This is a genomic window from Geodermatophilus siccatus (genome assembly GCF_900103785.1).
GTDB classification, from domain to species: Bacteria; Actinomycetota; Actinomycetes; order Mycobacteriales; family Geodermatophilaceae; genus Geodermatophilus; species Geodermatophilus siccatus.
Genome location: NZ_FNHE01000003.1, coordinates 56,164 through 112,156, shown reverse-complemented (window position 1 = coordinate 112,156; position 55,993 = coordinate 56,164). Strand labels below are relative to the sequence as shown.

The following is a 55,993-nucleotide window of genomic DNA, read 5'->3' as shown; positions in this document are numbered from 1 at the left end:
CCCAGCCCCGGCTCGGACATCGAGAACGCACCGCGGACCTCACCGGTGGCCATGCGCGGCAGGAGGCGCTCCCTCTGCTCGGCCGTGCCGTGCTGGAGCAGCATGTAGGCGACGATGAAGTGGGTGTTGATGACGCCGGAGACGCTCATCCAGCCGCGGGCGATCTCCTCGACCACCAGCGCGTAGGTCAGCAGCGACTCGCCCAGGCCGCCGTACTCCTCGGGGATCATCAGCCCGAAGATGCCGAGCTCCTTGAGCCCGTCGACGATCTCGGTCGGGTAGGCGTCGGCGTGCTCGAGCTCTTGGGCGTGCGGGATGATCTCCTTGTCGACGAAGGTCCTGACCGTCGACAGGATCTCCTGCTGGATGTCGGTCAGGTCGGCGGTCTGCGCCAGGCGGGTCATCGCGTCGCTCCTCCGGGGACTCCGGTGTCCGGGTTACCGGTGAGTATGGGCCACCCCCGTACGGCGTCCGTGTGTGGCTGCTCACCCTCCGGGGCCCCGCGCGTCTAGCGTTCGCACGACCAGCCCCGACCGCCGGAGGACGACGATGACGCAGGACGACGCCCACCGCGCCGGCCCCGACCCCACGCCGTCCCCCGGCGGCGAGGCCCCGCGGCAGCCCGGTCACCCGCCGCTGCCCTCCTACGGTGCGCCCGGCTCGACGGGTGCCGGCGCGACGGCTCAGCACGGGTCCGCCGGCCAGCCGGAGTACGGCGCACCGCCCGGGTTCGGCAGCCAGCCGGGGTACGGCGGCCAGCCGTCCTACGGCCAGCCCGCGTACGGCCCGCCGCCCGGGTACGGCGGTCAGCCCGGCTACGGCGTGCCCGGCTACGGGCTCCCGCCGGGTTACGGCTACCCGCGGCCGACCAACACGCTGGCGATCCTGTCGCTGGTGATGGCGTTCGTCTTCAGCCCGGTCGGGCTGGTGCTCGGCATCGTGGCCCGCCGGCAGATCCGCCAGACCGGCGAGCAGGGCGACGGCCTGGCGCTGGCCGGGATCATCATCGGCGGCATCGGCACCGCGCTGGCCGTGCTGGCCTTCGTGTTCTTCTTCCTCGCCCTGGCCGCGGCCGGCTCCTCGGGCGCCTTCGCCCCCTGAGGGGGGACGACGGCCCGCCCGGGCTCCCCGGGTGGGCCGTCGTCGTGCCGGGCTCAGCTCTCCGGCGGGGTGAAGGTCGAGGTACGCTGCATGCCCGCGGCGCGGCCCTTGCCGGCGATCACCAGTGCCATCTTGCGGCTGGCCTCGTCGATCATCTCGTCGCCGAGCATCGCCGACCCCTTCTTGCCACCGGCCTCCGAGGTCGCCCACTCGTAGGCGTCGAGGATGAGCTCGGCGTGGTCGTAGTCCTCCTGGGACGGCGAGTAGATCTCGTTGGCCGCGTCGACCTGGCCGGGGTGCAGCACCCACTTGCCGTCGAAGCCGAGCACCGCCGACCGCTTGGCGACCTCGCGGAAGGCGTCGACGTCGCGCACCTGCAGGAAGGGCCCGTCGATGGCCTGCACGCCGCGGGCGCGGGCGGCCATGAGGATCTGCATGAGGATGTAGTGGAACGGGTCGCCGGCGTAGTCCGGGTGCAGGGCGCCGACCACCAGCGACTTCATGTTGATGCTGGCCATGAAGTCGGCCGGGCCGAAGATGATCGTCTCGATCCGCGGGCTGGCGAACGCGATCTGGTTGACGTTGATCAGGCCCTGCGCGGTCTCGATCTGCGCCTCGATGCCGATCCGGCCGACCTCCAGGCCGTTGGCCTTCTCGACCTGGGTCAGCAGCATGTCCAGCGCCTGCACCTGACCGGCGTCCTGGACCTTCGGCAGCATGATGCAGTCGAGGTTCCCCCCGGCGCCGCCGACGACCTCGATGACGTCGGTGAAGGTCCACTCCGTCGTCCAGTCGTTGACCCGGACGGTGCGGATCTTGTCGCCCCAGCCGCCCTCGTTGAGCGCCGCGACGATGTTCTTGCGGGCGCCGGGCTTGGCCAGCGGCGCGCAGGCGTCCTCGAGGTCGAGGAACACCTGGTCGGCGGCGAGGCCCTTGGCCTTCTCCAGGAAGCGCGGGTTGCTGCCGGGGACGGCGAGGTTGGAACGGCGGGATCGGAGCTCGGCCACGGGTCCTCCGGGTGGTGGGGCGGGCGGGAGACACAGCTTGATCGGGATCGGGTCCACCGGAGGGTAACGACGGGCCCGGAGGGCCTCAGGTGCCCGGCTCGGCCAGGCCCGCCGGACGGCTGGCCCGCACCACCAGGCCGACGCCGACGACGACCAGCGCCACGCCGGGCAGCGCGAGCAGCGGCGGCACCTGCTGCAGCAGCACCAGCGCGAACAGCAGCGCGCCGGGCACCTCGAGCAGGATCACCAGGCTGACCACCGTCGGACCGACCGAGGACAGCACCAGGTTGAACAGCGTGTGCCCGAGCAGCTGGGCGCAGACCGTGACGGCGGCGATGAGCAACCAGTCGCGAACGGGGAAGCCGGCGAGCGGGTCCCCCACCAGGACGGCGGCGACGGCGATGGCCGCCGCGCAGACCGAGTAGCAGACCACCGCGTACGCCGAGGTGGAGAGCCGCTGCCGGGCGCGCGCCCCCGCCAGCACGTAGCCGCCCGCGCAGATCGCACCCAGCAGCGCCAGCCCGTCGCCGGCCAGCGCGCGCATGCTGACCGTGACGTCCACCCCGGCGATCAGCGCGACGCCGAACACCGCCAGCACCAGGCCCGCCCACGTCGCCGAGGGCAGCCGCACGCCGCTGAGCCGCGCGACCAGCGCCGTCCAGACCGGGGTGGTGGTCACCAGCGCGGTGGCGGCGGCGACCGTCGTCATCGACAGGCTCGGCAGCCACGCGGCGAAGTGCGCGGCGAGGAAGAGCCCGGCGACGACGGAGCTGGTCAGGTCGCGCGGCCGCAGCCCGGCCAGCACCGATCGCTCGCGCAGCAGCAGCACCGGCAGCAGGACCGCCGCGCCACCGAGGTTGCGCCAGAAGGCCAGCGCCAGCATCGGCGCGGCCAGCATCGTGGTCAGCGGCGCCGAGAGCGAGACGCCGACGACGGCCACCGCCATGATCCCGACGTCCCGACCGCCGGGCCGGTGCAGCGCCCAGGCGGCGGACGCCGGGGCGTTCAGGCCGGCACCCGGATGCGGCCGCGGGCGACCGGCACCACCGCGCCGTGGACGGTCGCCGCGACCGCTCGGCCACCGGAGGCGGTGACCGTGCAGGACAGCACCGAGGGCCGCCCCATCGCCTCGCCCTGGTGCACGACGTAGGACGACGTCCCCTCCGGCGCGAGCAGGCCGGCGGCGACGAGCCAGACGCCGGTGCCGAGGGCGGCCGAGCCGGTCGCGGGGTCCTCGCCCCAGGCCAGGTCGGCGGCGAAGACGCGGGCGCGGGCGGTGGCGGCCGCGCCGTCCCAGGAGAGCACCGAGACGCCCTCCCCCACGCCGTGCTCGCCGAGCAGCGCGGGGTCCGGCGCGGCGTCGTCCACCACCTCGGGGCGGACGGCGAGGAAGGCGAAGGGCAGACCGCAGCCGGCGACGTGCGCCGGCAGTCCCACGGCGTCGGCGCCGGCGAGCCCCAGGGCCTCGGCGAGCGCGGCCGGGTCGGGGCCGTCCTCGAGGGTGGGGCGGCCGCCGGACAGCGTCGCCCCGTCGTCGTCGACGACCACGTCGAGGACGCCGGCGCCGCACTCCTGGCGCAGCGTGCCGGCGGGCAGCCGGCCGGCGCGGACCAGCGCGGCGGCCGCACCCACGCTCGGGTGCCCGGCGAAGGGCAGCTCGGCGTACGGGGTGAAGATGCGCACCCGGTAGTCGGCGCCCGGCTCGGTCGGTGCCGAGAGGAACGACGTCTCCGACAGGTGGAACTCGTTGGCCAGCGCCTGGCACTGCTCGGTGGAGAGCTCGTCGGCGTCGAACACCACGGCCAGCGGGTTGCCGGCGAAGGCGCGCGGCGCGAAGACGTCGACGACCTCGTAGTCCAGCTCTCCTGGGGCGGCCACGGCTCGACGGTAGCCTCACCCGGGACCGAGCTCGCGAGGTCCCGCAACGACACAGCCGTGCGGCACGGAGTCGACGAGCGCCAGCGAGGAGGACCCGTGACCACGGCGACCAGGGCGTACGTCTCCCGGCTCGCCGGGCTGCCCGTCTTCGACCCCAACGGCGACCGCGTCGGCAAGGTCCGGGACGTGGTGGTGGCGCTGCGCGTGGGGACGGCGGCGCCGCGCGTGCTGGGCCTGGTCGTCGAGGTGGTCGCCCGACGCCGCATCTTCGTGCCGATGGGCCGGGTGACCACGCTGGACCCCGGCTCGGTCGTCCTCTCCACCGGCACGCTGAACCTCAAGCGCTTCGAGCAGCGGCGCGGCGAGACGCTCGTGCTCGGCGAGCTGCTCGACCGCCGGGTGCAGGTCGCGGAGTCCGGCCGACCGGCCACCGTCGTCGACGCCGGCATCGAGCAGACCCGCACCGGCGACTGGGTGCTCTCCCGGCTCGCCGTCCAGGAGCCGGGCCGGCTGGGCCGGCGCGGGCAGCTGCACCAGCTGGCCTGGGACGAGGTGACCGGGCTGGCCCTGCCGCAGACCGGGCAGGGCGCCGAGACGCTGATCGCCACCTACCGCGAGCTCAACGCCGCCGACGTCGCCCACGCGCTGCAGGACCTGCCGATCAAGCGGCGGCACGAGGTCGCCGAGGCCCTCGACGACGAGCGGCTGGCCGACGTGCTCGGCGAGCTGCCCGAGGCCGACCAGATCACCATCCTCGGCACGCTGGAGGAGAAGCGGGCGGCCGACGTCCTGGAGGTCATGGACCCCGACGACGCCGCGGACCTGCTCGCCGAGCTCTCCAACGTCGACCGCAACCGGCTGCTGGAGCTCATGGAGCCCGACGAGGCCGAGCCGGTGCGCCAGCTGCTGAAGTACTCCGAGGACACCGCCGGCGGCATCATGACCAGCGAGCCGGTGATCCTCACCCCGGACGCCACGATCGCCGAGGCCCTCGCCCGGGTCCGCGAGCCCGCCCTGAGCCCCGCGCTGGCCAGCCAGGTCTACGTCTGCCGGCCGCCGTCGGCCACCCCCACCGGCCGGTACCTGGGCCTGGCGCACATCCAGGGGCTGCTGCGCGAACCGCCGTCCACCCTGGTCAGCGGGGTGCTCGACGACCTGGAGCCGCTGCGGCCGGAGGCGCCGCTGGCCGAGGTGACCCAGTACTTCGCCACCTACAACCTGGTCGCCGCCCCGGTCGTCGACGCCCAGGGCCGGCTCGTCGGCGCGGTGAGCGTGGACGACGTCCTCGACCACCTGCTGCCCGAGAACTGGCGCGAGCGGGCCCGCCGTGGCTGAGGGCCGCCGCCTCGACGTCCCGCGGGGCGCCCGGGGCTTCGGCGACTTCCTGCGGCTGGACCCCGACGCGGTCGGCCGCTTCGCCGAGGCGATCGCGCGGTTCCTGGGCACCGGCCGCTTCCTCGCCGTCCAGACGGTGATCGTCGTCGTCTGGATCGCACTCAACGTCTTCGCCGTCCGGCTGCAGTGGGACCCCTACCCGTTCATCCTGCTCAACCTCGCCTTCTCGACCCAGGCCGCCTACGCCGCGCCGCTGATCCTGCTGGCGCAGAACCGGCAGGCCGACCGGGACCGGGTGCAGGCCGAGGAGGACCGGGCGCGGGCGGCGCAGACGCGGGCCGACACCGAGTACCTGGCCCGCGAGCTGGCCGCGCTGCGGGTGGCCATCGGCGAGCTGGCCACCCGCGACTTCATCCGCGGCGAGCTCAACCGGCTGACCGAGGAGAGCCCCGAGGAGGCCGAGCGCCGGGAGCGGAAGGCCAGGAGGAAGCGGGAGGCCGCGGCCCGCGAGTGAGAGGCCCCCTCTGCCCCCCACCGTCGACCGACCCCGTCCTCCTCGCCCCTCGCCGGCTCGCAGCGAGCCTCTGGACGGGGCCCGGCGGCGGGGCCCTGCCGAGGCGCCACCCTCTCGCAGGTCGGCGCGGTGGCCCGGAGGGTCCTCCTCAGCCGGCGAGGCGGGCGGCGGCCCGGTCCAGCCGGCTGGTCACCGGGCGGGCCCCCGTGGCGGCGGCCAGCCCCTGCACCGGCAGGTCGACGTAGATGCTCTCGGCGCGGGCGACCTGGTAGGTCTCGTGCCAGATCCCGACCGCACCGGCGACGCGGCGGGCGCGCCGGTTGAAGGCGGTCCACGCGGGGCGGTGCCGGGCGTCGGTGGCGGTGGCGTAGCGGTAGAGGTCCTCGACGCGGCGCCAGTACTGGACCAGCACCGGCCCCCGCCGGCCCAGCGTCATGCGGTAGCCGAGGAAGCCCGAGTCGGGGTCCCGCGCGAGCTCGGCGAGCATCGGGCCCATCGCGGCCAGCACGGGGAGCCAGGCATCCGGCCGCCGGACGCGGTTGATGCGCATGCCGATCAGGAAGACGGCCAGGTCCCCCTCGTGCGTGTGGGTCCAGCGGCCCCGGGCGATGCGTGCCATGACGTCCTCCTGATTGGATAGTGCTGATACCCAACACTAGAGAGTGGCACTACCCAATGTCGAGGGGGATGCGTGCAGATCTCCGAGCTGGCCCGCCGGGCCGGCGTCCCGGTCGCGACCGTGAAGTACTACCTGCGCGAGGGGCTCGTGCCGGCGGGCGAGCTGACCGGTGCCACCCGGGCGCGGTACGGCGAGGAGCACCTGGAGCGGCTGCGGCTGGTCCGCGCCCTGCTCGGGCCCGGCGGGCTGTCGATCGCCCGGGCCCGCGCGGTGCTGGCCGCCGTCGACACCCCGGGGACCTCCGTGCACGGGGCCCTGGGCGCCGCCCACCGGGCACTGCCCGGCGTGGGGTCCGAGGGCCCGGCCGACCTGGAGCAGGCCCGCGCCGTCCTGCGGCGCCAGGGGTGGCGGGTGGCCGAGGACTCCCCCGCCCTCGTCGCGCTCGCCGCCGCCCTCGAGGCACTCCGCGCCGCCGGCGCCGCCCCCACCGACGAGCTGCTGGACCGCTACGCCGACGCGGCCGGCCGGATCGGCGAGCAGGACGTCGCCGCGGTGCCGACCGGCTCCGTGGCCGAGGCCGTCCGCTTCGTGGTGGTCAGCACGGTGCTGCTCGAGCCGGTGCTGCTGGCGCTGCGCCGGCTGGCCCAGGAGGACGCCTCCCGCCGCCGCTTCCCGGACGGCTGCTGAGCGTTCCGCCGAGCAGCGCGGCCGGGACGCGGGACCACGGCCGACGAGCCGGTCGCGGGGAGGAGCCGTCGTCGAGGAGGGGTCCCGGTCGGCGCGGCCGATCGTTGTCGGTCCCCCGCTCTACGGTCTCTCCCGAGGAGGACCTCGCGTCCGGGGCCGAGTCGTGCACCGGGCGCGGGGACGTCGACGATGAGCAGGACGCACACCGTGGTGCCGTCACCGATCGGCCCGCTGACCGTCGTCCGGGACCAGGACGGCGCGCTCGTGCGGCTGGCGATGTCGCCCCCGCGCGCGCTCGAGGCGGACGCGCTCGGCGCGCGGGCCGACGCGGGGTTCGAGGACGTCGCGCGCCAGCTCGCCGAGTACTTCGCCGGCGAGCGGACCGCCTTCCGGCTGCCCCTGCGGCCCGTCGGCAGCCGGTTCGAGCTGGCCGTGTGGGACCAGCTGACCCGCATCCCGTACGGCGAGACCCGCTCCTACGGGCACGTCGCCGAGGCGGTCGGCGAGCCGGGCGGCGCTCAGGCCGTCGGTGCGGCGAACGGCAGGAACCCGATCGCTATCGTGGTGCCCTGCCACCGGGTGGTCGGCGCCGACGGCAGGCTGGTCGGCTTCGGCGGGGGGCTGCCTCGCAAGCGCTTCCTGCTCGACCTGGAGCAGCGCGCGGACCGGCTGTTCTGACCGGGTGCAGCGGCGCCGGTACGCCGATCAGCCGGCGAGGACGTGCACCAGCGCGCCGGTCGCCCCGGCCAGCGCCAGGACGACGATGAACGGCGCCCGCAGCGCCAGCGCGAGCGCGGCGACCGCCAGCCCGGCCAGCCGCCCGTCGACGACCAGCGCCGGCCCGGACGTGGCCGCCTGGACGGCGACCAGCGCGGCCAGCAGCGCCGCGGGGACGAACTCCACGACGCGGGTCACCCACGGTCGCTCGACCCAGGCGGCCGGCACCGACAGCCCGGCCAGCTTGAGCAGGTAGCAGCCCACGGCCGCGACGAGGACCGCCGTCCACAGCGTCCCGCTGCTCACGAGTCCTCCTCGCGGGCGCTCGTCGGCCGCGTCCGCGGGGCTGCTCCGTCCCCGGGCGAGCTCGCGAGCTCGTCCGCCTCCGTCCGCGGACGCCCGGCCAGCGCCACCGCGACGACCGCGGCGACCACCTGCACCCCGGCCGGCACCACCGGGGTGAGCAGCAGCGCGACGACCGCGCCGCCGAGGGCGACCCGCCGCTGCACCGCGGCCTCGGGGAAGCCGCGCCGCAGCCGCGGCCACAGCAGCGCCAGGAAGGCGGCGGGGACGACGGCGTCCAGCGCGGCCTGCGCCGTCCCCCCGAGCCCGGAGGCGCCGAGCGCGCCGAGGACCGTCGTCAGGTTCCAGCCGAGGTAGATCGTCGCGCCGGTGGCCCAGAACGCCAGCCGGCCCAGCTCGCGGTCGGGCGCGGCGACGGCCATCGCGGTGGTCTCGTCGATCACCCAGTGCGCGGCACCGACCCGGCGGAGCACGCCCCGCGGGGCGAGCAGCGGGGCCAGCCGGACGCCGTAGACCGTGTTGCGGGTGCCCAGCAGCAGCGCGCTGCCGATCGCGGCGAGCCCGCTGCCGCCTGCACCGAGGACGCCGACCAGCGCGAACTGCGAGGCGCCGGTGAACATGAGCGCCGAGAGCACGAGCGCCTGCCACACGTCGAGGCCGGCGGCGTCCGCGGCGGCGCCGAAGGCCACCCCGTACAGGCCCACCGCCAGGCCCAGCCCGACGGCGTCGCGGAGGGTGGCGGTGCGGGCGGCGGACACGGCAGCGAGGCTAGCCAGGCGGCCGGCGCGGCCCCGCACCCCTCCGAGGGGGGACACCGGCGGGTTGCCGGACTGCAGCCGAGACCCCGCGGTTCCGGTGGGGAGGCGTGACCTCCGCTCCCCCGCCGCAGCACCGACCGCCCCTCGAGCACGACCGGCTGGCGCGGGCGCGCGAGTCGGGCCCTGTGGACCTCGGGGCTCGCGACGGGCGTCGTCCCGCTGTGGTCCGGCGTCGACCTGGCGCTCGAGCCGCACATCGCGCCGGACCTGTCACCGTCCGGCTGGCCTGCCTGCTGCCCACGCTGCTGGCCGTGTGGGCGCTCTGGCGGTCGCCGATCGGCCGCCGGCAGCCCGAGCTGCTCACCTGCGTCGTCCTGGTGACCGTCCAGTCCGAGATCGCCTGGATGGTGCCGCGGGTCGAGCACGTCGAGCCCCGCCTGCTCGGCTCCACGCTGAGCCTGCGAGCCAGCGGCTGCCTCGTGGTCGCCCGGCCGGTGGGGACCGGCACGCTGGTCGTCTCCACCTGGGCGGCCTTCGGGATCGCCGTCCTGACCGCCCCGACCGCCATGCCGGTGCACCACCTGCTCGCCTCCGCGTTCCACCTGGTCACGGCGTCGGTGCTCGGCGTGGTCGCCACGCGCAGCGCCACCGGCTGACCTCCCTCGAGTCCGCCGCCCGCACCGCGCTCGAGCTGGAGCTGGAGCGCACGCGGGCGCTGCTGGCCCGGCTCGAGCGGCTCAGCCACGAGGAGCCGCTCACCGGCCTGGCCGACCGCCCCGGTGGGACGCCGAGCTGGGAGCCACCTGCGCCGCGGCCCGGGCGGTCGGGACGTCGGTGGCCGTCCGCCTCGCCGACGTCGACCGCTTCGAGGAGGTCAACGACCGGCACGGCCACGGCGGCGGCGACGAGGCACTGCTGCTGATCGCCGGCGCGCCCACCTCCCGCGTCCGGGCCGGGGACGTCGTCGCCCGCCTCGGCGGCGACGAGCTCGCCGTCCTGCTGCCCGGGACCGACCTCGGCCGGGCGGTGACCCGGGCCGAGGAGCTGCGCGCCGCCGCCCTCGCGCTCGACCTGTCCGGCGGGGGGCCCGGGCTCGCGGATCCCGTCCCTGGGCGTCGCCGTCGCCTCGGGCGGGACGCGGTGCCCGAGCGGCTCACCGTCGGGGCCGACGCGCGGCTTCACCGCGCCGAGGCCACCCGCAACGCCGTCTGCGCAGGTCCGTGGACGGCGGCCCCGTCGGGGCTGCGTAGCAGATCACCCTCCGGACGGCGGCCGGGCCGGATGACGGCCGTACAGTGGCAGCAGGCCCGTGAACGCAGGTCACCGCCGTTCCTCGGCGGACCGGACCGGGTCCCCCGTCGAAGGAGACAGACGCACACCATGTCCGCCCCGCTGACCGGCGCGCCGGCGCTCGACGCCGTCAACGCCGCACTGGCCACCGTCCAGGACCCGGAGATCAACCGCCCGCTCCCCGAGCTCGGCATGGTCAAGGACGTCCAGATCGCCGAGGACGGCACCGTCCGGGTCGAGGTCTACCTGACCGTCGCCGGCTGCCCGATGCGCGAGACGATCACCAGCCGGGTCACCCAGGCCGTGTCCGCCGTCCCCGGTGTCACCTCGGTGCAGGTGGGCCTGGACGTGATGAGCGACGAGCAGCGCGCCGAACTGCGCCGCACGGTGCGGGGCACCGACGCGGCCGACCCGGTGATCCCGTTCTCCCAGCCCGGTTCGCTGACCCGCGTCTACGCCGTCGCCTCCGGCAAGGGCGGCGTGGGCAAGTCGTCGGTCACGGTCAACCTGGCGGCCGCGCTGGCCAAGCGCGGCCTGTCCGTGGGCGTGGTGGACGCCGACATCTACGGCCACTCGGTGCCGCGGATGCTCGGGGTCGACGACAAGCCGACCCAGGTCGACAACATGATCATGCCGCCGCAGGCCTACGGCGTGAAGGTCATCTCGATCGGCATGTTCACCCCGGGCAACACCCCGGTCGTGTGGCGCGGGCCGATGCTGCACCGCGCGCTGCAGCAGTTCCTCGCCGACGTGTGGTGGGGCGACCTCGACGTCCTGCTGCTGGACCTGCCGCCCGGCACCGGTGACGTGGCGATCTCCATCGCCCAGCTGCTGCCGAACGCCGAGATCCTGGTGGTCACCACGCCGCAGCTGGCTGCCGCCGAGGTCGCCGAGCGGGCCGGCGCGATCGCCACCCAGACCCACCAGCAGGTGGTCGGCGTCATCGAGAACATGTCGTGGCTGGAGCTGCCCGACGGCTCGCGCATGGAGGTCTTCGGCTCCGGGGGCGGCGAGGCGGTCTCCGACGCGCTGACCCGCACCCTCGGTGCGCGCGTGCCGCTGCTGGGCCAGATCCCGCTGGACACCCGGGTCCGCGAGGCCGGGGACGCCGGTGCGCCGGTCGTGCTGGCCGACCCCGACTCCCCCGCCGCGCAGGCGCTGGCGAAGATCACCGACGGCCTGGCCACCCGCCAGCGCGGCCTCTCGGGCATGTCGCTCGGGCTCACGCCCGTCCGTCACTGACCTGATCCGCAGAGAGGCCCGGCTCCCCATCGGGGAGCCGGGCCTCTCTGCGTCTCCGGGACCACTGCCGGCGTTCCCCGCGCACTGCCGGGCCTGCAGCGCCCGCGCCCCACGAGGAACCCCGGCAACGCGAGGACGAGAGCGCCGCGGTGCGGTCCGGAGGACCGCGATGTCATCGCACTACGTCGCGTCGGGGTCGAACGGGGGCGGGGCGGAGTGGTCGCGGGTGCGGGCGGCGGCCGCCGCCACCGTGGTCGCGGCCGTGGCCCCGGAGGCGCGCGGCGGCGCGTCGTCGTCGGCGAACAGCTGGTTCCGGATGAAGGTCCGCGGGTGGTACTGGCGCAGGTCGAGGTCGCGCAGCTTGGCCAGGTCGTCGCCCAGGGACTCGTCGACCTGGGCCCGGACGCCGGTGACCGCCGCGCGCACCTTCTTCAGCCCCGCGGCGGCGTCCTTGGCGAGGTCCGGGAGCCGGTCGGGGCCGAAGATGAACAGCGCGGCGAGGGCGAGGACGACGATCTCGCCCCAGCCGATCGAGTCGAACACGCGCCGCTCCCCTCCTCGTGCGCCCGGTCCGGCCGTCGCGCGTGTCCAGCGTAGGCGGCGCGCCCGCCGCGGTCAGTGCCCCGATCTGAGGGGGCCCGCGCGAGCCTCAGGCCTCGTCGAGGGTCGCCTGGACCGTCGTCGAGGACCCGCCCCGCACGAGCTCGAGGTCGATCGTCTCCCCCGGGTCGTGGGCGTCGACGGCCACCACCAGCTCCTCGGAGCTGCCGACCGGCTCGCCGTCGACGGCGATGACGACGTCCTGCTCCCGGATGCCCGCCTCGGCCGCCGCGCTGCCCGGCTCGACGTTGACCACCAGCGCGCCGTCCCGGGTGCCGTCGGTGACCGAGCGGGCGTTCACGCCGAGCGAGGCGTGCACCGCCCGACCGGTGGAGATGAGCTGCTCGGAGATGTCGCGCACGGTGTCGACCGGGATGGCGAAGCCGAGGCCGACGCTGCCGCCGCCGAGGGAGGCGATGGCGGTGTTGATGCCGATGACCTCGCCGGCGCCGTTGACCAGCGCGCCGCCGGAGTTGCCCGGGTTGATCGGGGCGTCGGTCTGCACCGCGCTGATCACCGCGTTGGTGTCGCTGCCCTCGCCGGCCAGCCGGACCGGCCGGTCCAGCGCGCTGACGATGCCGCTGGTCACCGTGCTGGCCAGGCCCAGCGGCGAGCCGATCGCGACGACCGGGTCGCCGACGACGACGCCGTCGGACCTGCCCAGCGCGGCGGTGAGCAGGCCCGGCTTCTCGACCTTGAGGACGGCGAGGTCGCTGGCCGGGTCGCGGCCGACGATGCGCGCCGCCGACCCGCTGCCGTCGGAGAAGACCGCGCGGATCTCGGCGCCCTCGACGCCGTCGGCGCCGGAGATGACGTGGTTGTTGGTGACGATGTAGCCGTTCTCGCCGTCGATGACGACCCCGGACCCGGTGGCACCGGCCTCGCCGATGCGGACCTCGACCGAGACGACGGCCGGGGTGATCCGCGAGGCGATGTCGGACACCGAGCCCGGCTCGCGGGCGATCCCCTCGTCGGTCTCGCTGAGCTGGGTGCCCGGCGCCAGCAGCGGCGACTCGTCGGCGGTGCGGGTCAGCCAGTAGCCGGTGGCGCCGCCGACCAGCCCGGTCAGCAGGACCGCGAGCAGGGCGAGGACCGCCAGCCGGATCGACACGTCGGCCAGCCGCAGCCGCCGGCGTCCCTTGGCGTCGACGACGACGGGGCCGGCCTGCTGCTGTTCCGGCTCGTCGAACACGGCCGGGCCGGTGAGGCCGGCCGGGGCGTGCGGGTCGCGCCACGGGTCGGAGCGGGCGTCGGGCTTCCACCACGGGCCGGTGGCGGTGCGCCGCCGTCCGGGCCGGCCGCCGGGCGGTTCCTGCAGGCCGCCCTGGCCGGGGGCGGGCGCGAAGGCGCGCAGCACCGCCTCGGGCGGCGGGGGCGTCAGCGGGCGGGCCGGCGGGACCGGCCGGTCGCCGGCGAAGCCGCCCTGCACGGCGGCGGGCCGCCCGAAGGCGGCCTGCTGGGCGGGGGTGGGCGCGGGCGTCCGCGGCGGCGCGGGCTGCGGGCGGGGCGGCGGGTCGAAGCCGCCGACGCCGTCCCGGGGCCGGGCGAAGGCCTCGTCCGGCGCGGTCGGCTCGGGGCGGCCGTCCCCGTCGGACGTGCGGGGGACGCCAGGGCTTCGCGGGTCCAGCGGGTCCTCCCCGGACGGGGTGCCGGCGCGGCTGGTCAGGGCGTCCCGCCCGGGGCCGCGGGGGGTGCGACGCCGGTGCCCACGGTCGTGGCGCGGACCACTGGCGGCACGATCTCGGTGCGCTCCTCGAACGAGCCGCGAGCCACCGAGTCCGGTGACGTGCGGGCACCGTCGGAGCCGTCGGTCGGCAGGTTCAGCGCCAGGGCGGTCACCCCGACGCCGATGACGCCCAGCACGCCGACGAAGCCGCGGCGCAGCCAGCGGGCGTGCCCGGGCCGGTCGCCGGGGCCCGGGGCCGGGGCCAGCGGCACCGACCACGAGCCCGTGGCGCCGCTGACGGTGAGCTGGCCGGGGCCGGCGCTCATCGAGCCGAGCCCACCACCGGTGCCGGGCACGTCGGCGGTGAAGGGGATGGCGCACAGCCGGGACAGCAGGTCACCGGGGACGGCGACGTCGGACGAGGCGTGCAGCGCCTCCTTGGCCTCCCGCTGCGCCTGCACCGCCATCCGGCACTGGGCGCAGCCGGTCAGGTGACGGGCCGCCCGCGCGGCGGGACCGCCGCCGAGCTCCCCGTCGACGAGGGCGGCGATGGCCTCCTGGGCCAGGTGGCTCTCCGGGATGTTCACCCCGCGCTCCCCTCCGCGACGGCGTCCTGGCTGCTCACCGGCCGGCGCGGGGCCAGGTGCGCGAGCGCCTCGCGCAGCTGGACGCGGCCGCGGTGGATGCGGCTGCGCACCGTGCCGAGCTTGATGCCCAGGGTCGCCGCGATCTCCTCGTAGGTCAGCCCCTCGATGTCGCAGAGGACCACGGCGACGCGGAACTCCGGGGAGAGCGCGTCGAGCGCGGCCTGCACCTGCGGGTCCAGGTGGGTGTCCGAGTAGACCTGCTCGGGGCTGGGCGCCGTCCCGGGCAGCCGCTCGGTGTCCTCGGGCAGGGCGTCGAACCGGATCCGCTGCCGGCGCCGCACCATGTCGAGGAAGAGGTTGGTCGTGATCCGGTGCAGCCAGCCCTCGAAGGTGCCCGGCGAGAAGTCGGCGAGCGAGCGGAAGACCCGGACGAAGGTCTCCTGGGTCAGGTCCTCGGCGTCCTGCGGGTTGCCCGAGAGCCGGTAGGCCAGCCGGTACACGCGTGCGGAGTGGTCGCGGACGACCTGCTCCCAGCTCGGTGCGACCCACGCCTCGGTCGCGGCGGGGGCGGGGTCGGCAGCGTCGGACACGGTCCCAGGATCGCAGACCGGAGCCGTCGTCGACCCCCCGACGTCGGTGGGTCGGGCGGGGGCGGCTCTCTCAGGGCGCACGACAGGTCCAACGGGCCGGGATCCGGGCGGTGTTCCCGTTCACAGGGAGCTCACAGCTGCGTCGACGGCCGGGTCCGGACGATGCCGGCCACTACCCTCGGCCGGTGATGAGCGCCTCGAGGACGACGGGCGAGCGAGCATCGCAGCGAGATGCCCGGAGCCGAGCGCGAGCGAGCACCGCAGCGGGCGCCGGCGAGCGGGGAGCGGAGCGAGCGCGCGGGCGGCTGACGGCGTCGAGCGAGGAGCGGGACGAGCCCGGGGTCGAGCCGTGAGCACCGAGGCACCCGGGCGGGACGGCGCGGCCTACGCCGATCGCTTCGCAGCCGAGACGCCCGCACTGGTGTCGGCCCGGACCCGCGCGGCGGGACTGGCCGGCGCGCCGCCCGTGACGCCCGCGGTGGGCGCCACCCTCGCCGTCCTCGCCGCGGGGGCCGCGGCCCGCACGGTGGTGTCGATCGGCAGCGGCGGCGGCGTCGCCGGGCTGTGGCTGCTGGAGGGCATGCGGCCCGACGGCGTCCTGACGGTGCTCGACAGCGACGCCGAGGCGCTGCGCGCCACCCGCCGGGCGTTCGCCGACGCCGGTCACCCGCCCGGCCGCACCCGGATGATCTTCGGCACGACCGGGGAGGTCCTCCCCCGCCTCTCGCCGGGCGCCTACGACATGGTCGTCTGCGCCGGGGCGCCCACCCAGTACGCCGGGCACCTGGGCGCGCTGGTCGAGCTGGTCCGGGTCGGCGGGACGGTGGTGTGCCACGGGCTCCTGGACGGCGACCGGATCGCCGACCCCCGCGCACGGGACGACCAGACGACGGCCTGGCGGGACGTCGCCCGCGCCGTCCGCGAGCACGAGGACCTGACCTCCGCCGTCCTACCGATCGGGGCGGGCCTGCTCGTCGCCACCCGGCGCCGGTAGGCCGAGGGGGAACGCGTCGACCGGTGCCCACGGGCCGCCGAGGTAGCGCCACAGGCCCAGGCCGCGGGCACCGACCCGGTGGGGCGCGAACTCCGCGGCCAGCCGGTCCCGCAGCGCCCGGGCGACCGCCGGCTCCACCTTGTTCTGCACCGTCACGTGCGGTGCGTGCCGCTGCCGGTCCTGCGGGGTGAGCCACGGCTCCCAGGCGGCCACCAGCGCGGCGCGCAGCGCGGTCAGCTCCGGCGCCTCCAGCGTGTAGGCCACGCCGCGGCCGAGCAGCCGCAGACCGGTGACGGCGACGTCGAAGGCGGGCCGGCGGGCCGCGTCGGCGAGGTCGGCCGACACCGCGTCGACGTGCTCGCCGGGCAGCGCGTGGAACAGCGTGACGTGCGCGGCCAGGTGGTTGCGCTCGGCCGGGAAGTGCGCCGCGCGCAGCCGGTCGAACCGCTCCTGGGCCTCGGGGTCCAGGAGCAGCGTGACGACCAGAGGAGGTGACGCGCTGGAACGGCCCTCGTGCAGGGGCCCGGCCTGAGCGGAGCGAGGGTCGGGGGGCACGGGGGTCCTTCTTCAGCGATGGGCGCGGGCCCCCTTGCCGAGGACCGTCACGCCACCGGTGCTGACGTGGTAGCGCTCGCGGTCGGCGCCGAGGTCGACGCCGATGCGGGTCCAGTCCGGGACGACGACGTTCTTGTCGAGGATCGCCCGCCGGACGAAAGCGCCCTCGCCGACGTACACGCCGTCCATGAGCACGCTGTCCTCGACCCGCGCGCCGCGCTCGACGCGCACCCCGGGCGAGACGACGGAGTTGTGCACCGAGCCGCCGCCGATGATCGCGCCGGCGCTGACCATCGACTCCTCGGCCCGCCCGCCGAGCACGAACTTCGCCGGAGGCTGCTGGGGCGGCAGGGTCAGGATCGGCCAGCGGTCGTTGTAGAGGTTGAAGACCGGGGTGACCGACACCAGGTCCAAGTGCGCGTCGTGGTAGGCGTCGATCGTCCCCACGTCGCGCCAGTAGCCGTGGTCGCGCTCGGTGGCCCCGGGGACGATGTTGGTCGAGAAGTCGTAGACGTACGCGTCCCCTGCGTCGGCGAGCATCGGCATGATCGAGCCGCCCATGTCGTGCACCGAGTGCTCGTCCTCGGCGTCCTTGCGGAGCGCCTCGAGCAGGGCGTCGGTGGTGAAGACGTAGTTGCCCATGGAGGCGAAGCTCTCCTCGGGCGAGTCCGGCAGGCCGGGCGGGTCGGCCGGCTTCTCCAGGAAGCCACGCACCTTGCCGTCGGCGTCGGAGTCGATCACCCCGAACTCGGTCGCCTCGTGCCGAGGCACCCGCAGGCCGGCGATGGTGACGCCGGCACCGGTGCGCAGGTGCTGGTCGATCATCTGGCCGGGGTCCATCCGGTACACGTGGTCGGCACCGAAGACGACGACGACGTCCGGCCGCGCGTCGTAGATCAGGTTGAGGCTCTGGAAGATCGCGTCGGCGCTGCCGGTGTACCAGCGCGGGCCGAGCCGCTGCTGCGCCGGCACCGGGGTGATGTAGTTGCCCAGCATCTGCGAGAGCCGCCACGTCGTGGTGATGTGCCGGTCGAGGCTGTGGCTCTTGTACTGGGTGAGCACCGCGATCTGCCGGATCTCGGCGTTGACCAGGTTGGAGAGCACGAAGTCGATGAGCCGGTAGTTGCCGCCGAAGGGCACCGCCGGCTTGGCCCGGTCCTGTGTCAGAGGGGCCAACCGCTTGCCCTCACCACCGGCCAGGACGATGCCGAGAACCCGAGGACCGCCACGCATGGGTCGCAACGTATCCGCTGTTCGCCGCGGGCGCTCCACCGCAGCGCGCGCGAATCACCCCTAGGGTGACCAGCGTGCGCATCGGCATGGTGACCCGGGAGTGGCCGCCGGACGTCTACGGCGGCGCAGGCGTGCACGTGGAGCACCTCGCGGCGGCGCTCCGCGCGCTGCCCGACGGACCCGACCTCGACGTCCACTGCTTCGGCGGGGAACGCGCGGACGCGACCGGCCACGAGGTCCCCACCGGGCTGCGGGGCGCCAACGGCGCACTGCAGGCGCTCGGGGTGGACGTGGAGATCGCCGGGGCGCTGGCCGGCGTCGACCTGGTGCACAGCCACACCTGGTACGCCAACGGCGCGGGCCTGTTCGCCTCGCTGGTGCACGGCTCGCCGCACGTGGTGACGGCGCACTCGCTCGAGCCGCGCCGGCCGTGGAAGGCCGACCAGCTCGGCGGGGGCTACCGGCTCTCCTCGTGGGTGGAGCGCACCGCCTACCTCGCCGCCGACGGTGTCATCGCGGTCAGCAACGGCATGCGCGACGACGTGCTCGACGCCTACCCCGACCTCGACCCGGCCCGCGTGCACGTCGTGGGCAACGGGGTGGACGCCCAGGCCTACCGGCCGGTGCACGACCCCGACGTCGTCCGCTCGCTCGGCGTGGACCCCGACCGCCCCTACGCGCTGTTCGTCGGCCGGATCACCCGCCAGAAGGGCGTCGTCCACCTGCTGCGGGCGGCCGAGCAGCTGCCCGACGACGCCGGGCTGGTGCTGTGCGCCGGCGCCGCCGACACCCCGGCCGAGCGGCAGCAGGTCGCCGACGCGGTGGCCGAGCTGCAGTCCCGGCGGGACGGCGTGGTGTGGATCGAGGCGATGCTGCCGCGCGAGCAGCTGGTGCCGCTGATCACCGGCGCGACGGTGTTCGTCGTCCCCTCGGTGTACGAGCCGCTGGGCATCGTGAACCTGGAGGCGGCGGCGTGCGGGACCGCGGTCGTCGCCAGCGCCGTGGGCGGCATCCCCGAGGTGGTCGCCGACGGGGTGACCGGCCTGCTGGTCCCCTACGACCCCGATGACGTCCCCGCCTTCGAGGCGGGCCTCGCCGCGCGCGTCACCGAGCTGCTGCACGACCCGGAGCGGGCCGACCGCATGGGTCAGGCGGGCCGGGAGCGGGTGCTGACCGAGTTCGGCTGGCCGGCGATCGCCAAGCAGACCGTGGACGTCTACAGCGCGGTGATCGCGGCCCGCGGCTGAAGGAGGACCCCTGCCGCCGCCGCTCGCGGGCTCGCGGCGGGCCCCTGCAGGGGGCCACGGGCCTCCCGGGATGATCGAGCCCCGGCGCGCCACGCGGGCTGCGCCGGGGAGGAGCACTCGTGTCGCAGGCCGTCGCGCCCGTCGTCCAGGTCGGGCTGGTGGCCGCTCCCGGGGCCCCTGCCGAGCTGGCCGACTGGCTGGCCGAGCAGCTCGGCGGCGAGCTGGCCGCCGAGCACCCGGAGGTCCGCTGGGAGGTCCGGGCGGTCGAGGACGGGCTGGTGCAGCCCCCCGCCGACGACGACGAGATCGTCGCGGCCACCCGCCGGCGGCTGCTCGCCGAGGACTGGGACCTCGCCCTGGCGCTCACCGACGTCCCCCTGGAGGTCGACCGGCGGCCGGTGGTCGGCTCGGCCAGCCCGGTGCACGGCGTCGCGCTGCTGTCGCTGCCAGCACTGGGCGCGGTCGGGCTGCGCAAGCGGGCGCTGCAGACCGCGCTCGGGCTGGTGCGCACGCTGATGGGCACCAGCGAGGACGGCGACGCCGACGACCGCGCCGCGATGGGACGGCGGCTGCGCGAGCTGGCCACCGACCCGGTCGACGGCAGCGCCGGGGTGGCCTTCACCGCCCGCGTGCTCACCGGCAACCTGCGGCTGCTGCTCGGCATGGTGCGGGCCAACCGGCCGTGGCGGCTGGCCGTGCGGCTGTCCCGTGCGCTCACCGCGGCGATCGCGGCCGGCGTCTTCGCCCTCATCACCCGCGACATCTGGGCGCTGGCCGACAACTCCGGCTGGCCGCGGCTGGCGGTGATCGCCGTCGGCTCGGTGGTCGCCGTCGTGGTCACCCTCGTCGTCGGGGCGGGGCTGTGGGAGCGACCGCGCTCGCACCGGGTGCGCAAGCAGGTGCTGCTGTTCAACGTGGCGACCACCGCCACCGTCGTCATCGGCGTCCTGACCCTCTACGCCGTGCTGTTCCTGCTCGCCCTCGCCGGCGCGCTGCTGCTCGTGGTCGCTCCGCTGTTCTCCGAGGGCCTGGGGCACCCCGCCCACCTGTCGGACTACCTCGAGCTGGCCTGGCTGACCTGCTCGCTGGCGACGGTGGGCGGCGCCCTCGGTGCGGGGCTGGAGTCCGACGACGCGGTGCGCGAAGCGGCCTACACCTACCGGTCGGAGCAGCCGGCGCACTGATCCGGAGCCCGGGCACACCCACACACCCCCCGTTGCCGCGGCGAGGCGGATGATCCTGTCCGTGTCGTCGATCGCCGAGCGCTTCCGCGTCGCGCTGGAGGACGTCCGCGAGCCCGATCTCGCCCTCCCCGAGCTGCTCCCCGTGCACCTGGCGCGCGCCTGCGCCCGGACGCTCGGCGTGGACGCCGCGGGGCTGAGCGTGACCGCCGGCGAGGGGGGCCGGGCCCCCCTCGGGGCCAGCTCGCCGACCGCCGACCTCGCCGAGCGGCTGCAGTTCACCGCCGGTGACGGCCCCTGCGAGACCGCCCAGCGGCACCAGGAGCCGGTCTTCGCGGCGTTCGCCGACCTGCAGCGCCGCTGGCCGGGGTTCGCGGGGCTCCTGGCCCGGCACACGCCCTACCGCGCCGTGGTCGCCCTCCCGATCGGCGAGACGCTGGCCGGTCCCGGCGCCATGGACCTGTTCTTCACCGACGAGAGCAGCGTGCCCGAGCTCGACGTCTTCGAGGCCATGGCCGTGGGCGACCTGACCTGCGCGGCGCTCGGCGACGCCGCCATCTGGGCACCGTGGTCACCGCACGGGGGCCCGGCGTGGCTGCACGGTCCGGCGGCGCGGGACCGCGGGCGGGTCTGGACCGCCATCGGCCGCGTCGCGATGGCCCGGCGGCTGAGCGCGCCGGCGGCGCTGGACGTGCTGCGCTCCACGGCCCGGTCCGCCGGCCGCACGGTCGACGACCTCGCCGGCGACGTCCTCGCCGGCCGGGTGGACCCCGCCGGCCTCGGCCGGCCGGACGGTCGTCCCCCCGCCTCCGACTGATCGGCGGGGCTCACGCTCGGTCACCGCCCGGTTCCGGTCGGCCCCCTCGGTTGGGGGTCGGCCACCCCCGGGGTCGGGCTGGCCCCGTCCCGGGACCGCTCGGCACACTGGCCCGGTGCCGAGAGGCGGCACCGCGACGGCCGACGGGACACCGCGACGCCGCGGAGGGGGGAGGCGACGCGTGATCACGGTGCTGCTCGCGGACGACCACGCGTTCGTCCGCGACTCCCTGGTCGAGCTGTTCAGCGCCAGCGGTGACCTCACCGTCGTCGCCGAGTGCGAGGACGGCGCGCAGGTGCTCGACGCCGCCCGGCGCACCCGGCCCGACGTCGTCCTCCTGGACCTGGCCATGCCGCGGGTCACCGGCCTGCAGGCGGCCCGCGAGCTGCTCGACGAGCGCCCGGAGTCGCGGGTCGTCGTCCTCACCGGGTCGCTCACCCCGGCCCTGGTGCGGGAGGCCCGCGAGATCGGTGTCGTGGGCTACCTGCTCAAGGACGAGGACCCCGGCGCGCTGCCCGGCCACGTGCGCACGGTCGCCGCCGGCGGCACCGCCTGGAGCGCTGCGGCGACCTCTGCGACCGCCGGCTGCTGACCCCCCGCACCGGGGAGCAGGGTCCGCTCCCCCGTCCGGGTGAACGGGTCCGCACGAGGGAGCAACGACACGATCACGCAGAGTGGTGACCCGCTCGCAGTGACCGGCCCCACAGGGGACCTTGGTCCTTTCGGGGTGTAAAGCCCCTGGTCAGGAGAGCGGACGTCAGGTCCCATGACTCCGTCCCCCCGCAGTGGCGGGCCGGGGCACGGGGATGATCACGGGGGTTCTGATGACGCTTGCCCAGCTGGAGCGGCCGACCGACCTGGCGCGGGTCCTGGTGGTCGACGACCACCGCACCTTCGCCGAGCTCCTCTCGGGGGCCCTGGCCTCCGCCGGGATGGACGCGGTGGGCACCGCCCACTCGGCGGCGCAGGCGGTCGCCATGGCGCAGGAGCTGCAGCCCGACATCGTGGTGATGGACATCGAGATGCCCCGCCAGGACGGGCTGGCCGCCACCCGCCGCATCCGCGAGGTCGCGCCGGACGCCGTCGTCGCCGTGGTCACCGCCCACCGCGACCCCGACTGGGTCGTCCGGGCCGCGCAGGCCGGCGCCTCGGCGTTCATCCCCAAGGACGGCTCGCTGGCCGAGATGATCGACGTCCTCTCCCGGGTGCAGCCCGGCCAGATGCTCGTCGCGCCGTCCACCTTCGCCGGTGGCGCGCCCCGCACCCCCTCGGCCGGGAGCCGGGGCACGGTGCCGCAGCTGACCCGGCGCGAGCAGGAGGTCCTCGACTGCCTCGGGCGTGGGATGCAGGTCAAGGCCATCGCCCGGGTCCTGGGCATCACGCTGGAGACCTGCCGCGGCTACGTGAAGTCGCTGCACGCGAAGCTCGGGGTCCGTTCCCAGCTGGAGGCGGTCGTCAAGGCCCAGCAGCTGGGGCTCCTCGGCGCCGTGGATGAGCGCTGAGCCCAGCTCCTCCCCCACCTCGGGACCCGCTCCCGCCCGTCGCCGCACCGCCTGGGGCCGCGAGCTGGCCGCCTTCTGCGCGGTCGCGTTGTTCGTCCTGCTCGCCGTCTCGGCGGGCACGGTGTGGCTGAGCGAGCGGATCGCGCGGGACAACGCGCTCGAGGAGGCCGAGGGCATCGCCGAGCGGCTGGCCGAGCTGCTGGTGGCCCCCGTCCTCGCCGACGCGATGGCCGGGGTCCCCGGGCGGTGGGAGGAGCTCGACCGGGACGTGCGGAACCGGATGAGCGACGGGTCGGTGACCCGCATGGTCGTCTGGCGGGCGACCGGCGAGATCGTGTACTCCACCGAGCCCGGGCAGCAGGGCCGGGTCATCCCGCCCTCGGACGGCCTGCTGGCCGCAGTCGGCGGGGAGACCGTCGCCGAGGTCGACGAGCAGCCGGAGACCACGCCCGGCGACGGGCCGCAGACGCTGCTGGAGGTCTACACGCCGCTGACCGTCCCCGGTGAGCAGCTGGTCTTCGAGGCGTACTTCGCCTACGACGGCATCGACCGGCAGGCAGCGCGGCTGCGCGGCCAGATCATCCCGATGGCCATCGGCGCGCTCGTCGTCCTGCAGCTGGTGCAGGTGCCCATCGCGACGTCGCTGGCCCGCCGCGTGCGGCGCCAGGAGGCCGAGCGGACCGCGCTGGTGCAGCGCAACGTCGAGGCCTCCGACCGCGAACGGCGGGCCATCGCCGCCGACGTGCACGACGGGCCGGTGCAGGACCTCGCCGGGGTCAGCTACGCCCTCTCGGCCCTGCGCAACAGCGTCCCCGAGGAGCGGCAGCCGACCGTCGACAAGCTCGTGGGCGCGGTCCGGCACGCCGTCCAGTCGCTGCGTCGGCTGATGGTCGACATCTACCCGCCCGACCTCAGCGGGCCGGGCCTGGCCGTGGCGATCGCCGACGCCGCCGAGCCGCTGCGCGACGCCGGCATCGAGGTGCTCATGGACGCCGCCCCGCTGCAGGAGACCGCCCCGGACGTGACCGCGGTGCTCTACCGCACGGCCAAGGAGGCCCTGGCCAACGTCGCCCACCACGCCCAGGCCAAGCGCACCTGGATCACCCTCGAGGAGACCGAGCTGCGCCGGGGGCCCGCGGTGCGCCTGGAGATCGCCGACGACGGCGTTGGCTTCCCGGCGTCCACCGACAAGCGCGCCGAGGGCCACCTGGGGCTGGCGCTGCTGCGGGACCGAGTGGTCGACCACGGCGGCGTCGTCACGCTGGGTGATCGGCCTGGCGGCGGCGCAGTGCTGACCGCTGTGCTGCCCCTTCACCACGGACAGTGACGCCACGAGCGGCTGACCTGCGCGGACCCCCCAAATACGGGAGCCCACCGCCCCCCTCGTTCCGGCTGTGACGGGGGCGGCGGACGCGGGAGTGTGCCTCCGACGATCACCGCAGGTGAGTGAGGAGCACCCCCCGATGGACACGCCCAGCCTGAACCGCCGCGACGTCCTCAAGGTGTCGCTGGCCGGGACCGCGGCCATGGCCCTGCCGTACCAGGCTGTGCTGTCGGCCAAGAGCGCCTCGGAGCTCGACACCAAGAGGATGCCCCGGCCCTACGTCGCCGCCTTCACCGCTCCGCCGGTGGCGACGCCGTACCGCTCCGACGACAAGCCGGGCAACAGCTACGGCGCCGTCCCGGGCACCGGCGCCCCGATCGTGGGCGCCGCCTACACCGGCACCGACTACTACAAGATCGAGCAGAAGCCGACCCAGGTCGAGTTCGTCAAGGGCATCAAGACGACGATGTGGGGCTACAACGGGCTGGTCCCGGGGCCCACCATCCGCGTCTACCAGGACAGCTACGTGAACACCGGCCAGAGCCGCCGGGTGGTCATGCAGCAGATCAACAACCTGCCGGCCAAGCACCCGACCATGGGCTACGTCCCCTGGACCTCCACCCACCTGCACGGCTCGCCGTCCAAGCCGCAGTTCGACGGCTACGCCGGCGACCTCACCGACCCGGGTGAGTGGAAGAACTACATGTACCCGAACAACTGCTCGCCGCGGACGCTCTGGTACCACGACCACGGCGTGCACCACACGGCGCAGAACGTGTACATGGGCCTGGCCGCCCAGTACCACCTGGTCGACGAGCGGCTCGAGCGCGACCTCGGCATCCCCCGGTACGACCGGGAGAAGGCCCGCCTGGGCCGGCCGCAGTACGAGTTCCCGCTGATCATCAGCGACGTCATGTTCGCCAGCAACGGCCAGCTGATGTGGGACGACGACGGGGAGTCCGGCCTCTACGGGGACGTCATCCTGGTCAACGGGGTGCCGTGGCCGACGATGAAGGTCGAGCCGCGCAAGTACCGCTTCCGGGTGCTCAACGGCTCACTGGCCCGCGGCTACACGCTCAAGCTGAGCAACGGCAAGCCGTTCCAGGTCATCGCCACCGACGGCGGGTTCATGCACAAGCCGCAGACGGTCACCACGCTGACGATCGGCATGGCCGAGCGCTACGAGATCGTCATCGACTTCGCCGACCTGAAGGGCACGAGGGTCCAGCTGCTCAACGGCGGGGTCAAGAACGCCCGGGACTACGACCACACCGGCAAGGTGATGCAGTTCGAGGTCGGCACGACCGTCACGAGCACCGACGGCAACACCGTGCCGAGCACGCTCGGCGCCCCGCACCCGGTCATGGCGCTGGACCCGGCCGAGTCGAGGGCCACCCGCCGGATGCGGCTGGAGCGCAGCAACGGCCTGTGGGTCATCAACGGCGAGACCTGGGACGACGTCGTGAAGACCAAGTACGAGCACGTCTTCGCCACGGTCGCGCCGCGCAGCACGGAGATCTGGGAGGTCGAGAACTCCTCCGGCGGCTGGTTCCACCCCCTGCACGTGCACCTGGTCGACTTCCAGGTCCTCAGCCGCAACGGCCGCCCGCCGCGGCCGGAGGAGCTGGGGCCCAAGGACGTCGTCTACGTCGGCGAGGGCGAGACCGTCCGCCTCCTCCTGCACTTCGAGCACGAGGAGGGGCGGTACATGATCCACTGCCACAACCTCTCGCACGAGGACCACGACATGATGACCCAGTACCAGGTGGGTCACCACGACATCGACTGCGACTCGATCAACACCTGCCCCCCGACCCGCGGCACGCCCGACGACTTCGAGTCGGCCGACCCGGACGAGGTCCTCAAGGCGTACGAGAAGGCCCTCGAGGAGCAGGCCAAGGCGGCGGAGGAGGCGGCCGAGGAGGCGGCCCAGACCCCGCCGCCGGCCCCGACGACCGACCCCGGCACCGCGGGCGGGACGACGCCGGTCGGCACCGACACCACGACGGCGCCGGCCCCGGCCGCACCGACGACGTCCGCCCCGCCGGCAGCGCCCACGACGTCGGCTCCCGCCCGTCGCGGCGCCGCCACCACGACCACGACGCCGGCTCCGGCGCCCACCCCGGCGACGGCGACCCCGACCCGCCGGCGGACGCGGTGACCGCCGTCGCCCCGGCCCCAGCAGCCGCCCGGGTGGTGCTGCGGTCCCGTCGCCGCACCGCCTGGTGGCAGCTGACCGCGGCGCTGGGCCTAGCGACGGCCGGCGGGCTGCACGTGGCCGCCGCGGTCGACCACCTGTCCGCGGGCTCGCTGGCGGTCGGCTTCTTCCTGCTCACCGCGCTGGCCCAGGCCGGGCTGGCCGCCTGGCTCGCCCTCGGCGCGTGGGCCGGCACCCGCGCGGGCCGGCAGCTGGTGGCGATGGCGCTGCTCGGCACCGTCGGCCTGCTGGCCCTCTACGTCGTCGCGCACACGACCGGGCTGCTCGACGCCTTCGCGGTGCACGACACGGTCACCGGGGGGCACGAGCACGACGTCCCCGGCCGGGTGACCACGGCGGTCGACCCGGTGACCGGCGTCGAGTTCGCGCAGGGCATGCCACTGGGCGCCTCCGGGCCGGTGGCGATGGACGGACTGCCCGGGTCCACCGGCGGGCACGGCCCCGAGGCGGTCGGCACGGTCGTGGTCGGCGCCGAGCTGCTCACCGTGGCCGCGCTGGCCGCCCTGCTGCCGGCGTCCTGGCGAGGCCGGGTGCTCAACGGGCTGCTCGTCCTGGGCGGGGCCGCGTGGGCGCTGTGGCTCACCGGCGTCCTCGGGTGAGGACCGCCCCCCGAACCGCCGTCGCGGTCCCCGGTGACCCCCGCACCAGGGACCGCGGCGGCTCCCCCCGGCACCGGGCCCCCCGTGCCGGGGCGGCCCCCGGGCCGACCGCCGGAGCCGGCTCCGGCGGTCGGCCGTGGCGGCGGCTGCGCGGCGCCGTCCTCTGGCTCGCCGCCGGGACGGCGCTGCTGCTCGTGTCCGCGACCTCCGGCCTGCTGCCGCTGCAGCCGATGCACGTCGACGCCGACAGCATGACGCCGACCGTCTCACCCGGTGACCTGCTGCTCGTGCGGCACGGGCAGGGGCCGGTGCAGCGCGGCGACGTCGTCGCCGTGACCGACCCGTCGGGCGACGGGCTGCTGGTCAAGCGGGCCGTCGGCGTGGGCGGCGACGAGGTGGCCATCGAGGACGGCGTGCTGGTCGTCGACGGGACGGCGGTCTGCGAACCGGCGATCGACCCCGCCCGGCTCGACGGCGTCTGGTTCGGCCCGGTGACCGTGCCGGACGGGCACCTGTTCCTGCTCAGCGACAACCGCGACGGATCGGTCGACTCGCGCGCGTTCGGCCCGGTGTCGGCGTCCACCCTCGTCGGCACGGTGCCCGCGCGGCTGTGGCCCGTCCCGGGATCGCTGCCCTCGCCGTCCGCCGGCTGCTGAGACCCGGCACGACGCGCCGACCAGCAGGAACACCTCGCGGGTACCCGGTGCTGCAGGTGGCGTGGGAAGCCCCGCCACCTCCTCGTCCCCCGCCCACCCCGCCGCGTCGTCCCCCGTGTCCGCCCCCGGTGACCTGTCCCGCCTGCTGCAGGTGCGCCAGGTCTACGCCGAGCCCGCCGCCCTGGCCTCACCCCGCGGACAGCAGGTCCTGGCCCGCTTCCCCGGTGCCGAGGTGGTCGAGGTCCCCTCGCACTGGAAGATCCCCGAGCTGCACGGCAACGAGGGCAACGTCGAGCGCTGGGTGCGCGTCAAGTCCGAGACGCTGGTGCTCGGCGTCAAGAAGTCGCTGACCGCCCGGCCCAACGGACGCTCGGCGAACTGGATCGCCCCCTCGACGGCCAACGGCTGCGCCATGGCCTGCGCCTACTGCTACGTGCCGCGGCAGAAGGGCTACGCCAACCCGATCACCGTCTTCACCAACATCGAGCAGATCACCGGCTACCTGCGCCGGCACGTCGCCCGGCAGGGGCCCAAGACCGAGCCCGACCAGTGCGACCCGGAGGCCTGGGTCTACGACCTCGGCGAGAACAGCGACTGCTCGGTCGACGCGCTGGTCAGCGACAACGTCGCCGACCTGGTGGCGACCTTCGCCGACCTGCCGACCGCGAAGGCCTCCTTCGCCACCAAGTACGTCAACCGGCAGCTGCTCGAGCTCGACCCGCGCGGCCGCACCCGCATCCGCTTCTCGGTGATGCCCGAGGACGACGCCAGGGTGCTCGACATCCGCACCAGCCGGGTGGCCGAGCGGATCGCCGCGGTCGACGACTTCGTCGAGGCCGGCTACGAGGTGCACCTCAACCTCTCCCCCGTCGTGCTGCGCGAGGGCTGGGAGGCCGACTGGGCGCAGCTGCTGCGCCGGCTGGACGACGAGCTCTCCCCCGCGGCCAAGGCGCAGGCCGCCGCCGAGGTGATCCTGCTCACCCACAACCGGGACCTGCACCAGGTCAACCTCGGCTGGCACCCGAAGGCCGAGGAGCTGCTCTGGCGGCCGGACCTCCAGCAGCCCAAGCGCAGCCAGAACGGCAGCTGGAACGTGCGCTACCGCAACGACGTCAAGCGTGCGGGCGTGACCCGGGTCCAGGAGCTCGTCGCGGCGCACGCCCCGTGGCTGCGCATCCGTTACGCGTTCTAGCGCAACGGCCCCGTCCCGTGTCGATGTGTCGACACGCCGTGCCGGGTCGCTGACGCAACGTGTGCGACCCTGGGGAGGCAACCCCGGGTTGGAGGTGAGGGGATGGCGCTCGACCACGAGGCCGCGGTGACGGCGCCGTCCCTGCTGACCGCACTGCCGGACACCGTGGTCGTCGCCGACGCCGCGGGCCGGATCACCTACGTCAACCCGCACGTGCGGGTGCTGCTGGGCCACGAGCCCAGCGCCGTCCTGGGCCGGCCGCTGGAGGTCCTCATGCCCCAGCGCTTCCGCCGCGGCCACGGCACCGACTTCACCCGTTTCCTGGTCACCGGGCAGGGTGAGCTGGCCGGGCGCACCACCCAGCTGCCGGCGCTGCACGCCGACGGCCACGAGGTCACCGTCGACGTCACGCTGGCGATGGTGCCGCCGCCGGAGGGGGCCGGGCCGGAGGCGGCGGGGGTGGTCGCCGTCCTCCGCGACGCGAGCACCACGATCCTGCTGGAACGCCAGCTGATGGTCAGCCGCTACCTGGCGGCGACGCTGCGGGTCACCGCCGCGCTGACCGAGGCGCCCGACGCCGACGTCGCCTTCCGCGACCTGCTGCCGACCCTGTGCACCGAGCTGGACTGGGACGCCGCCACCCTCTGGGAGCCCGACAGCGCCAGCCGGTCGCTGCACCACGTCGGCACCTGGACCGCCCCCGGCTCGGAGGCACCGGCACTGCACGCGGCCTCCCACGCCCACCGGATCGGCCGCGGCGAGGTGCTGCCCGGGCTGGTCTGGTCCCGTCGCGAGCCCGTCGTCGTCGAGGACCTGTGGGCCCAGCCCCGCCTCACCCGGCTCTCGGCCGCACGCGCCGACGGGCTGCGCACCGGCGTCGCCTTCCCCGTGGTGCGCGGCGAGGAGCTGCTCGCGGTGTGCGAGCTGTTCTCCCGCGAGCTGCGGCCGGTGCCGGCCGAGCTGCTCGACGTGCTGGCCCACGCCGGTCGCCAGATCGGCCAGTTCCTCGGCCGGCTGCGCGCCGAGTCCGAGGTGCGGCAGCTGGCCGACACGCTGCAACGCAGCCTGCTGCCCTCGCACCTGCCGGCCATCCGCGGCGTCGACCTGGCCGCGCGCTACCGACCGGGTGGCGGCGCCGGGCTGGTCGGCGGGGACACCTACGACGTCATGCCGCTGCCGGACGGCCGCTGGATGGTGCTCATCGCCGACGTCTGCGGCACCGGCGCCGAGGCCGCGGCGGTCACCGCGCTGACCCGGCACACCGCCCGGGCGGCGGCCAGCCCGGCGGCCGAGACGACCGCCGGCCCGGCCGAGGTGCTGCGCGCGGTGAACGCGGCGCTGCTGCGCGCCCGGACCGACGGCCCGCTGCGCTTCGTCACCGCCTGCTGCCTGGTGCTCTCCCCCGGCCCGGGCGGCGTGTGCGCGACCGTCGGCGTGGCCGGGCACCCGCTGCCGGTGCTCGCCTGCCCCGACGGCCCGCGGGAGATCGGGGTGCCCGGCCGGCCGCTGGGCATCACCCCGGACCTCGACGTCCCGGTGGTCGAGGTGGAGCTGCCGCCGGGGTCGACGCTCGTGCTCTACACCGACGGGGTCACCGAGGCCCGCGACGACGCGGGCGCGCAGTTCGGCGAGGACGGGCTGCGCCGGGTGCTCACCGCGGGCTGGGGGGACGCGGAGGCGGCCGTCGAGGCGATCACGGCCGCGGTCGAGGAGCGGCTGCGCGACTCGCGCTACGAGGCCGACGACCTCGCCGTCCTCGCCCTGGCCGTGCCGGCCTGAAGCCCCGCCCTCCCACCGGCGAGATCTGCACACTCGCTGCCATCAGGCCGCTGATGACCACGAGTGTGCAGATCCCGCCGGGCCACGGAGATCACCCCGTCTGGCCGGTGTCGGCGTGGGCGGCGCCCACCGGCTTGGACTCCGGCGAGCCGCGCTGGCGAAGGTACACGGCGAAGATCGCCATCGAGCCGACGGCCAGCATCTCGGACTGCCAGTTCTGGAAGGACCGGTTCCAGAAGTCGGCCTCGCCGAGGTAGCCGACCCAGCTGACCGGGTCCTGCCGCTGGCCGAGCTGCTCGGCGTTGTAGGCCGCCCAGCCGGCCACCGAACTCGCGGCCCAGGTGAGCAGGAAGAGCACCCCCATGAGCAGGCCGAGCGAACGGGAGAACAGCGCCGTCCGCCACCCGCCGGTGCGCGCCCACGTCGGGGACTCCTCGTCGGCGTGCGGACCGACCTGCTGCTCCTCGTCGGACTCCGTGCCCTCCTCGCCCGGTTCCTTGGACTCCGAGGAGCCGCGCTGCACCAGCCAGACGGTGGCGAAGACGTACAGGAAGAACTGCAGGTACTCCGACTGCCAGTTCTCCATGACGTCGACACCGAAGGACGACGAGGTGACGTAGTCGAGAAAGGACACGGCGGGCAGGCCGTCGGCCACCTGCCGGGCGTTGTGGTCCGCGGTCCCGGCGATCGCCTGGCCGACCAGGGTGACGAGGAAGAGCCCACCGAACACCAGGCTGAGCGCGTTGGCGCGAAAGAAGCCGTAGCGGGACGCGGTCACCGGCCCACCAGCCCCAGCGCGGTGACGTAGGCGATCCCGAGCAGGATCACGACCAGGAAAGCCAGGAAGACCCCGCGGACGCCGTTCACGGCCCCTCCACCTGGCAGTCGTAGGGCAGCCCGCCGCGGGGCTCGCAGGCCGCTGCGGTCACCCGCCAGCCGGACGGCGTCTCGGTCAGGAAGACCGTGTCGCCGTCGAGCCGGACCTGTGCCTGACCGCCGAAGACCGCCACGGCCTCCACCGCGCCCCCGGGCAGCGGGACCTGCCCGATGACGTCGACGCAGGGCGCGGACTCGTCGGACTCGAGGGTCTGCAGCGTCGCCGGGGCGAGCAGCACGCACCGGTCGGCGGGTGCGGCGGCCGGGTCCTCGAAGGCACCGGCCACCCGCCCGACGTCGTCCTCCTCCAGACCGGCGCAGCCACCGAGGGCTGCCGTCACCAGGACCGCTGCCGCGAGCCTGAGCGTCGTCGGGGTACCCACTCGTGCCCTCCCGTCCTCCTCCTCCGCCTCCGGTGGTGCTGACCGGGACGGCGACCGCCTACCCCGGCCCGCTTCCGCGGCAAACGGTCGCCCCCCGAGCGAGGGAACGGGGGTTGCCCCCCCGGGTCGGCGGCCCGCCCGCCGTACCGTGGCGGCGTGGCGCGGGTGGCGGTGGTGGGCGCTGGTCTCGGCGCCCTGGCGGCCGCGGCCCGGCTGGCCGCCCTGGGCCACGCGGTGACGGTGCTCGAGCAGGCTCCGCAGGTCGGCGGGAAGCTCGGCTGGTACGCCCGCGACGGGCACGGCTTCGACACCGGGCCCAGCCTGGTGACCCTCCCCCAGCTCTACCGCGACCTGTTCGCCGCCACCGGCGGCCCGCTCGAGGACGCCGTCGACCTGGTGCGCCTGGACCCCGCCGTCGCCTACCGCTTCGCCGACGGGACGCCGCTGTCCGTGCCGGGCGACGCCGCGGCCGTCCCCGGCGCCCTGGACGCCGCGCTGGGGACCGGGGCCGGCGCCCAGTGGTCGGCGCTGATGGCCCGGGCCGGCCGGATGTGGGGGATCACCGAGCAGCCGTTCCTGCGCTCCCCGCTGGCCCGGGCGGCCACGCTGGCCCGCCTGGCCCGCAGCGGCTCCGACGTCGCGACGGTCGCGCCGTGGCGCACGCTGCGCGGCCTGGGGACGGCGTACCTGCGCGACCCGCGACTGCGCACGCTGCTCGACCGCTACGCCACCTACTCCGGTTCCGACCCGCGGCGCGCGCCGGCGGTGCTGGTGACGGTGCCGTACGTCGAGCAGCACTTCGGGTCCTGGTACGTGCGCGGCGGGCTGCGCCGGCTCGGCGAGGCGGTGGCGGCGCGGGCGGTCGAGCGGGGCGCTGTCGCCCGCACCGGGACCGCCGTCGAGCGGGTGCTGGTCGAGGGCGGCCGCGCAGCCGGGGTGCAGCTGGCCGGCGGCGAGGTGCTGCGGGCCGACGTCGTGGTCTCCGGTGCGGACGCCGCGGCGCTGTACGCCGACCTGCTGCCCGCCTCCCGCCCGACCCGGCGGGTGCGCCGCGACCTGGCCCGCAGCACGCCGTCCCTCTCGGGGTTCGTGCTCCTGCTGGCGCTGCGCGGGCGGACGCCGGGGCTGGCGCACCACACGGTGCTGTTCCCCGACGACTACGACGCCGAGTTCGACGCGGTCTTCGGCGTCGGCCGACACCGCGGCGCACCCCAGCCGGTCGCCGACCCGACCGTGTACGTGAGCGCGCCCGACGACCCGGCGACCCGTCCCGACGACGACAGCGAGTCGTGGTTCGTGCTGGTCAACGCGCCCCGACATGCTGCAGGGCACGACCCGGCCGGCGGGGTGGACTGGGACGCCCCGGGGCTCGCCGACCGGTACGCGCAGCGGGTGCTCGAGGTGATGGCCCGCCGCGGGCTCGACGTCCGCGACCGGGTGCGCTGGTGCGTCGTCCGGACGCCGGCCGACCTGGAGCGCGACACCCGCAGCGTCGGCGGCTCGATCTACGGGACGTCGAGCAACGGCGCCCGCGCGGCCTTCCTGCGCCCCGGCAACGCCTCACCCGTGCCGGGGCTGTTCCTCGTCGGCGGCTCGTCGCACCCCGGTGGCGGCCTGCCGCTGGTCGCCCTGTCGGCGGAGATCGTCGCCGACCTCGTCGGTCCCGCCTGAGGAAGGCCCCTCCTGCCCCACCGGAGAAGGACCCCGTCCTCCTCACCCCTCGCACGCTCGCGGCGAGCCTCTGGACGGGGCCACGGCGGGACCTGCCGGGTGCCCGACGGAGTGTTCAGCTGCGGGCGGCGCCGTAGCCGAGCAGGGCGGCCAGGCCGAGCGCGCTGCGCGGGGCGTAGGCCGACCGCCACAGCCCGCCGTGCACCGCGGCGTACGCCTCGTCCTGCCACGGGTGCTCGTGCGCCGGACCACCGCCGGTGTGCAGGTCGTGCACCAGCAGCGCGGCCATGAGCACGTTGGACGTCGCCGGCTCGAACACCTCGACGCCGAACCGGTGCGCCCCCGCGTAGGCCGCCGCGAGGGCGCGGTTCTTCACCACCGAGCGGGTACGGGTGGGCGGGGCGACGTTCAACGACACCGTCGTCCCGGCGGCGCGGGCCACCGTCGCCCGCCACCGCTGCAGCCGCTTGGCCAGCGCGTAGTTCGGGCCCTGCTGCGCCACCAGGCTGTCGACCACGCCGGGGTCGCTGCCGGGCAGGTACGCCCGCTGCAGGAGCCGCCCGGCCGACAGGGTCCGCAGCGGTCGGCCGAGCAGCTTCGCCGTCCGCGATCGCCCGGCGTAGGCGCGCACCGACTGCGCCACCGCGTCCGGCGGGACGGCGAAGACGTCGGTCGGCGTGGCGAGGAAGGCCAGGGCGACGTCGTCGCGGGCCGCGGCCAGCCGGACGGTGAGCGCGTCGACCGCCGTCGACACCCGGACGTTGGTGGCGCCGTCGGCGTAGACGTAGTCGCCGAGCACCGGGCGCCCCGGCAGACCGGCCACCCAGTCGGCGACGGCGGGCACCTCGGTGATCAGGTCCGCCCCGCCGTCGGGGTACAGCAGCGTGCCGGCGCCACGGCGGGCGGTGTCGAGCACCCGCTCCCACAGCGCCGGGCGGGGCAGGTCGACCCCGGCCACCCGGGCGCCCCAGCGCAGCAGCGCGGTCAGCGGCCCCATCTCGGCACCGGCGCCGAGCACGACGACGGTGGTGCCCGGCAGCGCCAGCCACTCCGGGTGCGCGACGACGGTCCGCACGGCCTCGGCGGCCGAGGGCTCGAGGACGCCGCACTCGACCCAGGTGTCCAGCCGGCGCAGCAGCGCGCCGCCGCGCAGCCGCTCGCCGTGGAAGGGCAGGGAGAGCTCCCCCTCCGGCCCGGCGGTACCGGCGACCTCCGCGGTGGCGAGGGTGCGACCGGCGGGCGCGGTGGCCAGGTCGCCCAGGCCGGCCTCCTCACCGTCCGGGCCGGCCACCCGCATCCGCCGGTGCAGCGAGGCCAGGCCCGCGTCGGCGATCGTCAGCGCCGCCTCCCGCGAGACCAGCCCGGCCTCCACCAGCCGGCGGAAGTGCGGCAGGTACCCGGCTCGCCAGTTGGTCTCCCGATCGGCCGCGCCGGCGCCGGCCGGGTCGACCGGGCGCAGCGCGTCGGCGACCACGGCCCGGCCGAGCGCCGCGGTGCTGCGCCGCCCGTCCGGCCCGGCCGGGAAGACGACGCCCTCGTCGGCCATCAGTCGACCACCACGGGCGCGTCCACCGGGGCGCCGGCCTCCAGCCAGCGCAGCAGGGTGCGGGCGCCGAAGCCGGTGCCGCCCTTGACCACCTCGGCGTCGTCGGACCCGGCGCGGGCCGGCCCCGCGACGTCCAGGTGCGCCCACGGCAGGTCCCCGGCGAAGGGGCGCAGGAACAGCGCCGCGGTGGTGCCGCCCGGGTTGCCCGGTGCGTTGTTCGCGTCGGCGACGGTGCTCTCCAGCAGGTCGGCGTGCTCCTCGGCCAGCGGCATCCGCCACACCTGCTCGCCGGCGTGCCCGGCGGCGGTGCGCAGCGCGTCGGCCAGCCCGTCGGTGGTCGCGTACAGCCCCGCGGTGCGGGTGCCGAGCGCGACCTTCATCGCCCCGGTCAGCGTGGCGACGTCGACCAGCACGGTGGCGCCGAGCTCCAGCCGCGCCCACGCCAGGCCGTCGGCGAGCACCATCCGGCCCTCGGCGTCGGTGTTGAGCACCTCCGTCGTCCGGCCGCCGACGTGCCGGACGACGTCGGCCGGGCGGTAGGAGGAGCCCGAGACGGCGTTCTCCGCGGCCGGGACGACGGCGGTGACGGCGACGGGCAGCCCGAGGCGGGCGGCGGCGTCGACCGCGGCGAGGACGGCGGCGCCCCCGGCCATGTCGGTCTTCATCTCCCGCATGCCGGCGTTGGGCTTGATCGAGATGCCGCCGGTGTCGAAGGTGATGCCCTTGCCCACCAGCACGGGGTGGCCGGGCGCGGCACCCGGCGGCCGGTAGGACGCCACGATCACCCGCGGCGGCGAGGCCGAGCCGCCGCCGACGGCGAGCACGCCGCCGAAGCCCCCGGCCCGCAGGTCGTCGGGGTCGAGCACGCGCACGGTGACGTGGTCGAGGCCGGCGAGCCGCTCCCCCGCCTCGGCGGCCAGCCACGCCGGGTCCTTGGTGTTGCTGGGCGTGTTGACCAGGTCGCGGGCCCAGGCGACCGCGTGCCCGGTGACCTCGCCGACCCGCGCGGCGGCGGTCACCGCGGGGTCGGCGCCGTCGGCGGCGACGACCGCGACCGTCTGCAGCCGCGGCGGGTGCGGCGTGGAGGTCTCGCGGAAGCGGTAACCGGCCAGCAGCGCGGCCTCGACGGCGGCGCGGACCTCCTCGGCGCCCGCGGGGGCCGCCGCGTCGTCCAGCGGCAGCACCAGCCGGCGCGCACCGTGCTCGGCGAGGGTCTGCGCGCGGCGGACGGCGGTGGCCACGTAGCCGCGCAGGTCCGGCAGCGTGGCGTCGCCGATCCCGACGGCGACCACGCTGCGGGGACGGCGGCCGGGCACCGGCAGGTTGGTGACGTTGCCCGGGCGGCCGGTGTTGCCGGTGTCGGCCAGCGCGCCGGCGAGGAACACGGCGTCGACCGGCGCGTCCGGGCCGGTCAGCCAGCCGGGCAGGGCGGTGCCGCTGCCGACCGGCACGGCCAGGACGTCGTCCTCGCCCAGCGCCGGGAGGGTGGACAGGACCTCGACCCGCGGCAACGGTGCGGCCCCGGTCGCCGGCGTGCTGCCGGCGGCCGGGGCCGTGTCCTCCTGCGCGGGGCTGCCCGGGGGCAGGTGCGCTGCGGTGTTCAGCTGGTCGCGCCCTTCAGGGCCTCGGAGAGGGCCGCAGCCTCGTCGGGCGACAGCTCGACGACGAGACGGCCGCCGCCTTCGAGCGGAACGCGCATGACCAGGCCGCGCCCTTCCTTGGTGACCTCGAGGGGACCTTCACCCGTGCGCGGCTTCATGGCCGCCATGCGTGCCTCCTTCGTCGGCCGTGCGCAGCCCGTGGGCTGCTCACGGCGTCGTCGATGCTGTGAGCTCCGCTCACATGATCCCGTATCCCCGGCGCAGGTCCAACCCGAGCCCCCGATGGTGGACGCCCCGAGCTGTCCAGCGGCTCAGGAGCGGCCCCGCCCTGAGCTCGCGAAGAGTGGGGAGGAAGGGGTCCTTCCTCACGGCGCGGCCGCGCGGAAGCAGGTGGCCACGTGGTCGTCGACCATGCCGGTGGCCTGCATGAGGGCGTAGGCCGTCGTCGGGCCGACGAAGACGAAGCCGCGGCGCTTGAGCTCGCGGGCCATCGCGGTCGACTCCGGGCTGGTCGCCGGGACGTCGGCGAGGGTGGCCGGGCGGGGCCGCGGGACCGTCGGCGCGAAGGACCACAGCAGCGCCGAGAGCCCCTCCGGGACCCGCTGCGCGGCGCGGGCGTTGGAGACGGTGGCGGCGATCTTGGCGCGGTTGCGGACGATGCCGGCGTCGGCGAGCAGCCGCGCCTCGTCGTCCGGGCCGAAGGCCGCCACCGCGTCGATCGAGAAACCGGCGAAGGCGGCGCGGAACGCCGGGCGTTTGCGCAGGATGGTGATCCAGGACAGCCCCGACTGGAACGCCTCGAGCGAGAGCCGCTCGAAGAGGGCGTCGTCGCCGTGCAGCGGGGTCCCCCACTCCTCGTCGTGGTAGGCCACATACTCCGGCGCGCTGTTGCCCCAGTCACAGCGGGTGCGGTCGTCCACGCGGGGCACGCTAGCCACCACCAGTGACGACGGGCGTCAGCCCAGGCCCACGCCCACGGCACCGGTCAGCAGGTCCTTGGTGTAGAGGTCGCGCAGCCGGTTGACGTCGGACGGGGTCAGCGGCTGCGACGTCGTCACCAGCACCCGGTCGCCGGTGACCGCCAGCAGCCGCCCGTACTCGGCCGGCGTGATCGCGCCGGTGGGTCCGGTGGTGGGGCGCCCGGAGGCGTCGGCGGTCACCAGCACGAGCGGCCCGGCGGCGCCGCCGCCGAGGTCGCGCCGGTAGTGGTCGGTGTGCCCGTTGGTGTCGACCGGCAGCGCCGCCGCAGTCGTGGCGAAGAAGGCGTGGCGACCGGTCGGGTCCAGCTCGACCTGGTGCTCCCACACCGTCGTCTGCCCCGTCCCCAGGGGGACGACGGCGCCGCTGACGGTGTCCACCCGGTAGGCCAGCCCGGTCGACCAGGTCTGCGCGGGGGAGGTCGTGGTGACGCGGTTGCTGGTGACCAGGGCGACGTAGCGCCCGTCGTCGCTCACCGCCAGGTCGCCGGTGTCGCGGTAGACCGAGAACGGCAGGGTCCGGCCGGTGGAGGTGGTGACCTGGGAGACCACGCGCAGCTCGCCGGCGCCCGCTCCGGACAGCGTCTTCCGGTACGCGAGCACGCCCGAGGCGCTGTCGGCGCCGAAGACGGCGAACCGGCCGTCCGGGGTCAGCGCCAGGGCGGGGCCCGTGGCCGGGCCGCTGAGCTCGCCGCCGGTGGTGGTCGTGGAGATCCGGGTGACCGTCCCGTCGGAGAGCCGCTTGGCGAAGACGTCGACCCGGTTGTTGGTGTCGCCGAGGACGAGGTCGGCCCGCGCCGAGTAGAAGAGCACCAGGTCGCCGTCGCCGGACACCGCCGCCGACGGGCCGGTGGCATAGACCGACGCCGCGGGCTGCAGCAGGGTGCCGGCCACCGTCGGGGAGGCGGTGCCGCCCTGCGGTGCGCTCACCAGCGCCCAGCTGCGGGCGCCGACGTCGTACCGGTAGACGTCGGCCAGCCCGTTGGTGTCCCGCGGGTCCAGGGCCGCGGTCGTGGCCAGGACGACGTAGCGCCCGTCGTCACTCACCGCCGGGACGCTGGTGTTGGTCGCGTCGCCCGCGCCGGTGGCGGTCGCCGGCAACGGGGCGATCCGCGTGCGGGTGCCGGCGGTGCGGTCGACGACGTACAACTCGTAGGCGGTGTTGGTGTCCGACGGCTCCAGGCGGGCGCGGGTGCCGACGACGACGAACCGGCCGTCGCTGCTGGCGGCCACCCCGCCGCTCTCCCCCGCCCCCTCGGCCGGGACGGTGGCGTAGACCGGGGTCACGGTCACCGCGGCGGAGCGCGCCGAGACGTTGCCCCCGGCGTCGACCGCCACGACGGTGAACGCGTACGTCGCGCCGTTGGCCAGGCCGGTCACCGTCGCCGAGGTCCCCGGCGCCGGCACGGTGGCGACGGTGCTGCCGTCGACGTCCAGCACCCGGTGCCCGGCGACGTCGGCGCCCCCGGCGTCCCAGCCCAGCACCGCCTGCCGGTTGCCCGCGGTGGCCGTCACGCCGGTCGGGGCGGGCGGCGGGGTGAGGTCGGTCGGGGTGGCGCTGGCGGTCGCGGGACCGGAGCGGTTGCCGTGGGTGTCCACCGCGACCAGCGCGTAGCCGTACGTGCGGTCGTTGACCAGCCCGGGATCGGTGTACGTCGGCCCGGCCGGTGTCGCGATCTGCACGCCGTCGCGCAGCAGCACGTAGCCGGCCAGGTCGGGCTCGCCGTTCGCCGTCCAGGAGAGGTCGACCTGCCCGTCGCCGCGGACGGCGGTGAACCCGGCCGGCACGGCCGGAGGCGTCAGGTCGGTCGGGGTGGCGCTGGCGGTCGCGGGACCGGAGCGGTTGCCGCGGGTGTCCACCGCGACCAGCGCGTAGCCGTACGTGCGGTCGTTGACCATCCCGGGATCGGTGTACGTCGGCCCGGCCGGTGTCGCGATCTGCACGCCGTCGCGCAGCAGCACGTAGCCGGCCAGGTCGGGCTCGCCGTTCGCCGTCCAGGAGAGGTCGACCTGCCCGTCGCCGCGGACGGCGGTGAACCCGGCCGGCACGGCGGGCGCGGTGCGGTCGGTGGGCCGCGCCACCGCGGCACCGGACGGCCCCGAGGCGTTGGCCGAGGTGTCGACGGCGACCAGCGCGTAGGAGTACGTCGAGTCGTTGACGACGCCGGTGTCGGTGTACGTCGTGCCGGTGACGGTCGTGATCTGCACGCCGTCGCGGAGCACCCGGTAGGAGGCGAGGTCGGGCTCGCCGTTCGCCGCCCAGGCCAGGGTGACCCGCCCGTCGCCGGCGGTGGCGACCAGCCCCGTGGGCGCCGCCGGCGCGCGGCGGTCGGCCGCGGGCACCTCCGCCGTGGCGGAGGCGGCCGACCGGTTGCCGTGGGTGTCGACGGCGACCACCGCGTAGCCGTGCGCGGCCTCGTCGGCCAGGTCGTCGACGTACGTCGTCCCCGGGACGCTCGCGACCTCCGTGCCGTCGCGGACCACGACGTAGCCGGCGAGGTCGGGCTCGGCGTTGGCCGTCCAGGAGACGGTCACCCGGGCACCGCCGTCCACCGCGGTCACCCCGGTCGGGACGGCCGGTGCGGTGAGGTCGGTGGGCGTGGCCGACGCCGTGGCGGCGCCGGAGGCGTTGGCCGAGGTGTCGACGGCGACCAGCGCGTAGGAGTACGTCGTGTCGTTGACGACGGCGGTGTCGGTGTACGTCGCGCCGGTGGTGGTCGCGATCTGCGCGCCGTCGCGCAGCACCCGGTAGCCGGCGACGTCGGGTTCGGGATTCGCCGTCCAGGAGAGGTCGACCTGCCCGTCGCCGCGGGTGGCGGTGAAGCCGGTCGGCCGGGCCGGGGCGACGCGGTCGGCCGGCGTCGCGCGCACCGTCTCGGACGGGGCGGAGGCGTTGTCGTGGGTGTCGACGGCGACGACCGCGTAGGCGTAGGTGGTGTCGTTGACGACGGCGGTGTCGGTGTAGCCGGTGGCGCCGGTCACGGTGGCGAGGACGGCGCCGTCGCGCAGCACCCGGTAGGAGCCCAGGTCGATCTCGGTGTTCGCCGTCCAGGAGAGGTCGACCCGCCGGTCGCCGGCGGTGGCGGCCAGCCCGGTGGGCGGCGCCGGGGCGTCGAGCTCCTGCGGGGTCGCGGTCACCGCGGCCGACGAGATCGACCGGTTGCCGTGGGTGTCCACCGCGGCCAGCGCGTACCGGTACGTCGTGTCGTTGACCAGCGAGGAGTCGGTGTACGTCGTCCCCGTCACGGTGGCGACCTCGACGCCGTCGCGCAGCACCCGGTAGGAGGCCAGGTCGGGCTCGGGGTTCGCCGCCCAGGCGAGGGTGACCTGCCCGTCGCCGCGGACGGCGGTCAGGCCGGTCGGTGCCGACGGCGGGGTGAGGTCGGTGGGTGTGACCTGGACCGCGGCCGAGGTCGGCGACCGGTTCCCGTGGCCGTCGACGGCGACCAGCGCGTAGCTGTACGTCCGGTCGTTGGTCAGCCCGGGGTCCAGGTACGTCGTGCCGGTGACCGTGGCGACCTCGACGCCGTCGCGCAGCACCCGGTAGGAGGCCAGGTCGGGCTCGGCGTTCGCCGTCCAGGACAGGCCGGCCCGGCCGTCCCCCCGGCCGCCGACGAGGCCGGTCGGAGCCGCGGGTGGGGTGAGGTCGGTCGGGGTGGCGCTGACCGCCGGCGCCGAGGGCACCGACCAGTTGTTCGAGGTGTCGTGCGTCTGCACCGAGTAGGCGTAGGTGCGGTCGTTGACCAGCCCGGTGTCCGTCCAGCTCGTGGCGACCCGACCGGCGAGCAGACCGCTGATGTCGACGCCGTCGCGCAGCACCCGGTAGCCGTCCGCGTCGTAGTCGGCGCTGTTGGCCGTCCAGGAGACGCTGACCCGGCCGTCGCCGCGCACGGCACCCACCCCGGTGGGCGCGGCCGGTGCCACGGAGTCCCGCGGCGTGCCGCGCGCGGCGGTGCCGGACTGACCCAGGTACGTGCGCGGGATGAGGAAGACGGTCTCCGTCGTGACGGTCCGGACGGTGACCGTGTACTCCCGGCCGTTGACCAGCCCGGTGAGGGTCGCGGTCCGGGTGGACGCACTCGTCGTGACCCGGGGCGTCGTCTCGGCGTCGACGAACACCTGGTAGCCGCTCGTGGCGGTCTCGGTCGACGCGGACCAGGAGACGGCCAGGGCCCGATCGGCGCCGGTCACCACGACGCTCGCCGGCGGTGCGGGGTCCTGGGTGCTCGCCGTCTCCAGCCGCGGCGCGGGCGGGGTCTGCCCGGACAGCGCCACGGTGAGCACCGCGAGGACGGCGGTCGACAGCCGCAGCAGGGGGCCGCGGCGACGCCGGACAGCCCGCTGGTCAGCGCCGACGTCGCGCATCTGTCGCGTCCCTCCTCCCGGAGGCGCCCGCGGACCGGCGGGTGCCGGAGTCGTCCTCGACACGCACCGCGGCATTGCTTGAGCCGAGCTCGACGACGGCCCACTCGGACGGGGGGACTCAGGGGACGGCGGCGTCCACGTCCCCCAGCTCCGAGCGCTCGGGGCGCACCGCGCTGCGGCGGGTGGCCAGGACGCAGCCCAGCACGACGACCGGCAGCCCGACGGCGAGGCCGAGGGTGAACGGCTCGTCGAGCAGCAGGACGCCGAGCAGCACCGCGACCGCCGGGTTGAGGAAGGTGATGACCAGCGCCCGTTGCGGCCCGACCTCGCGGATCAGGGCGAAGAACAGCGCCAGCGCCAGGGCGGTGCACACGACCCCGAGGACCAGCACGGCCAGCAGCGCGTCGACCGGCGCCTGCGCCGCCTCCCCCAGCCGGGGGACGGCGAACGGCGCGTAGACCACCGCGGTGACGGTGAGCGCGACCGCGCTGGCGGCCACCCCCGGCACGTCGGGCAGCGCCCGGCTGACGACCAGCGGCGCGGTGGCGTACCCGACGACGACCAGCGCGACCGCGAGCAGCGGCAGCGGCGCGAGGCCCTCGACGTCCAGGCCGAGCAGCACGGCGATGCCGGCCACGCCCACACCCATGCCGAGCAGCCGGACGCGGCCGAGCCGCTCCTCCTCGCCGGTCAGCCGGCCGGCCAGCGCGGCCACGAACGGCACCCCGGCGACGAGCAGGCCGGTGAGCGAGCTCGACAGCGTCTGCTCGGCGTAGGCCAGCAGCAGCCACGGGCCGGTCATCTCCAGCACGGTGAAGGCCAGCAGCGGCCGCCAGCGCCGCAGCGCCGGGCGCAGCTGGCCGCGGGCGACCGTCCAGGGCAGCAGCAGCGCCGCGCCGAGCACGCACCGGCCGAAGACGACGACCACCGGCGGCAGCTCCTCGACGGCCACCTTGATGAGCAGGTACGGCACGCCCCAGATCAGCGACATCGCCAGGAACAACCCCCAGCCCCGACGGCTCACCGCTGCCCCCGCACCCCGCCGCACTCCCGCACCCCGTCATCCTGCCCGGGCGTTTCCCGGCCCTCGCACCGGGCACCGCCCGACGGTGCGCGCTCCTCCCCCGTCCGGACGGCGGCTGGCGGCCTCGGGGCTGCTGTTCGGCGCCGGCCTCATGGGCTCGGTCGACGAGATCGTCTTCCACCAGCTGCTGGCCTGGCACTCCTTCTACGACCGCGCCGGGGGCACCGCGGGCCTGGTCTCCGACGGCCTGCTGCACGCGGCAACGCTCTCCGCCGTCGTCGCCGGGCTGGCCCTGCTGGCCGACCTCCGCCGGCGCGGCGCCCTCGACGTCCGCCGGTGGTGGGCGCTGGTGCTCCTGGGTGCGGGGGCCTTCCAGCTCTTCGACGGCGTGGTCGACCACAAGCTGCTGCGGGTGCACCAGGTCCGCTACGGCGTCGACCTGACCGGTTACGACGTGGCGTGGAACGCCTCGGCCGTCGTCCTCCTCGCCGCCGGTGCCGCGCTGCTGCTGCGCGCCCGCCCCCGTCCGGCCCGGTGACCGGGCTCGCCGTCCTGGCGCTGCTCGCCGCCGGCGCGCTGTACGTGGCGGCCGGCTGGCGCACGCCCTGGCCGGTGCGGCGGACGACGTCCTGGCTGACCGGCCTGGCCGCGGCCGGGGCCGGCGGCGTGCTGTCGACCGCCCACGGCGACCTGCGCACCCACATGGCCGGGCACCTGCTGCTGGGCATGGTGGCGCCGCTGCTGCTGGTGCTGGCCGCCCCGGTCACCCTGGCGCTGCGGTCGCTGCCGGTCGGCGCGGCCCGGCGGCTGGCCCGCCTGCTGCGGACCCCGCCGCTGCGCTGGGCGAGCGACCCGCTGGTCGCCGTCCCGGTCAACGCCGCCGGGCTCTGGTTGCTCTACGGCACCGGGCTGCACGCCGCCGCCGTCCACCGCCCGGCCCTGGGCGTGCTCGTGGCGCTGCACGTGCTGGTCAGCGGGTACCTGGCCACCGCCGCGGTGCTGGCCGTCGACCCGGCGCCGCACCGCCGCGGGGTCGGCGTGCGCGCCGCCGCGCTGGCCGCCGGCGCGGCCGCCCACGACGTCCTGGCGAAGTGGCTCTACGCCGCGCCCCTGCCCGGGGTGGCGCACGCCGCGGAGGGCGCGCGGCTGATGTGGGACGGCGGCACCGTCGTCACGCTGGTGGTCGCCGCGGTGCTGTGGCGGCGCTGGTACACCAGCCGCGCCGCCGTCCGGGCGGCCGACCGCGTGCTGGACCGTCCTCCCGGCGCCGCGCTCCCTGTCGATCCTCTCGGCGCACGCCCCGTCCCGTGACGATCGTGGACCTGTGGTGGCGACACCCCGGTGATCAGCGGCGCGTCCCCACCGCAGGTCCACGATCGACCGGCGCGGGCACGGCTCGACCGGCACAGCGGCGCCGGGTGGGCAGGGCTTGTGCCGCCGGCCGCAGCCGCCTGGGATGGCCTCCGTGGACGCCGCCGACCGCCTCGCCGCCCTCGTCGACACCCTCGCCGGCGAGCCGGACGTGACGCTCCCCGAGCCCGGCGCCCCGCGCCGCTTCGGGTCGCGGGCGCTGAAGGTCGACGGCGCGGCCTTCGCGATGGTGGTGCGCGGCGCGCTGGTGCTCAAGCTGCCCGAGGACCGCGTGGCCGCCCTGCTCGCCGACGGGCGCGGCGGGCCCTTCGGCGGCCGGGGCCGGCCCTACCGCGAGTGGGTCGCGCTGGCCGACGGCGAGCCGGCCACCGACCTGCCGCTGGCGCGCGAGGCGCTGGCCTTCGCCCGCGCCCGGCGCGACGCGCTCAGCTGACCGGCCAGGCCACCTCGAGGTGCGGCTCGTCGGGGGCGACGTCCCGGCCGCCGAGGTACACCTCGACGGGGCTGCCGGTGCGCTCCAGCCCGGCGGCGTCGCACCAGCGGGCGACGGCGTCGTAGGCGTCGAGGAGGCGGGGGTACTCCGCCTCGGCGCGGGTCAGCACGGTGACCGCCTCGCGGCCGGCCGGCTGCCGCCGCAGCCGCAGCTCCCCCGTCGGCCGCACCGTGCCGGAGAACGGGACGGCGACCTCCACCGGGCCGTCGCTGTCGGCGGTGACCATGCCGTGGTAGACGACCCGCAGCGCGCCGGCGCGGGTCGCACCCGACGCCGCGAGGTGCTCCTCGAGGACACGGGCGGCGTCGGAGATGAAGGGGCCGAGCTCCTCGACGGTCAGCCGCCGATGCGTGGTCAGCAGCGCGGCCTCGTCGGTGGTGCGCAGGGCGACGTCGTGCACGGGGGCCTCCGGGGGGTCGTCGTCGCCGGCGAGTCGCCGGTGCAGGGAGCGGACGAGCGCCCGCCGGCGCGCGACGTCGTCCTCGACGCCGGCCCACCAGCGGTCGACCGCCGCCAGCCGGTCCGCCGGCTCGAGCTCGACCACCTCCCGCACCCGCGCGAGCGGCATGTCCGCCTGGCGCAGCAGCCCGACGAGCCGGGCGCGGGCCACCTGGGCCAGGGCGTACCAGCGGTGGCCGGAGTGCCCGTCGACGCGCGCGGGCACGAGCAGCCCGCGGTCGCCGTAGAGCCGCAGCGCCTTGGGTGACAGGCGGGTCCGGCGCAGGAACTCCCCGACCCGCAGCAGGTGCTCGTCCACACCGGTCACCCTCGGACCGGCCCCAGGGGCCGGGTCAAGCGCGGCCGGTGTAGCGCCGGGCGAAGTCGGCGAAGCGCTTGAGCGAGAGGCGGACGCCGGCCACCGCCGCCGGCTTCACCAGCGGCCAGCCCAGCTGCCCGAGCAGCCCGAAGGGCAGCCACAGCTGCTCGGTCCACGTCACGAGGGAGCCCGCGCCCTGCGGCGTGACCTCGAAGGTGCCCGGCCCGCGCACGATCCGGCCGGTGTGCTGGACGACGGCGCGCCGCGGCGGGTCCCACTCGGTGACGACCATCGTGTCCAGCACGCCCAGCCGCCGTCCCCGCACGGGCAGACCGGTGCGCGCCGCCAGCCGGCCGCCGACCGCGTGCGGGTCCCCGCCGGTGACCTCGACGTCGGTCAGCAGCATCCACTCGCCCTGGCGGGTCCAGTCGGTGAGCGCCGCCCACACCTGCTGCGGCGGGGCGTCCACGACCACCCGCTCCACCAGCTCACGCATCGGTCCGCGCTCCGTTCCCGCCCGCCGGGGCGTCGTCCGCACCGGGCGCGGCCCGCCCGGCCTCCTCCAGCCGCGCGCGCAGCGCCGCGACCTCCGCGTCGCGCTCCTCGAGCGCCTGGGCCAACTGCTCCAGCAGCCAGTCGACCTCGGTCATCCGGTAGCCCCGGACGGTCACCGACATGCGCGCCCCGCGGACGTCGTCCGCGGTGACCGGCCGGTCCTCGGGCAGCTCCAGCGGCGAGCGGTCCGGATCGGCCGGTGGCTGGGTCTCCCCCCGGCCGAGCAGCACCGACCCGCCGAGGAACAGCAGCCCGCCGACCACCGCGACTGTGAGGACGAAGACGACCGCCTCGAGCACCCCGACCTCAGGCCCTTCCCCCGGCGTGGTGCCGCACCCCGGCTGCCATCACGCGTCACTGGGGGCGTCGTCGACCGGCAGCGCGCGCATCCCGCCGCCGTTGTCGCCGGCCTGCCGCGCCTTCTCGGCCTCCTGCACGATCCGCACGACCTCGTCGACGTCGTCGGTCACCGTGAACAGGTCCAGGTCGGTGTCCTTGATGGTGGCCGCGGGCACCATCGTCGTCCGCAGCCAGTCGACCAGCCCCGACCAGTACTCCGACCCGAACAGCACCACCGGGAAGCGGGTCACCTTGCGGGTCTGCACCAGGGTCAGCGCCTCGAACAGCTCGTCGAGGGTGCCGAACCCGCCGGGCAGGATGACGAAGGCCTGCGCGTACTTCACGAACATCGTCTTGCGGACGAAGAAGTAGCGGAACGCGATGCCGACGTCGACCCACTCGTTGAGCTCCTGCTCGAACGGCAGCTCGATGCCCAGACCGACCGAGAGCCCGCCGGCCTCCGACGCGCCGCGGTTGGCCGCCTCCATCGCGCCCGGGCCACCGCCGGTGATCACCGCGTACCCGGCCTCGGCCAACGCCGCGCCGATCGCCACGCCCGAGGCGTAGTGCGGCGAGTCCTGCGGGGTGCGGGCGCTGCCGAACACGCTCACCGCGCGGGGCAGCTCGGCCAGCAGCCCGAAGCCCTCGACGAACTCGCTCTGGATGCGGAGCACCCGCCACGGATCGGTGTGCACCCAGTCGGTCGGCCCGCGCCGGTCGAGCAGCCGCTGGTCGGTCGTCGTCCCGTCGTGGGTGCGCGGGTCCGGCTCGCCGCCACGCAGCATCACCGGGCCCCGGTGGCGGGTGGGCCGCGGCTTGCGGGCGTTGGCCGGCTCGGGCGTGGTGGTCATGCGCGCTCCTGGTCCGTGGGCGTCGACAGGTAGGCGACGAGCGCGTCCTCGGCCGGCTGCAGCCGGTCGACGAGGACGTGCTCCTCGCGGGTGTGGGCCAGCTGCGGGTCCCCGGGGCCGTAGTTGAGGGCCGGGATGCCGAACGCGGCGAAGCGGGCGACGTCGGTCCAGCCGAGCTTGGCCCGCGCCGGGCGGCCGACGGCGGCGACGAAGGCCGCGGCCGCGGGCTCGGACAGCCCCGGCAGCGCCCCGCCCGCGTTGTCGACGACGGTCAGCGTCGCCCCCGCGGCGAGCGCGTCGGCGAAGACCTCGCGGACGTGCGCCTCGGCGGCGTCCTCGTCCCGGTCGGGGGCGTAGCGGAGGTTGACCGTCACCGTGCAGGCGTCCGGGACGACGTTGCCGGCCACCCCGCCCTCGATGCGGACGGCGTTGAGGCCCTCGCGGTAGACGCAGCCGTCGATGTCGACCCGCCGCGCCTCGTAGGCCGCGAGGGTGGCGAGGATGCCGGCCGCGCCGTGGATCGCGTTGACGCCGAGCCAGCTGCGGGCGCTGTGGGCGCGCCGGCCGGGGACCTCCAGCACCGCCCGCAGGGTGCCCTGGCAGCCGCCCTCGATCTCGCCGTCGGTCGGCTCGAGCAGGATCGCCAGGTCGCCGTAGAGCCAGCCGCGGCGCTCCCGCGCCACCCGGCCGAGGCCGTTCTTCACGGCCTCGACCTCCTCGTTGTCGTAGAAGACGAACGTCAGGTCGTGCGCGGGCTCGGCGCCGGGGACGCCGAAGCGCCCGGCCAGCCGCAGCATCACCGCGTCGCCGGCCTTCATGTCGCTGGTGCCGCAGCCGTAGAGCCGGCCGGTGCCCTCGTCGAGCCGGCTGGGGACGTTGCCGGCGATCGGCACGGTGTCCAGGTGACCGGCGAGGACCACCCGGGTGGGCCGGCCGAGGTTGGTCCGCGCGAGGACGGCGTCGCCGACCCGCTCGACCTCCAGGCCGCCGAGCGCCCGCAGCGCCGCCTCGACGACGTCTGCGAGGGGGCCCTCCCCGCCGGACACCGACGGGGCGTCGACCAGCGCGCGGGTGAGCGTGAGGACGTCGGCCGCGGGGTCCAGCGGAGGCAGGTCGGTCACGACTCCCGAGCCTACGGGCGGCGCCACGGCCGAGCCGCCGAAGCGCGCCCAGCGGCACCGGCCCGTCACCCACCGTTCACCACAGCCGGCCGGGCGGGCACTCCTGTCTCCCGGGGACCTCTCCCCCTGCCCCTCATGGTGGGCAGCGGGAGCGGACGGTCGAGGGTGCACGGGGCCGGGCACCCGGCTCCCGACCGAGTCGGCAGCACGGGACCGGCGCTCGGTAGCGTCGTCCCCGTGACCGACTCCGCCCCGCTCTCCGCCGTCGCCGCCGGTCTGGCCACCGTCACCCGCGCCGGGACGGTGCTCGACACCTGGTACCCCGAGCCGCGGCTCGGCGCGCCCGAGGGCGCCGGGACCGGCACCACCCGCCTGGGCGCGCTCGAGATCTCCGGCGAGCTCGGCCCCGACTACGGCGGGCTGGTGCGCAGCGACGAGTCACGCGGCGTGGAGGTGGTCGCCGTCCGGACGGTCATCGCGGACCTGTCCGCACCGCCGGCCGACACCCACGACGTCTGGCTGCGGCTGCACCTGCTCTCCCACCGGCTGGTGCAGCCCCGCGGCATCAACATGGACGGCGTCTTCGGTCTGCTCACCAACGTCGCCTGGACCAGCGTCGGCCCGGTCGAGGCCGCCTCCTTCAACCCGCACCGGCTGCGCGCCGCGCACGGGCAGGTCACCGTCCACGGCGTCGACAAGTTCCCGCGGATGGTCGACTACGTGATCCCCTCCGGCGTCCGCATCGCGGACGGCGACCGGGTGCGGCTGGGCGCCCACCTCGCCGAGGGGACGACGGTCATGCACGAGGGCTTCGTCAACTACAACGCCGGCACGCTCGGGCCGTCGATGGTCGAGGGCCGGATCAGCGCGGGCGTCGTCGTCGGCCCCGACAGCGACATCGGCGGCGGCGCCTCGATCATGGGCACCCTGTCCGGCGGCGGGAAGCAGGTCGTCTCGATCGGCTCGGGCTGCCTGCTGGGCGCCAACGCGGGCATCGGCATCTCCCTCGGCGACAACTGCGTCGTGGAGGCCGGCTGCTACGTGACCGCCGGCTCGCGGGTGACCCTGCCCGACGGCTCGGTGGTGAAGGCCGCCGAGCTCTCCGGGCGGGACGGGCTGCTGTTCCGCCGCAACTCGGTCTCCGGCGCGCTGGAGGCCCTGCCGCGGACGGGCACCTGGGGCGAGCTGAACGCGGCGCTGCACAGCAATTGAGGGGCCACCCTCCACCCCACGCCTCGCGAGCTCGGCGCGGGACCCCTGGAGGATTGCCGTTCCAGCACGTCACCGGGGCCGACACCTCGTGCGCCGGTCCAGGACCCGTCCAGGATCCGGCCCTACAGTCGCGGACGATGAGCAGCACACGCACCGCGACGGCACGGCGGACCACGTCCGCGCGCCGGCCGCCGGCGCGTCGCCCCACCGCCCGGCCCCGCTCGTCCGGACGGCGCGCACCGGTCCGCCGTGGACCCGCGCAGACCGCGGCGTCCTGGGGGTGGCTCGCGGCGGTGCTGGCCGTGGTCGCGCTCGTCGCGCTCTCGGTCCACGCCGACGGGGAGGACGTCCCGATGGCGACCGCGGAGTGCACGCTGCCGGTGACCGGCGTGCGGCTCACCGGTGAGCAGATCGGCAACGCGCAGACCATCGCGCAGGTCGGCTACGAACGTGGACTTCCGGAGCGGGCCGTCGTCATCGCCCTGGCCACGGCGATGCAGGAGTCACGGCTGCGCAACCTCGACTACGGCGACCGGGACTCCCTCGGCCTTTTCCAGCAGCGCCCCTCGCAGGGGTGGGGGACGCCGGAGCAGGTGCAGGACCCCGTCTACGCCGCCGGCAGGTTCTACGACCACCTCGTCCGGATCCCGGGATGGGAGAGCGGCCGGCTGACGGAGGTCGCGCAAGCCGTCCAGCGCTCCGGATACCCGGAGCTGTACCAGCAGTGGCAGGAACTGTCCGAGGAACTGGTGCGCGCACTCCGGTCCGACGGCTCCACGGACGCGCTCTGCTCGGGCGCCACGCCCGTCTGAACGGCCGGGCCCCGGTCCCGCATCGAGCGGCCGGGCTCCGCGGGGTCGCCCGGGCGGCGCCCGGGACCGGATGAGCACCCGGGGTGCGTCACGCGCCTGCTCAGCCGGCGAGCCGCTCCACGGCCGCGTCGATCCGCTCGTCGGTGGCGGTGAGCGCCATGCGCACGTGCCGCGCGCCCGCCGGCCCGTAGAAGGAGCCCGGCGCGGCCACGACGCCCAGCCCCGCGAGCCAGTCGATCGTCGTCCAGCAGTCCTCGTCGCGGGTGACCCAGAGGTACAGCCCGGCCTCGGAGTGGTCGATGCGCGCGCCGGCGGCCCGGACGGCGGCGGCCAGGCGGTCGCGGCGGGCGCGGTAGCGCTCCCGCTGCTCGTCGACGTGACCGTCGTCGGCGAGGCCGGCGGCCATCGCGGCCTGCACCGGCGTGGGCACCAGCAGTCCGAGGTGCCGGCGCACCTCCCACACCTGGCGGACCAGCGCCGGGTCGCCCGAGAGCAGCCCCGCGCGGTAGCCCGCGGCGGTCGACTGCTTGGACAGCGAGTGCACCGCGAGCAGCCCGGCGTGGTCGTCCCCCGCGACCTCCGGGTGCAGGACCGAGCGCGGCTCGACGTCCCACCCGAGGGTGGCGTAGCACTCGTCGGCGACCACCGGCACGCCGTGCGCGCGGCCGAAGGCCACCCAGGCGCGCAGCTCGTCGTCGGTGAGCACCCGGCCGTGCGGGTTGCCCGGGGAGTTCAGCCACACCAGGACCACGCTCGCGGCGTCGTCCGGTGGGGTGTCGGTCCGCCGCACGGTGAGCCCGGCCAGCACCGCGCCGACCTCGTAGGTCGGGTAGGCGACCTCGGGGATCAGCACCGTGCCGGCGCCGCGCAGCCCGAGCAGGGTCGGCAGCAGCGCGACGAGCTCCTTGGACCCGACGGTGGGGATCACCGAGGGGACGGCGCCGAGCGGGTCGGCCAGCCGCACGCCCAGCCGGCGCTGCAGCCAGCCGGCCGCCGCGGTCCGCAGCTCGGCGGTGCCCAGGGCGGTCGGGTAGCCCGGCGCGTTGCCCGCACCGGCCAGGGCGGTGGCCAGCAGCTGGGGCGTGTCGTCGACCGGCGTCCCGATGGAGAGGTCGACGACGCCGCCGGGGTGCCGGGCCGCCTGGGCCCGCGCCGCTCTCAGCGAGTCCCAGGGGAAGTCGGGCAGTCGACCGGCCGCCGTCCCCGGGGTGGTGGTGGTCAGTGACCCTCACCCTGCGGCGGCAGCGCGGCGACGAGCGGGTGGTCCTTGCCGATCTTGCCGGTCTTGGCGGCACCACCGGGGCTGCCCAGGTCGGAGAAGAACTCCACGTTGGCGTTGTAGAAGTCCTTCCACTTGTCCGGGACGTCGTCCTCGTAGTAGATGGCCTCCACCGGGCACACCGGCTCGCAGGCGCCGCAGTCCACGCACTCGTCGGGGTGGATGTAGAGCATCCGGTCGCCCTCGTAGATGCAGTCCACCGGGCACTCGTCGATGCACGCCTTGTCGAGGACGTCGACGCAGGCCTGGGTGATGACGTAGGTCACGGGTGTTCCCTCCCGGGGACGTGCGGGGCTGCTCCGCCGGCGCGACGGCCGGTCGTCTCTGGCCTCAAGTATGGCCCGTGACGCTCTCGCGAAACGGAACGGGTGGCCCCGTCGGCCCCGGCCGGGTCAGACCCCGCCGGATGGCGCCCCTGCGGACGGCGCAGGATCGGACCGTGGGACAGAGCCGCTCACCCCTCGACGTCGCAGGCCTCGAGCTCCTCGCCACCCGCGGCTGGCGCGGCGGGGACGAGGCGCCGCTCGGCGAGTGGCTGCTGCGCGCGGGTGGCGGCTTCACCGGTCGGGCCAACTCCGCGCTGGTCGTCGGCGACCCCGGCATGCCGCTGCCCGACGCGGTGGACGCCGTCACCCGCTGGTACACCGACCGCGGGCTGCGGCCGTGCGCGATGCTGCCGGGCCGCCAGTCCCGCGCCGCCGACGCCGCCTTCGCCGCGGCCGGGTGGGAGCGCGACGAGGACGTGCTGGTGCTGACCGGGCCGCTCACGCCGGCGCCGGCCGACGGCGTCCCGGTCGACCTCTCCCCCGAGCCGGGCGACGCCTGGCTGGCCGGCTACCGGCACCGCGGCCGGCCGCTGCCGCCCACCGCCCGCGCCGTGCTCGTCAACGCCGACGACGTCGTCTTCGCCTCGGTGCGCCTCGACCCGCCGCCGGCCCCGCTGGCCGCCGTCGCCCGCGGGGTCGTCACCGACGGCTGGCTCGGCGTCGCCGCGGTGACCGTCGAGGAGCGGTACCGCCGGCAGGGGCTGGCGACCGCCGTCATGGCCGCGCTGCAGCGCTGGGGCGCCGGGCACGGCGCCCACTGGGTGTACCTGCAGGTGTCGGCGTCCAACGCCCCGGCACGGGCGCTCTACCGGCAGGCGGGCCTCATCGAGCACCACCGCTACCACTACCGGTACGCACCGGCCTGAGGCCGTCCCGCGGCGAGGTCACCCGCCGGGGGCAGTGGGGGCCGGCCGGCTCAACACCCGTGCGCCGACGGCCGACACCCGAGACGTGTCCGTTGCCAGGCTCCTCAGCGCCAGCGCGTCCACCCCCTACGACGCGGAGGCCGCGGTCGAACGGCTCCTGACCCGCCTGCGGCAGCAGATCGGGGCGTCCCGGGTCGCCGTGTGGGTGCACGAGGCAACGACCGGGACGGTCGTGCCCTACCGGCAGTCGGTGTCCGCGGAGACGACGCCGGGCTCGGGCCCCCTCGTGCTGCACCACGCGATGCCGGTGGCCGGCTCACCCCTGATGTCGGCCGTGGTGCACGACCGCCGGCCGGTGCGGGTGGAGGACGGGGACCCCGATGCCATCGCTCCGGGGATCGCCGCGCGGTTCGGCGTCCGATCGGTCCACGGCGAGCCGCTGCTGTTCGGCGACCGGCTCGTCGGGGTGCTCACCGTCGAGCCGGTCGCGGCGGCCGGGGACCGCGTCGGGCAGGCCGCGCCGGCCATCGCCCGTGCGCTGTCGGCGGCCCGGACGCGCCGGTCGGAGGCCCGGCGGCTGGCACAGGCAGAGGTGCTGCTCGGACTGATCGAGACCGCCGCCCGGGCCGAGTCGACCGAGCACCTGCTCGCGGCGGCCTGCGAGCTGCTGGCCGAACTCGGCGACGCGGAGCGCGCATGCGTGTTCCTGCTCGAGGACGACCGTCTGGTCCCGCGCATGGCCAGCTACGCCGACGGGCGTCGCGACGACGGGACCTGGCAGCTGTTCCGCAACGCCCCGGTCCCGCTGGAGCTGGCCGAGACGGTGCTGCGCACCGGTCAGCCGCTGGCCGCGGACCGGGACTCCGCGCTGCTGGCGGGCTGGTGGGCGGACGAGTTCTCCATCGCCTCGGCCCTCGCCGTCCCGCTGGGCCGCCGGCCGCACGTCTCCGGCGTCCTCACGCTCGACAGCACCCGGCTGCGCCCCTTCTCCGAGGACGTCCGCCGGCTCGCTGCGGCAGCCGGCGCCCACCTGGGCAGCGTGATCGAGCAGGCCCGCACCAACGAGGCCCGCGCGGCCTCGCTGCGCACGGCCCGCGCCGTCCGGCAGATGCTGGTCGACGGCTCCGGGGCCATCGGGGTGGACAAGGCGGCGGAGGTCCTGGCCCGCGCCGTGCAGGACCTGACCGGCACCGAGCGCAGCGCCGCCTACCTCATCGACGACGACGGCGTCGTTCAGTCGGTCCAGCACCTGGACTGGTCGGACGAGCACCAGCAGGTGATCACCGAGCTCGTCGTGGGCAGCGCGGCGGACGACATCCCCCTGTGGCGGGTGACCGTGCGCGACCGCCGGCCGGTCTTCGTCGAGGACGCCGAGGCCAGCGGCCTGCTCGACCCCCAGCTGGTCACCGCGCTGCAGCTGCGCTCCTACGTCAGCGTGCCCCTGCTGTCCGGCGACCGGCTGCTCGGCCTGGTCGTGTCCGGCGCGATCGAGTCGTCCCTCCAGTGGTCCCCGGCGATGCACGAGGCCGTCCGGCAGGTCGCGCTGGAGGGCTCACTGGTGGTGGAGGCCGCCAAGCTCCGCGAGGTCGAGCAGCTGCGTCTGCAGCAGCTGGCCCGGGACGCGCACCACGACCCGCTCACGGGCCTGGCCAACCGGCGACGGTTCACCGAGGAGCTGGAGCGCACCGTCTACGGCACCGGCGAGCGCCGGTGCGCGGTCGCGATGATCGACCTGGACCGGTTCAAGGAGGTCAACGACAGCTTCGGTCACACCGTCGGCGACGACCTGCTGTCCCTCGTCGGTCCGCGCCTGGAGCAGGCCCTGGGGCCGGGCGACCTGCTGGCCCGGATGGGCGGCGACGAGTTCGCCGTCCTGCTGCCGGACGCCGACGAGGCCCGCGCCCGGGAGGTGGCCGTCCGGATCGGTGACGTGCTGCACGAGGCGTTCGTCCTCGACGGGATGTCGCTGACCGTCGACGCGAGCATCGGCATCTCGCTGTGCCCGGACCACGGCCGCGACCGCTCCCTGCTGCTGGCCCGGGCCGACACCGCCATGTACGGGGCCAAGCGGGGCCGGCACGGTTTCGAGGTGTGGGCGCCCGACGCGGACACCGGCTCGCGCACCCGTCTGCAGACCTTGGAAGACCTGCGCGTGGCGCTGGACGCCGAGCAGCTGGACAACCACTACCAGCCGAAACTGGACCTGCACACCGGCCGGGTCACCGGCGTGGAGGCGCTCGTCCGCTGGCAGCACCCCGAGCGGGGGCTGCTCGCCCCCGGCGCGTTCCTGCCGCTGGCCGAGCAGGCGGGGCTCATGCGGCGGCTGGCGCTGCAGGTGCTGGAGCGGGCCATCAGGGACCTGCGCGACTGGCGCGCGACCGGGCACTTCCTGTCCATGGCGGTCAACCTGTCGGTCTCCAACCTGCAGGACGTCGCGCTGCCGGAACAGGTGCGGTTCCTGCTGGACACGTACGGCGTCCCCGCGGACGCGCTCGTCCTCGAGATCACCGAGGACGTCCTCATGGCCGACGCGGCGCGCAGCCAGCAGGTGATGGCGGCGCTGCGCCGGCTCGGCGTCCGGCTGTCGATCGACGACTACGGCACCGGCTACTCGTCACTGGCCTACCTGCGCGCGCTGCCCGTCGACGAGCTCAAGCTCGACCGCAGCTTCGTCTCCTCGCTCACCACGGACGCGAAGGCGGCCGCGATCGTGCGCAGCACCCTGCAGCTGAGCCGGGACCTCGGGATGACCATGGTGGTGGAGGGCGTGGAGGACGAGGCTGCACTCGACGCCCTGCGCCGGTGGAACTGCGACGTGGCGCAGGGCTACCACATCGCCCGCCCCATGCCGGCCGACCAGCTGGTGTCCTGGCTGGCCGGCCGGCCGGCCGACGCGGTGGTGTCCTGAGCGGTGGTGCCCTGAGCGGTGGTGCCCTGAGCGGTGGTGCCCTGAGCGGTGGTGTCCTGACCGGGTCCGGCGTCAGGACGGCCGGTCAGCACCGCCCCGCGGCGCCGCCAGCACCTTGCCCACGGCGAAGGCCGCGGCCACGACACCGGACAGCAGGTAGGCCAGCGAGAGGAACCCCAGGACGCCGCCGCCGGTGAGCAGCAGGTCGCCCTCGGGACGGGGCAGGCTCGCGCCCACCGCGACGACCAGCCACACCACGGCGGGCAGCACCGCGGCCAGCCGGGAACCGGTCAGCCGCGCGGCCAGGCCGACCAGCAGCAGGTTGCCGACGACCGCGGCCGCCACCGACACGGGCACGGGCACGCCGAACACGCGCAGCGGCAGCCAGAAGACCTCGACCAGCGCCAGCCACGCCGCCAGCACGGTGACCAGCAGGGCCGCCCCGAGCCTCCGGATCACGCGTCCAGAC

Annotated in this window: 57 protein-coding genes (2 of these 57 running past the window's edge); 27 read left to right on the top strand and 30 right to left on the bottom strand. The window is 75.8% G+C overall.

The window, feature by feature from the left end:
* Window positions 1-404, bottom strand: the 5' portion of a protein-coding gene (locus BLS21_RS06435) for an acyl-CoA dehydrogenase family protein (RefSeq protein ID WP_091215398.1). The gene continues 796 nt to the left of window position 1, outside the view; 404 of the gene's 1,200 nt are visible here — the first part of the coding sequence; its start codon is at window positions 402-404; the stop codon falls past the left edge of the window.
* 145 nt (window positions 405-549) lie between these two features.
* Between BLS21_RS06435 and BLS21_RS26155 the strand changes: the two genes are divergently transcribed.
* Window positions 550-1,101: a DUF4190 domain-containing protein gene (locus BLS21_RS26155; protein ID WP_091215396.1), complete on the top strand. Its 552-nt coding sequence runs from the start codon at window positions 550-552 to the stop codon at window positions 1,099-1,101.
* A gap of 53 nt (window positions 1,102-1,154) precedes the next feature.
* Here BLS21_RS26155 and BLS21_RS06425 read toward each other — a convergent pair whose 3' ends face one another.
* The 3 genes from BLS21_RS06425 to BLS21_RS06415 form a co-directional block, all read right to left on the bottom strand.
* Window positions 1,155-2,108 (bottom strand): HpcH/HpaI aldolase/citrate lyase family protein, encoded by a 954-nt coding sequence (locus BLS21_RS06425; RefSeq protein WP_091215393.1) that lies wholly within the window; start codon window positions 2,106-2,108, stop codon window positions 1,155-1,157.
* 85 nt (window positions 2,109-2,193) lie between these two features.
* Window positions 2,194-3,054, bottom strand: a complete 861-nt coding sequence (locus BLS21_RS06420; RefSeq protein WP_091215390.1) for a DMT family transporter — start codon at window positions 3,052-3,054, stop codon at window positions 2,194-2,196.
* 59 nt (window positions 3,055-3,113) lie between these two features.
* Window positions 3,114-3,986 (bottom strand): PhzF family phenazine biosynthesis protein, encoded by an 873-nt coding sequence (locus BLS21_RS06415; protein ID WP_091215388.1) that lies wholly within the window; start codon window positions 3,984-3,986, stop codon window positions 3,114-3,116.
* A 96-nt stretch (window positions 3,987-4,082) separates the two neighbouring features.
* On the opposite strand from BLS21_RS06415, the gene BLS21_RS06410 reads away from it, so the two are divergent.
* Both BLS21_RS06410 and BLS21_RS06405 read left to right on the top strand, forming a co-directional pair.
* Window positions 4,083-5,321 carry a magnesium transporter MgtE N-terminal domain-containing protein gene (locus BLS21_RS06410; RefSeq protein WP_091215385.1) on the top strand — a complete coding sequence of 413 codons (1,239 nt, stop codon included), beginning with the start codon at window positions 4,083-4,085 and terminating at the stop codon, window positions 5,319-5,321.
* Window positions 5,314-5,835: a DUF1003 domain-containing protein gene (locus BLS21_RS06405; RefSeq protein ID WP_091215383.1), complete on the top strand. Its 522-nt coding sequence runs from the start codon at window positions 5,314-5,316 to the stop codon at window positions 5,833-5,835. The genes BLS21_RS06410 and BLS21_RS06405 overlap by 8 nt, the downstream gene beginning before the upstream one ends.
* A gap of 148 nt (window positions 5,836-5,983) precedes the next feature.
* Here the strand turns inward: BLS21_RS06405 and BLS21_RS06400 are convergent, their stop codons facing one another.
* A complete protein-coding gene (locus BLS21_RS06400; RefSeq protein WP_091215380.1) occupies window positions 5,984-6,454 on the bottom strand; it encodes a DUF4188 domain-containing protein in 471 nt (156 codons plus the stop codon).
* Window positions 6,455-6,526: 72 nt separating this feature from the next.
* On the opposite strand from BLS21_RS06400, the gene BLS21_RS06395 reads away from it, so the two are divergent.
* Together BLS21_RS06395 and BLS21_RS06390 are read left to right on the top strand one after the other, a co-directional pair.
* Window positions 6,527-7,141, top strand: coding sequence for a MerR family transcriptional regulator (locus BLS21_RS06395; RefSeq protein ID WP_091215377.1), 615 nt, complete (start codon window positions 6,527-6,529; stop codon window positions 7,139-7,141).
* A 189-nt stretch (window positions 7,142-7,330) separates the two neighbouring features.
* Entirely contained in the window at window positions 7,331-7,819 is a 489-nt protein-coding gene (locus BLS21_RS06390; protein ID WP_091215375.1) for a methylated-DNA--[protein]-cysteine S-methyltransferase, read from the top strand.
* A 27-nt stretch (window positions 7,820-7,846) separates the two neighbouring features.
* Here the strand turns inward: BLS21_RS06390 and BLS21_RS06385 are convergent, their stop codons facing one another.
* Window positions 7,847-8,164 carry an AzlD domain-containing protein gene (locus tag BLS21_RS06385; RefSeq protein WP_091215372.1) on the bottom strand — a complete coding sequence of 106 codons (318 nt, stop codon included), beginning with the start codon at window positions 8,162-8,164 and terminating at the stop codon, window positions 7,847-7,849.
* A complete protein-coding gene (locus BLS21_RS06380) occupies window positions 8,161-8,919 on the bottom strand; it encodes an AzlC family ABC transporter permease (protein ID WP_091216424.1) in 759 nt (252 codons plus the stop codon). Before BLS21_RS06380 ends, BLS21_RS06385 begins: the two co-directional genes overlap by 4 nt.
* Before the next feature lie 311 nt (window positions 8,920-9,230).
* On the opposite strand from BLS21_RS06380, the gene BLS21_RS06375 reads away from it, so the two are divergent.
* Both BLS21_RS06375 and BLS21_RS06370 read left to right on the top strand, forming a co-directional pair.
* Complete coding sequence (locus BLS21_RS06375) at window positions 9,231-9,575, top strand: hypothetical protein (protein ID WP_091215369.1); 345 nt, start codon at window positions 9,231-9,233, stop codon at window positions 9,573-9,575.
* Between the two features lie 136 nt (window positions 9,576-9,711).
* Window positions 9,712-11,451, top strand: coding sequence for a P-loop NTPase (locus BLS21_RS06370; protein WP_281241921.1), 1,740 nt, complete (start codon window positions 9,712-9,714; stop codon window positions 11,449-11,451).
* A 180-nt stretch (window positions 11,452-11,631) separates the two neighbouring features.
* Here the strand turns inward: BLS21_RS06370 and BLS21_RS06365 are convergent, their stop codons facing one another.
* The 4 genes from BLS21_RS06365 to sigE all read right to left on the bottom strand — a co-directional run bounded on the left by BLS21_RS06365 (window position 11,632) and on the right by sigE (window position 14,894).
* Complete coding sequence (locus BLS21_RS06365; RefSeq protein WP_091215364.1) at window positions 11,632-11,994, bottom strand: twin-arginine translocase TatA/TatE family subunit; 363 nt, start codon at window positions 11,992-11,994, stop codon at window positions 11,632-11,634.
* 106 nt (window positions 11,995-12,100) lie between these two features.
* The gene (locus BLS21_RS06360; protein WP_245700110.1) at window positions 12,101-13,480 is read right to left on the bottom strand and encodes a S1C family serine protease; all 1,380 of its coding nucleotides are present in this window, start codon (window positions 13,478-13,480) and stop codon (window positions 12,101-12,103) included.
* A 233-nt stretch (window positions 13,481-13,713) separates the two neighbouring features.
* On the bottom strand, window positions 13,714-14,304 hold the full coding sequence (locus BLS21_RS26150; protein ID WP_091215362.1) for an anti-sigma factor family protein: 591 nt from the start codon (window positions 14,302-14,304) through the stop codon (window positions 13,714-13,716).
* A complete protein-coding gene (gene sigE / locus BLS21_RS06350) occupies window positions 14,301-14,894 on the bottom strand; it encodes an RNA polymerase sigma factor SigE (RefSeq protein ID WP_091215359.1) in 594 nt (197 codons plus the stop codon). The genes BLS21_RS26150 and sigE overlap by 4 nt, the downstream gene beginning before the upstream one ends.
* 349 nt (window positions 14,895-15,243) lie before the next feature.
* On the opposite strand from sigE, the gene BLS21_RS06345 reads away from it, so the two are divergent.
* Window positions 15,244-15,888: an O-methyltransferase gene (locus BLS21_RS06345; protein ID WP_091215358.1), complete on the top strand. Its 645-nt coding sequence runs from the start codon at window positions 15,244-15,246 to the stop codon at window positions 15,886-15,888.
* Here the strand turns inward: BLS21_RS06345 and BLS21_RS06340 are convergent.
* The gene (locus BLS21_RS06340) at window positions 15,844-16,443 is read right to left on the bottom strand and encodes a 2'-5' RNA ligase family protein (protein WP_245700108.1); all 600 of its coding nucleotides are present in this window, start codon (window positions 16,441-16,443) and stop codon (window positions 15,844-15,846) included. The two genes, BLS21_RS06345 and BLS21_RS06340, sit on opposite strands and share 45 nt — an antisense overlap.
* A 12-nt stretch (window positions 16,444-16,455) precedes the next feature.
* A complete protein-coding gene (gene glgC / locus BLS21_RS06335; protein ID WP_091215355.1) occupies window positions 16,456-17,676 on the bottom strand; it encodes a glucose-1-phosphate adenylyltransferase in 1,221 nt (406 codons plus the stop codon).
* 74 nt (window positions 17,677-17,750) lie between these two features.
* Between glgC and glgA the strand changes: the two genes are divergently transcribed.
* From glgA to BLS21_RS06280, 11 genes are all read left to right on the top strand, one after another.
* Window positions 17,751-18,923 carry a glycogen synthase gene (gene glgA / locus BLS21_RS06330; protein WP_091215353.1) on the top strand — a complete coding sequence of 391 codons (1,173 nt, stop codon included), beginning with the start codon at window positions 17,751-17,753 and terminating at the stop codon, window positions 18,921-18,923.
* A gap of 119 nt (window positions 18,924-19,042) precedes the next feature.
* Window positions 19,043-20,107: a hypothetical protein gene (locus BLS21_RS06325; RefSeq protein ID WP_091215351.1), complete on the top strand. Its 1,065-nt coding sequence runs from the start codon at window positions 19,043-19,045 to the stop codon at window positions 20,105-20,107.
* Window positions 20,108-20,156: 49 nt separating this feature from the next.
* The gene (locus BLS21_RS06320) at window positions 20,157-20,921 is read left to right on the top strand and encodes an ANTAR domain-containing protein (protein WP_245700106.1); all 765 of its coding nucleotides are present in this window, start codon (window positions 20,157-20,159) and stop codon (window positions 20,919-20,921) included.
* 181 nt (window positions 20,922-21,102) lie between these two features.
* Complete coding sequence (locus BLS21_RS06315; protein ID WP_175479457.1) at window positions 21,103-21,513, top strand: response regulator; 411 nt, start codon at window positions 21,103-21,105, stop codon at window positions 21,511-21,513.
* A 232-nt stretch (window positions 21,514-21,745) separates the two neighbouring features.
* Window positions 21,746-22,423, top strand: coding sequence for a response regulator (locus tag BLS21_RS06310; RefSeq protein WP_175479456.1), 678 nt, complete (start codon window positions 21,746-21,748; stop codon window positions 22,421-22,423).
* On the top strand, window positions 22,413-23,750 hold the full coding sequence (locus BLS21_RS06305; RefSeq protein ID WP_091215343.1) for a sensor histidine kinase: 1,338 nt from the start codon (window positions 22,413-22,415) through the stop codon (window positions 23,748-23,750). Before BLS21_RS06310 ends, BLS21_RS06305 begins: the two co-directional genes overlap by 11 nt.
* A 136-nt stretch (window positions 23,751-23,886) precedes the next feature.
* Window positions 23,887-25,908, top strand: a complete 2,022-nt coding sequence (locus BLS21_RS06300; protein WP_091215341.1) for a multicopper oxidase domain-containing protein — start codon at window positions 23,887-23,889, stop codon at window positions 25,906-25,908.
* Window positions 25,905-26,564, top strand: coding sequence for a hypothetical protein (locus BLS21_RS06295; protein ID WP_091215338.1), 660 nt, complete (start codon window positions 25,905-25,907; stop codon window positions 26,562-26,564). The genes BLS21_RS06300 and BLS21_RS06295 overlap by 4 nt, the downstream gene beginning before the upstream one ends.
* Window positions 26,561-27,220, top strand: a complete 660-nt coding sequence (gene lepB / locus BLS21_RS25760; protein ID WP_245700105.1) for a signal peptidase I — start codon at window positions 26,561-26,563, stop codon at window positions 27,218-27,220. Before BLS21_RS06295 ends, lepB begins: the two co-directional genes overlap by 4 nt.
* Window positions 27,221-27,335: 115 nt before the next feature.
* Entirely contained in the window at window positions 27,336-28,412 is a 1,077-nt protein-coding gene (locus tag BLS21_RS06285; RefSeq protein WP_091215334.1) for a spore photoproduct lyase family protein, read from the top strand.
* A gap of 102 nt (window positions 28,413-28,514) precedes the next feature.
* Window positions 28,515-30,191: a SpoIIE family protein phosphatase gene (locus tag BLS21_RS06280; RefSeq protein ID WP_091215331.1), complete on the top strand. Its 1,677-nt coding sequence runs from the start codon at window positions 28,515-28,517 to the stop codon at window positions 30,189-30,191.
* 91 nt (window positions 30,192-30,282) lie between these two features.
* On the opposite strand, the gene BLS21_RS06275 is transcribed toward BLS21_RS06280, so the two are convergent.
* Both BLS21_RS06275 and BLS21_RS06270 read right to left on the bottom strand, forming a co-directional pair.
* Window positions 30,283-30,969, bottom strand: coding sequence for a DUF6766 family protein (locus BLS21_RS06275; RefSeq protein ID WP_091215328.1), 687 nt, complete (start codon window positions 30,967-30,969; stop codon window positions 30,283-30,285).
* An 85-nt stretch (window positions 30,970-31,054) separates the two neighbouring features.
* Window positions 31,055-31,408, bottom strand: a complete 354-nt coding sequence (locus BLS21_RS06270; RefSeq protein ID WP_217636019.1) for a hypothetical protein — start codon at window positions 31,406-31,408, stop codon at window positions 31,055-31,057.
* A 198-nt stretch (window positions 31,409-31,606) separates the two neighbouring features.
* Here BLS21_RS06270 and BLS21_RS06265 point away from each other — a divergent pair, with 198 nt between their 5' ends.
* Window positions 31,607-33,121, top strand: a complete 1,515-nt coding sequence (locus BLS21_RS06265; protein WP_091215326.1) for a phytoene desaturase family protein — start codon at window positions 31,607-31,609, stop codon at window positions 33,119-33,121.
* A gap of 115 nt (window positions 33,122-33,236) precedes the next feature.
* Here BLS21_RS06265 and BLS21_RS06260 read toward each other — a convergent pair whose 3' ends face one another.
* The 6 genes from BLS21_RS06260 to BLS21_RS06235 form a co-directional block, all read right to left on the bottom strand.
* A complete protein-coding gene (locus tag BLS21_RS06260) occupies window positions 33,237-34,667 on the bottom strand; it encodes a hypothetical protein (protein ID WP_091215322.1) in 1,431 nt (476 codons plus the stop codon).
* The gene (locus BLS21_RS06255; RefSeq protein ID WP_091215319.1) at window positions 34,667-36,178 is read right to left on the bottom strand and encodes a leucyl aminopeptidase family protein; all 1,512 of its coding nucleotides are present in this window, start codon (window positions 36,176-36,178) and stop codon (window positions 34,667-34,669) included. Before BLS21_RS06255 ends, BLS21_RS06260 begins: the two co-directional genes overlap by 1 nt.
* A gap of 89 nt (window positions 36,179-36,267) precedes the next feature.
* The gene (locus BLS21_RS06250) at window positions 36,268-36,435 is read right to left on the bottom strand and encodes a DUF3117 domain-containing protein (protein ID WP_012947303.1); all 168 of its coding nucleotides are present in this window, start codon (window positions 36,433-36,435) and stop codon (window positions 36,268-36,270) included.
* A gap of 198 nt (window positions 36,436-36,633) precedes the next feature.
* Window positions 36,634-37,188 carry a DNA-3-methyladenine glycosylase I gene (locus BLS21_RS06245; protein ID WP_281241913.1) on the bottom strand — a complete coding sequence of 185 codons (555 nt, stop codon included), beginning with the start codon at window positions 37,186-37,188 and terminating at the stop codon, window positions 36,634-36,636.
* A gap of 36 nt (window positions 37,189-37,224) precedes the next feature.
* Window positions 37,225-41,610: a fibronectin type III domain-containing protein gene (locus BLS21_RS06240; protein ID WP_175479455.1), complete on the bottom strand. Its 4,386-nt coding sequence runs from the start codon at window positions 41,608-41,610 to the stop codon at window positions 37,225-37,227.
* Window positions 41,611-41,728: 118 nt separating this feature from the next.
* Window positions 41,729-42,634 carry a DMT family transporter gene (locus BLS21_RS06235; RefSeq protein ID WP_091215311.1) on the bottom strand — a complete coding sequence of 302 codons (906 nt, stop codon included), beginning with the start codon at window positions 42,632-42,634 and terminating at the stop codon, window positions 41,729-41,731.
* An 85-nt stretch (window positions 42,635-42,719) separates the two neighbouring features.
* Here BLS21_RS06235 and BLS21_RS06230 point away from each other — a divergent pair, with 85 nt between their 5' ends.
* From BLS21_RS06230 to BLS21_RS06220, 3 genes are all read left to right on the top strand, one after another.
* Complete coding sequence (locus tag BLS21_RS06230) at window positions 42,720-43,172, top strand: DUF2243 domain-containing protein (RefSeq protein ID WP_091215308.1); 453 nt, start codon at window positions 42,720-42,722, stop codon at window positions 43,170-43,172.
* On the top strand, window positions 43,169-43,945 hold the full coding sequence (locus BLS21_RS06225; RefSeq protein WP_091215305.1) for a cytochrome c oxidase assembly protein: 777 nt from the start codon (window positions 43,169-43,171) through the stop codon (window positions 43,943-43,945). Before BLS21_RS06230 ends, BLS21_RS06225 begins: the two co-directional genes overlap by 4 nt.
* A 154-nt stretch (window positions 43,946-44,099) precedes the next feature.
* Window positions 44,100-44,438, top strand: a complete 339-nt coding sequence (locus BLS21_RS06220) for a hypothetical protein (RefSeq protein ID WP_091215303.1) — start codon at window positions 44,100-44,102, stop codon at window positions 44,436-44,438.
* On the opposite strand, the gene BLS21_RS06215 is transcribed toward BLS21_RS06220, so the two are convergent.
* From BLS21_RS06215 to dapE, 5 genes are read right to left on the bottom strand one after another with little or no spacing between them, the layout of a single operon-like run.
* On the bottom strand, window positions 44,431-45,255 hold the full coding sequence (locus tag BLS21_RS06215) for a MerR family transcriptional regulator (protein ID WP_175479454.1): 825 nt from the start codon (window positions 45,253-45,255) through the stop codon (window positions 44,431-44,433). The two genes, BLS21_RS06220 and BLS21_RS06215, sit on opposite strands and share 8 nt — an antisense overlap.
* A gap of 34 nt (window positions 45,256-45,289) precedes the next feature.
* The gene (locus BLS21_RS06210) at window positions 45,290-45,751 is read right to left on the bottom strand and encodes an SRPBCC family protein (protein WP_091215298.1); all 462 of its coding nucleotides are present in this window, start codon (window positions 45,749-45,751) and stop codon (window positions 45,290-45,292) included.
* The gene (locus BLS21_RS06205) at window positions 45,744-46,109 is read right to left on the bottom strand and encodes a DivIVA domain-containing protein (RefSeq protein ID WP_091215295.1); all 366 of its coding nucleotides are present in this window, start codon (window positions 46,107-46,109) and stop codon (window positions 45,744-45,746) included. The genes BLS21_RS06210 and BLS21_RS06205 overlap by 8 nt, the downstream gene beginning before the upstream one ends.
* A 48-nt stretch (window positions 46,110-46,157) precedes the next feature.
* Window positions 46,158-47,000, bottom strand: a complete 843-nt coding sequence (locus BLS21_RS06200) for an LOG family protein (RefSeq protein WP_091215293.1) — start codon at window positions 46,998-47,000, stop codon at window positions 46,158-46,160.
* Complete coding sequence (dapE, locus tag BLS21_RS06195) at window positions 46,997-48,121, bottom strand: succinyl-diaminopimelate desuccinylase (RefSeq protein WP_091215290.1); 1,125 nt, start codon at window positions 48,119-48,121, stop codon at window positions 46,997-46,999. The genes BLS21_RS06200 and dapE overlap by 4 nt, the downstream gene beginning before the upstream one ends.
* 237 nt (window positions 48,122-48,358) lie before the next feature.
* On the opposite strand from dapE, the gene dapD reads away from it, so the two are divergent.
* Both dapD and BLS21_RS26145 read left to right on the top strand, forming a co-directional pair.
* Window positions 48,359-49,333, top strand: coding sequence for a 2,3,4,5-tetrahydropyridine-2,6-dicarboxylate N-succinyltransferase (gene dapD / locus BLS21_RS06190; protein WP_091216408.1), 975 nt, complete (start codon window positions 48,359-48,361; stop codon window positions 49,331-49,333).
* A 137-nt stretch (window positions 49,334-49,470) separates the two neighbouring features.
* Window positions 49,471-50,145, top strand: a complete 675-nt coding sequence (locus tag BLS21_RS26145) for a hypothetical protein (protein WP_175479453.1) — start codon at window positions 49,471-49,473, stop codon at window positions 50,143-50,145.
* A gap of 100 nt (window positions 50,146-50,245) precedes the next feature.
* On the opposite strand, the gene dapC is transcribed toward BLS21_RS26145, so the two are convergent.
* Together dapC and fdxA are read right to left on the bottom strand one after the other, a co-directional pair.
* A complete protein-coding gene (gene dapC / locus BLS21_RS06180; RefSeq protein ID WP_281241920.1) occupies window positions 50,246-51,331 on the bottom strand; it encodes a succinyldiaminopimelate transaminase in 1,086 nt (361 codons plus the stop codon).
* Between the two features lie 32 nt (window positions 51,332-51,363).
* The gene (gene fdxA / locus BLS21_RS06175; protein ID WP_012947287.1) at window positions 51,364-51,690 is read right to left on the bottom strand and encodes a ferredoxin; all 327 of its coding nucleotides are present in this window, start codon (window positions 51,688-51,690) and stop codon (window positions 51,364-51,366) included.
* A gap of 173 nt (window positions 51,691-51,863) precedes the next feature.
* Between fdxA and BLS21_RS06170 the strand changes: the two genes are divergently transcribed.
* Entirely contained in the window at window positions 51,864-52,616 is a 753-nt protein-coding gene (locus BLS21_RS06170) for a GNAT family N-acetyltransferase (protein WP_245700103.1), read from the top strand.
* A gap of 85 nt (window positions 52,617-52,701) precedes the next feature.
* Window positions 52,702-55,524 carry a bifunctional diguanylate cyclase/phosphodiesterase gene (locus tag BLS21_RS06165; RefSeq protein WP_175479452.1) on the top strand — a complete coding sequence of 941 codons (2,823 nt, stop codon included), beginning with the start codon at window positions 52,702-52,704 and terminating at the stop codon, window positions 55,522-55,524.
* A 72-nt stretch (window positions 55,525-55,596) separates the two neighbouring features.
* Here BLS21_RS06165 and BLS21_RS06160 read toward each other — a convergent pair whose 3' ends face one another.
* Together BLS21_RS06160 and mshB are read right to left on the bottom strand one after the other, a co-directional pair.
* The gene (locus BLS21_RS06160) at window positions 55,597-55,983 is read right to left on the bottom strand and encodes a hypothetical protein (RefSeq protein WP_091215280.1); all 387 of its coding nucleotides are present in this window, start codon (window positions 55,981-55,983) and stop codon (window positions 55,597-55,599) included.
* On the bottom strand, window positions 55,980-55,993 hold the final stretch of the coding sequence (gene mshB / locus BLS21_RS06155; protein ID WP_091216406.1) for an N-acetyl-1-D-myo-inositol-2-amino-2-deoxy-alpha-D-glucopyranoside deacetylase. 880 nt of this gene lie beyond the right edge of the window; the window shows 14 of its 894 coding nt (coding positions 881-894); its start codon lies beyond the right edge, outside the window; its stop codon occupies window positions 55,980-55,982. Before mshB ends, BLS21_RS06160 begins: the two co-directional genes overlap by 4 nt.

Excerpts from the sequence above, each read along its gene's own strand:
- BLS21_RS06390 (WP_091215375.1), top strand. The coding sequence starts at position 7,331 with ATGAGCAGGACGCACACCGTGGTGCCGTCACCGATCGGCCCGCTGACC.
- BLS21_RS06210 (WP_091215298.1), bottom strand. The coding sequence starts at position 45,751 with ATGCGTGAGCTGGTGGAGCGGGTGGTCGTGGACGCCCCGCCGCAGCAG.
- BLS21_RS06305 (WP_091215343.1), top strand. The coding sequence starts at position 22,413 with ATGAGCGCTGAGCCCAGCTCCTCCCCCACCTCGGGACCCGCTCCCGCC.
- BLS21_RS06310 (WP_175479456.1), top strand. The coding sequence starts at position 21,746 with ATGACGCTTGCCCAGCTGGAGCGGCCGACCGACCTGGCGCGGGTCCTG.
- BLS21_RS06400 (WP_091215380.1), bottom strand. The coding sequence starts at position 6,454 with ATGGCACGCATCGCCCGGGGCCGCTGGACCCACACGCACGAGGGGGAC.
- BLS21_RS06260 (WP_091215322.1), bottom strand. The coding sequence starts at position 34,667 with ATGGCCGACGAGGGCGTCGTCTTCCCGGCCGGGCCGGACGGGCGGCGC.
- BLS21_RS06280 (WP_091215331.1), top strand. The coding sequence starts at position 28,515 with ATGGCGCTCGACCACGAGGCCGCGGTGACGGCGCCGTCCCTGCTGACC.
- BLS21_RS06240 (WP_175479455.1), bottom strand. The coding sequence starts at position 41,610 with ATGCGCGACGTCGGCGCTGACCAGCGGGCTGTCCGGCGTCGCCGCGGC.
- BLS21_RS06300 (WP_091215341.1), top strand. The coding sequence starts at position 23,887 with ATGGACACGCCCAGCCTGAACCGCCGCGACGTCCTCAAGGTGTCGCTG.
- BLS21_RS26155 (WP_091215396.1), top strand. The coding sequence starts at position 550 with ATGACGCAGGACGACGCCCACCGCGCCGGCCCCGACCCCACGCCGTCC.
- BLS21_RS06200 (WP_091215293.1), bottom strand. The coding sequence starts at position 47,000 with ATGACCACCACGCCCGAGCCGGCCAACGCCCGCAAGCCGCGGCCCACC.
- BLS21_RS06320 (WP_245700106.1), top strand. The coding sequence starts at position 20,157 with ATGATCCTGTCCGTGTCGTCGATCGCCGAGCGCTTCCGCGTCGCGCTG.
- BLS21_RS06420 (WP_091215390.1), bottom strand. The coding sequence starts at position 3,054 with ATGGCGGTGGCCGTCGTCGGCGTCTCGCTCTCGGCGCCGCTGACCACG.
- glgC (WP_091215355.1), bottom strand. The coding sequence starts at position 17,676 with ATGCGTGGCGGTCCTCGGGTTCTCGGCATCGTCCTGGCCGGTGGTGAG.
- BLS21_RS26145 (WP_175479453.1), top strand. The coding sequence starts at position 49,471 with ATGAGCAGCACACGCACCGCGACGGCACGGCGGACCACGTCCGCGCGC.
- BLS21_RS06250 (WP_012947303.1), bottom strand. The coding sequence starts at position 36,435 with ATGGCGGCCATGAAGCCGCGCACGGGTGAAGGTCCCCTCGAGGTCACC.